At 48.4% G+C, this 57,671-nt stretch carries 57 protein-coding genes and 3 riboswitches (2 of these 60 cut by a window edge); of the genes, 26 read left to right on the top strand and 31 right to left on the bottom strand.

Going from position 1 to position 57,671, the window contains the following annotated elements; genetic code table 11:
* From ACY2IG_RS14920 to treC, 7 genes are all read left to right on the top strand, one after another.
* On the top strand, positions 1–803 hold the 3' portion of the coding sequence (locus ACY2IG_RS14920) for an ABC transporter ATP-binding protein (protein ID WP_290772834.1). Its footprint begins 64 nt before the window's first position; 803 of the gene's 867 nt are visible here — the last part of the coding sequence; its start codon lies beyond the left edge, outside the window; its stop codon occupies positions 801–803.
* Complete coding sequence (locus tag ACY2IG_RS14925; protein WP_035410676.1) at positions 796–1,773, top strand: hypothetical protein; 978 nt, start codon at positions 796–798, stop codon at positions 1,771–1,773. Before ACY2IG_RS14920 ends, ACY2IG_RS14925 begins: the two co-directional genes overlap by 8 nt.
* A 169-nt stretch (positions 1,774–1,942) precedes the next feature.
* Positions 1,943–3,301 (top strand): alkaline phosphatase, encoded by a 1,359-nt coding sequence (locus ACY2IG_RS14930; RefSeq protein ID WP_462618145.1) that lies wholly within the window; start codon positions 1,943–1,945, stop codon positions 3,299–3,301.
* Positions 3,302–3,312: 11 nt separating this feature from the next.
* Positions 3,313–3,960, top strand: a complete 648-nt coding sequence (locus tag ACY2IG_RS14935) for a DUF4352 domain-containing protein (protein WP_462618146.1) — start codon at positions 3,313–3,315, stop codon at positions 3,958–3,960.
* Positions 3,961–4,092: 132 nt separating this feature from the next.
* A complete protein-coding gene (treR, locus tag ACY2IG_RS14940) occupies positions 4,093–4,800 on the top strand; it encodes a trehalose operon repressor (RefSeq protein ID WP_056064166.1) in 708 nt (235 codons plus the stop codon).
* Between the two features lie 182 nt (positions 4,801–4,982).
* A complete protein-coding gene (treP, locus tag ACY2IG_RS14945; RefSeq protein WP_462618147.1) occupies positions 4,983–6,422 on the top strand; it encodes a PTS system trehalose-specific EIIBC component in 1,440 nt (479 codons plus the stop codon).
* Positions 6,423–6,443: 21 nt separating this feature from the next.
* On the top strand, positions 6,444–8,084 hold the full coding sequence (gene treC, locus ACY2IG_RS14950) for an alpha,alpha-phosphotrehalase (RefSeq protein ID WP_462618148.1): 1,641 nt from the start codon (positions 6,444–6,446) through the stop codon (positions 8,082–8,084).
* A 237-nt stretch (positions 8,085–8,321) separates the two neighbouring features.
* Here treC and ACY2IG_RS14955 read toward each other — a convergent pair whose 3' ends face one another.
* The 10 genes from ACY2IG_RS14955 to ACY2IG_RS15000 all read right to left on the bottom strand — a co-directional run bounded on the left by ACY2IG_RS14955 (position 8,322) and on the right by ACY2IG_RS15000 (position 18,865).
* Entirely contained in the window at positions 8,322–9,680 is a 1,359-nt protein-coding gene (locus ACY2IG_RS14955) for an alanine/glycine:cation symporter family protein (protein WP_056064159.1), read from the bottom strand.
* Positions 9,681–10,313: 633 nt separating this feature from the next.
* Positions 10,314–11,135 carry a DUF6612 family protein gene (locus ACY2IG_RS14960; RefSeq protein ID WP_035410693.1) on the bottom strand — a complete coding sequence of 274 codons (822 nt, stop codon included), beginning with the start codon at positions 11,133–11,135 and terminating at the stop codon, positions 10,314–10,316.
* A gap of 212 nt (positions 11,136–11,347) precedes the next feature.
* Positions 11,348–11,806, bottom strand: a complete 459-nt coding sequence (gene ribH, locus ACY2IG_RS14965) for a 6,7-dimethyl-8-ribityllumazine synthase (RefSeq protein WP_035395821.1) — start codon at positions 11,804–11,806, stop codon at positions 11,348–11,350.
* Positions 11,803–12,993, bottom strand: a complete 1,191-nt coding sequence (gene ribA / locus ACY2IG_RS14970; protein WP_290772821.1) for a GTP cyclohydrolase II — start codon at positions 12,991–12,993, stop codon at positions 11,803–11,805. The genes ribH and ribA overlap by 4 nt, the downstream gene beginning before the upstream one ends.
* Positions 12,993–13,619 (bottom strand): riboflavin synthase, encoded by a 627-nt coding sequence (gene ribE, locus ACY2IG_RS14975; RefSeq protein WP_056064153.1) that lies wholly within the window; start codon positions 13,617–13,619, stop codon positions 12,993–12,995. The genes ribA and ribE overlap by 1 nt, the downstream gene beginning before the upstream one ends.
* On the bottom strand, positions 13,604–14,620 hold the full coding sequence (ribD, locus tag ACY2IG_RS14980) for a bifunctional diaminohydroxyphosphoribosylaminopyrimidine deaminase/5-amino-6-(5-phosphoribosylamino)uracil reductase RibD (RefSeq protein ID WP_462618149.1): 1,017 nt from the start codon (positions 14,618–14,620) through the stop codon (positions 13,604–13,606). Before ribD ends, ribE begins: the two co-directional genes overlap by 16 nt.
* Before the next feature lie 182 nt (positions 14,621–14,802).
* Positions 14,803–14,947: riboswitch (FMN riboswitch) on the bottom strand.
* 183 nt (positions 14,948–15,130) lie between these two features.
* A complete protein-coding gene (locus ACY2IG_RS14985) occupies positions 15,131–16,336 on the bottom strand; it encodes a M20 family metallopeptidase (RefSeq protein WP_313489972.1) in 1,206 nt (401 codons plus the stop codon).
* Between the two features lie 22 nt (positions 16,337–16,358).
* On the bottom strand, positions 16,359–17,177 hold the full coding sequence (locus tag ACY2IG_RS14990; RefSeq protein ID WP_035410708.1) for a MetQ/NlpA family ABC transporter substrate-binding protein: 819 nt from the start codon (positions 17,175–17,177) through the stop codon (positions 16,359–16,361).
* A gap of 19 nt (positions 17,178–17,196) precedes the next feature.
* Entirely contained in the window at positions 17,197–17,847 is a 651-nt protein-coding gene (locus tag ACY2IG_RS14995; protein ID WP_023469541.1) for a methionine ABC transporter permease, read from the bottom strand.
* Positions 17,837–18,865 carry a methionine ABC transporter ATP-binding protein gene (locus ACY2IG_RS15000; RefSeq protein WP_462618150.1) on the bottom strand — a complete coding sequence of 343 codons (1,029 nt, stop codon included), beginning with the start codon at positions 18,863–18,865 and terminating at the stop codon, positions 17,837–17,839. Before ACY2IG_RS15000 ends, ACY2IG_RS14995 begins: the two co-directional genes overlap by 11 nt.
* An 86-nt stretch (positions 18,866–18,951) precedes the next feature.
* A riboswitch (SAM riboswitch) is annotated at positions 18,952–19,055 on the bottom strand.
* Positions 19,056–19,304: 249 nt separating this feature from the next.
* Positions 19,305–19,406, top strand: a riboswitch (SAM riboswitch).
* Positions 19,407–19,473: 67 nt separating this feature from the next.
* Here ACY2IG_RS15000 and ACY2IG_RS15005 point away from each other — a divergent pair.
* Entirely contained in the window at positions 19,474–20,232 is a 759-nt protein-coding gene (locus ACY2IG_RS15005) for an alpha/beta hydrolase (RefSeq protein ID WP_462618151.1), read from the top strand.
* Between the two features lie 83 nt (positions 20,233–20,315).
* On the opposite strand, the gene ACY2IG_RS15010 is transcribed toward ACY2IG_RS15005, so the two are convergent.
* The gene (locus ACY2IG_RS15010) at positions 20,316–20,930 is read right to left on the bottom strand and encodes a thymidine kinase (RefSeq protein WP_462618726.1); all 615 of its coding nucleotides are present in this window, start codon (positions 20,928–20,930) and stop codon (positions 20,316–20,318) included.
* A gap of 183 nt (positions 20,931–21,113) precedes the next feature.
* On the opposite strand from ACY2IG_RS15010, the gene ACY2IG_RS15015 reads away from it, so the two are divergent.
* Positions 21,114–21,764 carry a DedA family protein gene (locus tag ACY2IG_RS15015; protein ID WP_462618152.1) on the top strand — a complete coding sequence of 217 codons (651 nt, stop codon included), beginning with the start codon at positions 21,114–21,116 and terminating at the stop codon, positions 21,762–21,764.
* Positions 21,765–21,799: 35 nt separating this feature from the next.
* On the opposite strand, the gene ACY2IG_RS15020 is transcribed toward ACY2IG_RS15015, so the two are convergent.
* Positions 21,800–22,045, bottom strand: a complete 246-nt coding sequence (locus ACY2IG_RS15020; protein ID WP_023469546.1) for a type B 50S ribosomal protein L31 — start codon at positions 22,043–22,045, stop codon at positions 21,800–21,802.
* A 91-nt stretch (positions 22,046–22,136) separates the two neighbouring features.
* Entirely contained in the window at positions 22,137–23,510 is a 1,374-nt protein-coding gene (rho, locus tag ACY2IG_RS15025) for a transcription termination factor Rho (protein WP_462618153.1), read from the bottom strand.
* A gap of 355 nt (positions 23,511–23,865) precedes the next feature.
* Between rho and ACY2IG_RS15030 the strand changes: the two genes are divergently transcribed.
* Positions 23,866–24,543, top strand: coding sequence for a C40 family peptidase (locus tag ACY2IG_RS15030; RefSeq protein ID WP_035410719.1), 678 nt, complete (start codon positions 23,866–23,868; stop codon positions 24,541–24,543).
* 399 nt (positions 24,544–24,942) lie between these two features.
* Here the strand turns inward: ACY2IG_RS15030 and glpX are convergent, their stop codons facing one another.
* The 5 genes from glpX to ACY2IG_RS15055 all read right to left on the bottom strand — a co-directional run bounded on the left by glpX (position 24,943) and on the right by ACY2IG_RS15055 (position 29,380).
* On the bottom strand, positions 24,943–25,908 hold the full coding sequence (glpX, locus tag ACY2IG_RS15035) for a class II fructose-bisphosphatase (protein WP_035410722.1): 966 nt from the start codon (positions 25,906–25,908) through the stop codon (positions 24,943–24,945).
* A gap of 32 nt (positions 25,909–25,940) precedes the next feature.
* Complete coding sequence (gene murA, locus ACY2IG_RS15040; RefSeq protein ID WP_462618154.1) at positions 25,941–27,188, bottom strand: UDP-N-acetylglucosamine 1-carboxyvinyltransferase; 1,248 nt, start codon at positions 27,186–27,188, stop codon at positions 25,941–25,943.
* Between the two features lie 28 nt (positions 27,189–27,216).
* Positions 27,217–27,864: a fructose-6-phosphate aldolase gene (gene fsa / locus ACY2IG_RS15045; RefSeq protein WP_023469552.1), complete on the bottom strand. Its 648-nt coding sequence runs from the start codon at positions 27,862–27,864 to the stop codon at positions 27,217–27,219.
* Between the two features lie 154 nt (positions 27,865–28,018).
* The gene (fba, locus tag ACY2IG_RS15050) at positions 28,019–28,873 is read right to left on the bottom strand and encodes a class II fructose-1,6-bisphosphate aldolase (RefSeq protein WP_058704156.1); all 855 of its coding nucleotides are present in this window, start codon (positions 28,871–28,873) and stop codon (positions 28,019–28,021) included.
* 132 nt (positions 28,874–29,005) lie between these two features.
* On the bottom strand, positions 29,006–29,380 hold the full coding sequence (locus ACY2IG_RS15055; protein ID WP_035410731.1) for a response regulator: 375 nt from the start codon (positions 29,378–29,380) through the stop codon (positions 29,006–29,008).
* 94 nt (positions 29,381–29,474) lie between these two features.
* Here ACY2IG_RS15055 and ACY2IG_RS15060 point away from each other — a divergent pair, with 94 nt between their 5' ends.
* Positions 29,475–29,984, top strand: coding sequence for a DUF2529 family protein (locus tag ACY2IG_RS15060; RefSeq protein WP_035395788.1), 510 nt, complete (start codon positions 29,475–29,477; stop codon positions 29,982–29,984).
* Positions 29,985–30,086: 102 nt separating this feature from the next.
* Here the strand turns inward: ACY2IG_RS15060 and ACY2IG_RS15065 are convergent, their stop codons facing one another.
* Positions 30,087–31,682 (bottom strand): CTP synthase, encoded by a 1,596-nt coding sequence (locus tag ACY2IG_RS15065; protein ID WP_047394418.1) that lies wholly within the window; start codon positions 31,680–31,682, stop codon positions 30,087–30,089.
* A 267-nt stretch (positions 31,683–31,949) separates the two neighbouring features.
* Positions 31,950–32,474: a DNA-directed RNA polymerase subunit delta gene (gene rpoE / locus ACY2IG_RS15070; RefSeq protein ID WP_035410737.1), complete on the bottom strand. Its 525-nt coding sequence runs from the start codon at positions 32,472–32,474 to the stop codon at positions 31,950–31,952.
* Positions 32,475–32,644: 170 nt separating this feature from the next.
* Between rpoE and ACY2IG_RS15075 the strand changes: the two genes are divergently transcribed.
* The 4 genes from ACY2IG_RS15075 to ACY2IG_RS15090 all read left to right on the top strand — a co-directional run bounded on the left by ACY2IG_RS15075 (position 32,645) and on the right by ACY2IG_RS15090 (position 34,437).
* Positions 32,645–33,088, top strand: a complete 444-nt coding sequence (locus ACY2IG_RS15075) for a GNAT family N-acetyltransferase (protein WP_056064132.1) — start codon at positions 32,645–32,647, stop codon at positions 33,086–33,088.
* Between the two features lie 45 nt (positions 33,089–33,133).
* Positions 33,134–33,451 carry an ArsR/SmtB family transcription factor gene (locus tag ACY2IG_RS15080; RefSeq protein ID WP_035410742.1) on the top strand — a complete coding sequence of 106 codons (318 nt, stop codon included), beginning with the start codon at positions 33,134–33,136 and terminating at the stop codon, positions 33,449–33,451.
* A 65-nt stretch (positions 33,452–33,516) separates the two neighbouring features.
* Positions 33,517–33,945: a DMT family transporter gene (locus ACY2IG_RS15085; protein ID WP_035410744.1), complete on the top strand. Its 429-nt coding sequence runs from the start codon at positions 33,517–33,519 to the stop codon at positions 33,943–33,945.
* Positions 33,946–33,957: 12 nt separating this feature from the next.
* The gene (locus tag ACY2IG_RS15090) at positions 33,958–34,437 is read left to right on the top strand and encodes a DMT family transporter (RefSeq protein ID WP_035395771.1); all 480 of its coding nucleotides are present in this window, start codon (positions 33,958–33,960) and stop codon (positions 34,435–34,437) included.
* A 343-nt stretch (positions 34,438–34,780) separates the two neighbouring features.
* Here the strand turns inward: ACY2IG_RS15090 and ACY2IG_RS15095 are convergent, their stop codons facing one another.
* The 3 genes from ACY2IG_RS15095 to ACY2IG_RS15105 are packed head-to-tail and all read right to left on the bottom strand — an operon-like array spanning position 34,781 to position 37,040.
* Positions 34,781–35,251 carry a heme-degrading domain-containing protein gene (locus ACY2IG_RS15095; protein ID WP_462618155.1) on the bottom strand — a complete coding sequence of 157 codons (471 nt, stop codon included), beginning with the start codon at positions 35,249–35,251 and terminating at the stop codon, positions 34,781–34,783.
* Positions 35,239–36,288, bottom strand: coding sequence for a Gfo/Idh/MocA family oxidoreductase (locus ACY2IG_RS15100; RefSeq protein ID WP_462618156.1), 1,050 nt, complete (start codon positions 36,286–36,288; stop codon positions 35,239–35,241). Before ACY2IG_RS15100 ends, ACY2IG_RS15095 begins: the two co-directional genes overlap by 13 nt.
* Positions 36,285–37,040 carry a DeoR/GlpR family DNA-binding transcription regulator gene (locus ACY2IG_RS15105; protein WP_056064125.1) on the bottom strand — a complete coding sequence of 252 codons (756 nt, stop codon included), beginning with the start codon at positions 37,038–37,040 and terminating at the stop codon, positions 36,285–36,287. The genes ACY2IG_RS15100 and ACY2IG_RS15105 overlap by 4 nt, the downstream gene beginning before the upstream one ends.
* A gap of 127 nt (positions 37,041–37,167) precedes the next feature.
* Here ACY2IG_RS15105 and ACY2IG_RS15110 point away from each other — a divergent pair, with 127 nt between their 5' ends.
* From ACY2IG_RS15110 to ACY2IG_RS15120, 3 genes are all read left to right on the top strand, one after another.
* Complete coding sequence (locus tag ACY2IG_RS15110; RefSeq protein ID WP_329469375.1) at positions 37,168–38,001, top strand: SDR family oxidoreductase; 834 nt, start codon at positions 37,168–37,170, stop codon at positions 37,999–38,001.
* Positions 38,002–38,382: 381 nt separating this feature from the next.
* Positions 38,383–38,712, top strand: a complete 330-nt coding sequence (locus tag ACY2IG_RS15115; RefSeq protein ID WP_035410757.1) for a potassium channel family protein — start codon at positions 38,383–38,385, stop codon at positions 38,710–38,712.
* Positions 38,713–38,725: 13 nt separating this feature from the next.
* A complete protein-coding gene (locus ACY2IG_RS15120; protein WP_056064119.1) occupies positions 38,726–39,376 on the top strand; it encodes a hypothetical protein in 651 nt (216 codons plus the stop codon).
* A 56-nt stretch (positions 39,377–39,432) separates the two neighbouring features.
* Here the strand turns inward: ACY2IG_RS15120 and mgtE are convergent, their stop codons facing one another.
* Positions 39,433–40,785, bottom strand: coding sequence for a magnesium transporter (mgtE, locus tag ACY2IG_RS15125; protein ID WP_035410763.1), 1,353 nt, complete (start codon positions 40,783–40,785; stop codon positions 39,433–39,435).
* Between the two features lie 231 nt (positions 40,786–41,016).
* Here mgtE and ACY2IG_RS15130 point away from each other — a divergent pair, with 231 nt between their 5' ends.
* From ACY2IG_RS15130 to ACY2IG_RS15145, 4 genes are all read left to right on the top strand, one after another.
* Positions 41,017–41,754 carry a metal ABC transporter ATP-binding protein gene (locus ACY2IG_RS15130; protein WP_290753078.1) on the top strand — a complete coding sequence of 246 codons (738 nt, stop codon included), beginning with the start codon at positions 41,017–41,019 and terminating at the stop codon, positions 41,752–41,754.
* On the top strand, positions 41,751–42,596 hold the full coding sequence (locus ACY2IG_RS15135; protein ID WP_308102073.1) for a metal ABC transporter permease: 846 nt from the start codon (positions 41,751–41,753) through the stop codon (positions 42,594–42,596). The genes ACY2IG_RS15130 and ACY2IG_RS15135 overlap by 4 nt, the downstream gene beginning before the upstream one ends.
* The gene (locus ACY2IG_RS15140) at positions 42,593–43,510 is read left to right on the top strand and encodes a metal ABC transporter substrate-binding protein (protein ID WP_462618157.1); all 918 of its coding nucleotides are present in this window, start codon (positions 42,593–42,595) and stop codon (positions 43,508–43,510) included. Before ACY2IG_RS15135 ends, ACY2IG_RS15140 begins: the two co-directional genes overlap by 4 nt.
* 76 nt (positions 43,511–43,586) lie before the next feature.
* A complete protein-coding gene (locus ACY2IG_RS15145; protein ID WP_214852058.1) occupies positions 43,587–44,099 on the top strand; it encodes a PCYCGC domain-containing protein in 513 nt (170 codons plus the stop codon).
* Positions 44,100–44,170: 71 nt separating this feature from the next.
* Here ACY2IG_RS15145 and ACY2IG_RS15150 read toward each other — a convergent pair whose 3' ends face one another.
* A complete protein-coding gene (locus ACY2IG_RS15150) occupies positions 44,171–44,596 on the bottom strand; it encodes a hypothetical protein (RefSeq protein ID WP_035410778.1) in 426 nt (141 codons plus the stop codon).
* Positions 44,597–44,785: 189 nt separating this feature from the next.
* Here ACY2IG_RS15150 and ACY2IG_RS15155 point away from each other — a divergent pair, with 189 nt between their 5' ends.
* Positions 44,786–45,799: a zinc-binding alcohol dehydrogenase family protein gene (locus tag ACY2IG_RS15155; protein ID WP_290788789.1), complete on the top strand. Its 1,014-nt coding sequence runs from the start codon at positions 44,786–44,788 to the stop codon at positions 45,797–45,799.
* 214 nt (positions 45,800–46,013) lie between these two features.
* A complete protein-coding gene (locus ACY2IG_RS15160; protein WP_462618158.1) occupies positions 46,014–48,446 on the top strand; it encodes a HAMP domain-containing sensor histidine kinase in 2,433 nt (810 codons plus the stop codon).
* A 61-nt stretch (positions 48,447–48,507) separates the two neighbouring features.
* On the opposite strand, the gene wrbA is transcribed toward ACY2IG_RS15160, so the two are convergent.
* Complete coding sequence (gene wrbA / locus ACY2IG_RS15165; protein ID WP_035410786.1) at positions 48,508–49,110, bottom strand: NAD(P)H:quinone oxidoreductase; 603 nt, start codon at positions 49,108–49,110, stop codon at positions 48,508–48,510.
* 209 nt (positions 49,111–49,319) lie between these two features.
* Positions 49,320–51,467 carry a hypothetical protein gene (locus ACY2IG_RS15170; protein WP_462618159.1) on the bottom strand — a complete coding sequence of 716 codons (2,148 nt, stop codon included), beginning with the start codon at positions 51,465–51,467 and terminating at the stop codon, positions 49,320–49,322.
* A gap of 155 nt (positions 51,468–51,622) precedes the next feature.
* On the opposite strand from ACY2IG_RS15170, the gene ACY2IG_RS15175 reads away from it, so the two are divergent.
* On the top strand, positions 51,623–53,413 hold the full coding sequence (locus tag ACY2IG_RS15175; protein ID WP_462618160.1) for an LTA synthase family protein: 1,791 nt from the start codon (positions 51,623–51,625) through the stop codon (positions 53,411–53,413).
* Positions 53,414–53,520: 107 nt separating this feature from the next.
* Here the strand turns inward: ACY2IG_RS15175 and ACY2IG_RS15180 are convergent, their stop codons facing one another.
* The 4 genes from ACY2IG_RS15180 to groES form a co-directional block, all read right to left on the bottom strand.
* On the bottom strand, positions 53,521–54,459 hold the full coding sequence (locus ACY2IG_RS15180) for a HEAT repeat domain-containing protein (protein WP_462618161.1): 939 nt from the start codon (positions 54,457–54,459) through the stop codon (positions 53,521–53,523).
* A 36-nt stretch (positions 54,460–54,495) separates the two neighbouring features.
* A complete protein-coding gene (locus tag ACY2IG_RS15185) occupies positions 54,496–55,116 on the bottom strand; it encodes a LysE/ArgO family amino acid transporter (RefSeq protein WP_462618162.1) in 621 nt (206 codons plus the stop codon).
* Positions 55,117–55,340: 224 nt separating this feature from the next.
* Positions 55,341–56,981, bottom strand: coding sequence for a chaperonin GroEL (gene groL / locus ACY2IG_RS15190; RefSeq protein WP_029342811.1), 1,641 nt, complete (start codon positions 56,979–56,981; stop codon positions 55,341–55,343).
* A gap of 33 nt (positions 56,982–57,014) precedes the next feature.
* A complete protein-coding gene (groES, locus tag ACY2IG_RS15195; protein WP_023469587.1) occupies positions 57,015–57,299 on the bottom strand; it encodes a co-chaperone GroES in 285 nt (94 codons plus the stop codon).
* A 219-nt stretch (positions 57,300–57,518) separates the two neighbouring features.
* Here groES and ACY2IG_RS15200 point away from each other — a divergent pair, with 219 nt between their 5' ends.
* On the top strand, positions 57,519–57,671 hold the start of the coding sequence (locus tag ACY2IG_RS15200; RefSeq protein WP_058713945.1) for a CPBP family intramembrane glutamic endopeptidase. Its footprint extends 540 nt past the window's final position; the window shows 153 of its 693 coding nt (coding positions 1–153); the start codon lies at positions 57,519–57,521; its stop codon lies off the right edge, out of view.

The following is a 57,671-nucleotide window of genomic DNA, read 5'->3' on the forward strand; positions in this document are numbered from 1 at the left end:
TTACTCTACCAGCAGGAACGATTACTGCGTTGATCGGGCGTAATGGTGCCGGAAAAACGACATTACTGAAAACACTTGTCGGTGCTCTTGAGCCAACGCGCGGAAAAGTTGAATGGAATGGCGAGTCGATCCACCACGTCCCGAAGACACGCGAGCACCTTTTCCTCGTTCCGGATTCTGTTTCCGTCTATCGCCAGATGACACTCGCCGAACTGATCAACTTCTACAATGCGTTCTATCCGAACTTCGAGAAAACGTACATCGAAAACTATTGTCGTTCGTCAAACCTCGATCGCGGACGTCGCGTGACGTCATTATCCAAAGGACAAGCTCAGTTGTTCCTTCTTCAACTTGCGTTCGCGACGAATGCTCCGGTCCTCTTACTGGATGAACCAACAGACGGACTCGATCGAATCAACAAACGAGATTATCTGAAACAGCTCGTATCATTGCTTGCGGAGCGCCAAACTGCCGTCTTGATTGCCTCACACCAACTCGAAGAGCTTGATTCACTCGCTGACCGTGTCATGACGATCGAAAAGCATCTCGTCCGTGAACCAAAGGCACTCGACGACGCCAAAGCCAGCATGCAGAAATGGCAAGTCGTCTATGAGGACGTTCCGGAATTGTCACATGCTGATCTTCACGTCTTATCCCAAACAGGTCGGGTCGTGACATTGCTCGTCTTATCCGATGCAGGCGCGCAGTATCTTGAAACGACGAACCCCTTGTTAAAAGATGCTTTGCCAGTGCAGATGGAAGATTACTTCTTAGGGACATTTGGAGGGAAACGACATGGTTAAGCAATTGATCCGTTATCATATCAAACAAGGCATCTGGCCGCTCGCTTGTTTCATTCTGCTTGCGATCTTCAGCTATGGGTTCGGCAGTTATACCGTCATCAATGAGTTCGAGAATTACGAGGCCTCTCAGCAACCTGCTCTACTCAACACCGTACTCGTCAGTCCCTTTTTCGCCGGATTCGCAGCGATTCTCATTGCTGTCTTCGCGATCCTGATGCTCGGTTCCGAGCGCGGGAGTGGTCGCAGCCTGATTTTGCACGCGTTACCGTTTCCGAAGGTCTGGTTGTTCTGGATCAAATGGGCGATTGGCGTCGTAACACTGATCTTGTTTCCGATCATCGGCTTCTTCGTCAGCTGGTTGTTGCTGCAAGCGTTCGGCGGTATCAATCCGTTTGATTACGTCACGTGGTCGTCACTCTTCCAAGATTTTGGTCTTTTCCTTCTATTTGATGTGACGATTTTGACGATCTTCTTATTCGCCGGAACAATCGCTGGTGATATCATCGGACAACTGTTGCTCGGCACGTTCTTCTTGTTCTTGAACTACTTCACGTATTTCAGCATCTACGCTGTCGCCCTGCTCGGTTTCGGTGTGACCTACGAGGAGTTAGACAAGCCGACAAGTTTCCTGATGACGATCACGACACCCTTCGCACTCTTTTTCGAAAGTAATGTCGATCTGAATCTAACATATCCCGTCTTGTTCTGTTTAGCTTTGACGATTGCCTTACTCTTCTTTGGTAGCCGTCTATATATCCGCGGAGCGAACGAACGACTCGGTCGGTTCACCATTTTCCCAAAACTACATCCAGCACTGATCATCACGTTCTCGATCTACACGACGATCCTGCTCGCAGGAATCATTGGTCTAATTTCGTCCGAGAACCAGTTCCTGTACTGGCTCGCGATCGTCATTCTCGCATGGCCGACGTTCAGTTCCTACCGTCGGATGATCGGGTGGAGTCGCTAATCTATACACAAGTAGCCCTTCTGAGATGATTTTTCAGAAGGGCTACTCGTTTGTCATCGTTTCTTCACAAACCTTTACAGACGGTCCATATGGATTTCATATTTTCTGCGTAAGGTTGTGTTTGTAGGTCGTAGCACCATAACCCATTACCTTTCGAGGAGGAATCCCTATGAAACTAAAACGTCTGATCCCGATTTTTGCCTTATCGACCCTTTCCCTGAGTACGATGATTTCGATGCCGGAAGCCGAAGCGAAAGCCAAACATACTCACTCACCCGAAATCCGGAACGTCATCTTCCTGATTGGTGACGGCATGGGTGTCTCATACACGTCTGCACACCGTTACTTAAAGAACGATCCTTCGACGACGACGGCTGAAAAAACAGCCTTTGATCCCTATCTCGTCGGTCAACAGATGACGTATCCGGAAGATGCGAAGGAGAATATCACCGATTCCGCCTCTGCCGCGACAGCGATGTCCTCTGGTGTGAAGACGTACAATGCAGCGATTGCGGTCGATAATGATAAATCGGAAGTCAAGACCGTCCTAGAGGCGGCCAAAGAACATGGCAAGTCAACGGGACTAGTCGCGACATCGGAAATCACGCATGCAACACCTGCCTCATTCGGTGCGCATGACGAAAGTCGTAAAAACATGAATGCGATTGCAGATGACTATTTCAAAGAACGTGTGAACGGCAAACATAAGATTGATGTCATGCTCGGGGGTGGGAAATCGAACTTCGTCCGTCCAGACGTCGATTTGACGAAAGCGTTCAAGAAAGATGGCTATAGCTATGTCACTGACCTCAATCAGCTGCAAGCGGATAAAAATAAACAAGTGCTCGGATTGTTCGCAGACGGTGGATTACCTAAACGAATCGATCGCGAAAACTCAGTCCCGTCACTTGCTCAAATGACGAACGCCGCAATCAAGCGACTTGATTCGAATAAAAAAGGATTCTTCCTGATGGTCGAAGGCAGTCAAATTGACTGGGCAGGACACGACAATGATATCGTCGGTGCGATGAGTGAGATGGAAGATTTCGAACGTGCTTTTAAAGCCGCGATCGCTTTCGCGAAGAAGGATAAGCATACACTCGTCGTCGCAACAGCCGACCACTCGACTGGCGGTTACTCGATTGGTGCGGATGGCATTTACAACTGGTTCGCTGAGCCGATCAAAGCAGCGAAGAAGACACCTGACTTCATGGCGCAGCAAATCGTCGAAGGCGCGGACGTACGGAAAACGTTAATGAAGTACATCGACCAAGACAAACTCGCCTTGACGGATCAAGAAATCGACAGCGTCTCTCGCGCTGCTGAATCGAAAACATTACTCGACATCGATAATGCCATCGAAGAGATCTTCAACGAACGCTCGCATACGGGCTGGACGACAGGTGGTCATACGGGTGAAGACGTACCCGTCTATGCGTTCGGTCCTGCGAAAGACCGATTCGCTGGTCAAGTCGATAACACGGATCACGCCAAAATCATCTTCGATCTGTTGAAGGCGAAGAAATAAGGAGACGTCTCATGAAACAGATCCTTGCTATTTTGATGCTTGGGACAGTGCTCGCTGGTTGTAGCACTTCCGCATCACAAGACACACCGAAAGAACCATCGTCTGCGAAACAAGAGCAGCCGGTACTGCTTGAAAAAACAAGCGCCTATGTCCCGAACCCACAACTTCCAGATGATCGTCAGCTGACGAAAATCGATCAAACCGTGACGGACGACAAAGGCGACCTGACGTTAAAACAGTTCAAACCAGTGAATGAAACGCGGAAGATTGGTCCAATCAAGATGACGATCGAAGAAATCAAAGTCTTTCACGCCCGTCCAAGCTACGGCATGATCGATTTCTTCCATGGTTATACGCACGATGAGTCCTTTGATCTGATTAAGATACGTGTCATGATCACAAACACGAGTGACGCACCCGTCACCTTTAATCCCGTTGCTCATTTCAAACTGGATGACGAAGCGGAAAAGACACTTGAAGACGATGTCTATCTCGAATCCCTGGCAAAGACATATGCTCCGTCTGAAACTCATAGTGGTAACTTTGGATTCATCTTGGAACGCCCGGTCACATCAATCGAACTCTTGACGAGTGACGTACTCGATGAAAAACAAGCGGTCCTCCAAAAGGGTACGACGTATTCGACATCCCTTCGTTAGTTAACTACCCTTCACACTTTTGCGCTCCATCTGTTTTCCGGTTGTACCCGGACCATAGGTGGAGCTATTTTGATGCCTGTATTCGTTCCATGCTACACTAAAAGCACTATTTGAGTGCAAAGGACGGATTGTATGCCGAAATACTTAACCATTTATCATCAACTCGCACAACGGATTCAAGAAGGAACGCTTCCAGCTGACATGAAATTACCTTCTGAGACAGAATTGATGCATGAATTCGAGGCGAGTCGTGGAACGGTCCGAAAAGCGATCGATGCGCTGCAAGAGAAAGGCTTCGTTCGCAAACACCAAGGAAAGGGTGTCTTCGTTTTGTCGCAAGAAGCGATTGAGTTTCAGTTCAACGGAATCGTCAGCTTTTCGGAGGCGCATCGCCGGATGGGTCGACATGCTGTCGAGACGGATGTGCTATCGTGCGAAGTGCTCTCCGCCTCTCCTGAGCTCGCTTCGTTATTGCATGTGGCACAAGGAACAGACGTAACCCGTATTGAGCGGATTCGTCAGATTGATGGCGAACGCGTCATCCGTGACATTAATCATTTCGTAACCGCACTTGTGCCCGACCTAACCGCTGACATTGCTAAAGGGTCCATCTATCATTACATCGAAGAGACACTCGGACGGCAGATCAGCTATGCGAAACGAAAGATTGAAGCGCGCCCTGCGACACGGGAAGACCAAGAACGACTTGATCTTCACGACATGACACACGTCATCGTCGTCACGAACGATACGTACTTCTATGAAGGACAACATTTCGAACGAACGGAATCACGTCACCGCCTCGATAAATTTCAATTCACCGATATCGCACGGCGTTGAATAGATGATGATCCATGAGGGAATCCGTACATAACGGGTTCTCTCTTTTTTAACCATTTCAACTTATCTATATAAGTTCTTGACCAACTTATATAGATAAGTTAAGATAAGTGTGCGCAGATAAGAAAACGTTTTCATTTCAAAAGTGGTCGAGTACGTCACTTCCAAAAAGGAGCATCGAGATGAAACCAAACTATCGTCAGATTGCAGAGCAAATCATTGAGAAAATCGGAGGCAAGGAGAACGTTGAGCAGGCAGCTCACTGTGTCACCCGTCTTCGCTTAACGCTTAAAAATCAAGAGCTCGTCAACCAAGAAGCCTTACTTGAAGTTCCGCTCGTCAAAGGCGCGTTCTTGAACGCAGGCGTCTATCAAATCGTCATTGGTGCTGGTGATGTCGACCGGGTCTATGCTGAATTCATTCAACTGACTGGTTTGCAGGCGACAACGATTGCAGATGTTAAATCGTCAGGAGCGGCGAAAATGAACCCGTTCCAAAAGTTGATCAAAGTCTTTTCCGACGTCTTCATGCCCATCATCCCGGCGATCATCGTCGCTGGTCTCTTAATGGGGATCAATAACCTGTTCGGTATCGAATTCGGTAGCAAGACGATGATTGATCGTTATCCGAATCTACAAGGATTATGGGACCTGATCAATATGATGGCAAATACCGCTTTCGTCTTCCTCCCGGCACTCGTCGGCTGGTCGGCAACGAAACGCTTCGGTGGAAGTGAGATCCTCGGAATCGTCATGGGTCTAATGCTTGTTCACCCTGATCTCTTAAACGCTTGGAATTACGGACAGAGCGCTTTAAAAGGTGAAATTCCGACGTTCAACATCCTCGGTCTGTTTGAAATCGAAAAAGTCGGCTATCAAGGACAAATTCTCCCGGTGCTCGCAGCCGCTTATGTCCTTAGCACGATTGAACGCTGGCTCAAAAAACGCGTACCGAACGCCATCCAATTACTCGTCGTACCGATTACGACGATCACATTAACGGGCTTCCTTGCCCTTGCCGTCATCGGACCGGTCACACGTCAAGTCGGTGACTGGATCACGATTGGTGTCGTCAATACGTTCGAAGCTGTTCCGTTACTCGGTGCCTTATTATTCGGTGCACTCTACGCACCGCTCGTCATCACCGGCATGCATCACATGTTCATCGCCGTCGACTTACAGTTGATCGGACAAAGCGGAACGACGTTTATCTGGCCGATGATCGCGATCTCGAACATCGCCCAAGGTTCAGCAACGCTCGCGATGCTCTTCCTCGCGAAAAACGTCAACGATAAGAACATGGCGTCGACGTCGGCACTATCCGCTTACTTTGGGATCACGGAACCAGCGATGTTCGGGGTTAATCTTCGATTCAAATATCCGTTTTATGCGGCACTCGTCGGATCAGCAATCGCGTCTGCCTTCATCGCAGTCAGCGGTGTCCTTGCTCCTGCAATCGGTGTCGGTGGCTTACCTGCTTTCATCTCGATCGTACCCGGGTCGATCCTGTCGTTCATTGTCGGCATGGTAATCGCAATTATCGTTCCTATTGCCTGTACGTTCCTGTTCCACTATGTCTCAACGAAACGCGCAAAAAAAGCCGCACTGAACAAAGCGGCGTAATTTCAGAAAGGTGTGTATCTGATGATCACGACAACCGATTGGCGCAAATCCGCCGTTTATCAAATCTATCCGAAGAGTTTTTATAGTCCGGAGGGCAAAGCGACCGGTACGTTGCGTGGGGTCACGGCCAAACTCGATTATCTGGCGGATCTTGGTGTCGATTACCTGTGGTTGACGCCGGTCTATGCCTCACCGCAAAACGATAATGGATATGATGTCAGTGACTATTACGCGATCGATCCCTCGTATGGAACGATGGATGATTTCGAGACGTTACTCGCAGAAACAAAACGACGTGGTCTGTCGGTCATGATGGATATCGTCGTCAATCACTGCTCGACGTCACACGCTTGGTTCGAAGAAGGACGTCATCCGGACAGTCTCTATCATGACTACTTCATTTGGCGCGAGACACCGAACGACTGGGTATCGAAGTTCGGCGGTCCTGCTTGGTCATTCGATGAGGTAGCTGGTAAGTATTACTTGCACCTGTTCGACAAGACGCAAGCGGACCTGAACTGGGAAAATCCCCGACTCCGGGAAGACGTTTACGCGATGATGCGCTTTTGGCGCGATAAAGGGGTCAGCGGCTTCCGACTCGACGTCATTAACTTGATCTCGAAGACGCCAGGGCTTCCCAATGATCCCGAGGGAGACGGACGTGCGTACTATACGGACGGACCAAACATTCATGACTACTTGCAAGAGATGAACGCAGCCGTTTTTGCCGGACACGATCTCTTGACGGTCGGTGAGATGTCGTCGACGTCGCTTGAACATTGTCTTCAATATTCTTCGCTCGAAAATCAAGAACTGAAGATGACGTTCAACTTCCATCACTTGAAGGTCGATTATCCGAACGGTGAGAAATGGACGGCTGCACCGTTTGACTTCAAGCAGTTGAAACAAATTTTCTCCGATTGGCAAACTGGCATGAACGGACAAGCATGGAACGCGATTTTTTGGTGTAACCATGACCAACCCCGCGTCGTCAGCCGGTTTGGTGACGACGTCGCGTATCGTGTTGAGAGTGCAAAGATGCTCGCGACAACGCTTCATGGCTTGCAAGGTACACCGTATATTTACCAAGGAGAAGAGATCGGAATGCCGAATCCGGACTTCACGAATCTGTCCGACTACCGTGATGTCGAGACATTGAGTGCCTATCAAGAAGCACGGACCAACGGCGTATCGGAAGAAGCAATTCTCGCTGCGATCCGTCAAAAATCACGCGATAACGCGCGGACACCGATGCCTTGGTCGGACGCCGTCAACGGTGGCTTTAGTACAAGTGAGCCGTGGATCCCGGTCTCGCCGACGTACGATCAAATCAATGTCGAGGCTGCTGTCGCAGACCCTGATTCGGTCTATCATCATTACAAACGGTTGATTCAACTCCGCAAACAGTATGACGTGCTCACGGACGGTTCATACCGGCTGTTGACACCGGACGATCCATCACTCTGGGCGTACGAACGCGCAACGAATGAAGAAGAATTACTCGTCGTCTCGAATTTCTACGGAACGGACACGACGTTTACGTTACCTCATGACGGATCGGACTATACGGTGTTGCTTCATAATTATCAGCAGATGCAGAGAGAGGGGTACACTTTAACGTTACGACCTTATGAATCACTGATGCTTTATCGTAAAAAGTGATTGAATGAGACGGAGCACACGCAAAAAAGAGAAGGTTGGTTTCCAAGGGATACCCTAGAAACCAATCTTCTCTTTTGTTGAATAGATATAGAATGTGAATGCCCATTCCTCGACTCCTACAGGAAAAGAAAGCATGGTACATGCTTTTGTCAGGGAAAGCGAGGGTGGCAGAGTCATTCGTTTTCAAAAATGATTTTTAAGCACTAGTTCCTTCCGAGTCTTTCATTTTCGCATGTTCTACGAAACTTTCCGATTCGCTTCTTCTCGTCTCAACTGTTCGCGGAACAGTCGTGTCTCAGCAATGACGACACCGGACAATCCAATCAAACCGATTAAGTTCGGAATCGCCATCAATCCATTAAAGACATCGGAAATCGCCCAGACCATGTTCAAGTTCGTCGTCATCGCACCCGCTCCGGCGACTAAGACGAACAGGATACGGTATGGGAGGATCGATTTTTGACCGAATAGATAATAGATTGATTTTTCGCCATAATACGACCAGCCAAGAACAGTCGAATAAGCAAACATGACGAGTCCAATCGTGACGATGTATTTTCCGGCAGGACCGAGGAAGACCTCGAAGCTTGCTGTCGTCAATTCAACGCCTTGTAACTTCGTATCAAGTTGTCCTCCCATGACGAGCGTCAAACCTGTGATCGAACAGACGACCAATGTATCTAAAAACACCTGCGTCATCGAAACGAGCGCTTGACGTCCTGGGAAGTCCGTTTTCGCTGCAGCGGCTGCAATCGGTGCTGAACCAAGCCCCGCTTCATTTGAGAAGACACCACGCGCGACACCATAACGAATCGCCGCCCCGATCGCGCCACCCGTAATTGCTTCGCTTGAGAACGTGCTGCTGAAGATCGTCGAAATCGCACCTGGAATCAAGTCATAGTTCATGACGAGAATCAGTAATCCACTTCCAACATAGAAGAAAATCATAAACGGAACAAACAAACTGACAACTTTACCGATTGATTTGACCCCACCAAGAATGACGACGCCTGTCAGTACCATCAATACGATCCCCGTCACGTAAAGTGGCACATCGAACGTTGATTTCATCGCGAGGGCGACCGAATTCGTCTGGACCCCGTTCCCGATCCCGAACGCAGCGATTGAAGCGAATGCGGCAAACAAGACACCCAGCCATTTCTGCTTCAGCCCACGCTCGAGATAATACATTGGCCCCCCTGCCATCTGTCCATTTTCATCAACGACACGGTACTTGACGGCAAGGATTGCTTCCGCATACTTCGTCGCCATCCCGAATAGACCGGACAACCACATCCAAACGATCGCACCCGGTCCGCCGAGGACGACGGCGGTTGCGACACCAACGATATTCCCCGTACCGACGGTCGCAGCCAGTGCCGTCATCAATGCTTGAAAGTGACTGATGTCGCCTTCCGACTTATCGTCCTGATGCTTTGAAAACGCGAGCTTCAGCGCATACGGTAGTTTGGTAATTTGAATGAATCCTAAGCGAATCGTCAAGTAAATCCCCGTACCGACCAACAGAATAAGTAACGGTGGTCCCCAAACAAGATTGGACACCGTACTGATCCAGTCACTAAATGAATTTCCCATTCGTGTTACCTCCCTTTATGAAATATGTAGTTCTTTACCATTTTTTCAGAATTTACTGATAATTGTCAAACTATTTTTTTATGAAACTATTTTGATACTTATTCATTTCAATAATATGAAGGAGATAGTCGTGATTCATACTTCACCGTCTCGGAACAACTGACGAAATCGTGAAATTTAATAATCAATAGGCTAAGAATAACGGAGCAACGATCACGGATACCGTTAACACAGCACACATCCTCCTGTTCACTACGATCGTTGTCATTGGAGTGTTCAGTGTAATCTTTATTATCTTGATTTTATAATCGATCTTCGGTCCTCTTCGCCAACTGCAGGCAAAACCTACGAACTTGCCACTCAAGACGATCGAACATTTGAATGCCGCGTCCGGTGGGGTGCTGTCCTTCATCGATACGAAAGTCGTCAATGACAATGATTTATTCGAAGCTATCTCGATTCAATACTAGGATGACGCTCAAGCATTCCGCGATATGCACGAACAGATTTCCGTCAGTCAAAAACAGACGGAAGCACTAAAAGAAGTTCTTCGTCAGTTCCAAGTCTCAAAAAAGTCCCCTCATCTTCATGGAAGAGAGGGGACTTCGATGTTTATTGTGCTGCATTCGATGTTTATTGTGCTGCACCTGTGAGCGGTTGTGCATCTTTTGCTTCCGCAGGTAATTTGATTTCGCTGATCTCATTGAATTTTGAGAACGTCGACTCGTTCTTCATATTGAACTCGGTATCTTTTTCAATCGCAAACACCATGTCCATATCGAGTGATTTCGGATAGAATGTTTTCGCATCATACGTCATCGTGTAATTCATTTTCTTGTAATCGATGCTGTCCATCGCATCTTTCATCTGTGCCATCTGTCCTGTCTGCTCGAGCGAATCCTTCATGAATGCTTTGAGGTCGTCCCCTTTTAGTTTGACGTCGATTTGATAAACGTCACCCTCTTTTTTGGCGGTCCAGTTGTCTTTGTACTTTTTCAGTAGCTTGAGATTTTGATCCGTCGATGCCGATGACTCCATCGCCTCAACCATATCACCTAGCTCCGAGACATCTTGAACGAGCCATTGTCCGTTTTGCGATAGATACATCTTATCGTCGACGATATAGCTCTCGATCGACATGTCCTTACCGTCCTGTGGATTTTTCATCGTCATCGTCTGATGCATCGTAAGCGGCTTCTGGATGATATCGGCTGATACCTTCTGATCTACTGCCATCTCACCTGCTTTTGAATTGACTGTCCCCTCCATGTGGAACGATTTAATATCTTTTTGAGCGGCTGTCGCTTTATTCAGTAATTCCGTATTCGAGAGTTCCCCCGACTTCGTCGAACCAGACCCACTGCCACTACCCGAATCCGTCTGCCCATCTTGACATCCAGCTAGTCCAATCGATGCTGCGACGATCCCAGCTGCTACCCACCTTGTTTTCTTCATATTCATTTCCTCCTTTATACGCGTTACCCTGATTTACGAAAAACATTGGAAAATGTTTCAAAGTTTCTTTATTACCTCATTACCGTTCTTCTTCAAAACAAATCCTCATATTTCAAATCTACTATTCTTTTTTTGAAATTTGATTTATCACCTGCAAAATGTCCACAAAAAAATAGGATGACGGAAACTTCCGTCACCCTATCCTTATTTCGTTAGATCGTGCGTAAAAGATTTGCCATCTCAATCGCGGAAACGGCAGCTTCGTAGCCTTTATTTCCAGCTTTCGTACCGGCACGTTCGACCGCTTGCTCGATCGAATCTGTCGTCAGGACACCGAAGATGATGGGTACGCCTGTATCACGCGACGCACTCGCGACACCTTTCGCGACTTCGTTACAGACATAGTCATAGTGTGATGTTGCTCCGCGGATGACGGCACCCAGTGTGATGACCGCATCATACTTACCGCTTTTCGCTAACTTTTCCGCAACGAGTGGAATTTCAAATGCTCCAGGAACCCACGCCGTATCGACAGCATCCGCCGCAACACCGTGACGACGGAACGCGTCGTTTGCTCCTCCGACGAGTTTTGATGTGATCAATTCATTAAAACGTGCTGCGACGATTGCGACGCGTAGTCCTTCTCCTGTTAAGAAACCTTCGTAAATCATGATGTGTGTCCTCCTTGGATATCGAGCCAGTGCCCGAGTTTCGTTTGTTTTGTTTTCAGATAACGCTGATTTTCCGGTTCAACGGGTACTTGATGGGGAACACGTTCGATGACTTCAATCCCCTCTTGCTCGAGCACCCGTTGTTTGTCTGGATTGTTCGTCATCAAGCGAATCTTCGTCACGCCAAGATCACGCAACATGTTGGCCGCGACCGTATAATCACGCATGTCTGTCGGATAACCGAGTGCATGGTTCGCTTCGACTGTATCGAGTCCTTGTTCCTGCAACTCGTACGCTTTCAACTTCGCCATCAGACCGATGCCGCGTCCTTCCTGACGTAGATACAAGACGGCTCCACCTTCTCGTTCGATTCGCTCAAGTGCCGAATCGAGTTGTGGACCACAATCGCAACGTTTCGAACCGAAGACATCCCCTGTCAGACATTCCGAGTGCAGACGGACGAGCATCCCATCGTGCGCTTCACCGGATAAGACGGCGACATGTTCTTTCTTATCTTGCGTCGTATAGCCGACCATCCGGAAAGCTCCGAATGTCGTCGGAAGCAACACTTCCGCTTCCCGCGTCAATGGACGCTCGAGATACGCGACGAGTGCCTCGATCGTGATCAGTTTTAAGTCGTGTTCTTCCTTATAGAGAAGCAAATCATCCACCCGTGCCATCGTGCCATCTTCCTTGATGATTTCACAAATGACGGCAATCTCATCGCTACCGGCAAGACGGGCAAGGTCAACACCTGCTTCCGTATGTCCGCGTCGTTCCCGAACACCGCCCTCTTTTGCGATCAACGGGAAGATGTGACCCGGTCGTTTGAAGCGCTCCGGTCCATCCGTCAGCATCCGCTGGATCGTTAGCGAACGCTCTTCGGCACTGATGCCGGTCTTCGCTTCTTCATGATCAATGCTGAGCGTGAATGCCGTACCGTGCGGGTCCGTATTATTGTCCGTCATCGGCGAGAGATGTAATCGCTCTGCCACATATGGACTAACCGGAACACAGACGAGTCCTTTTCCATACGTAATCATGAAGTTGATGTTTTCTGGTGTCGCGTGTTCTGCGAGCATGACGAGATCGCCCTCATTCTCACGATCCTCGTCATCACAGACGATGATCGGTCGTCCGTTCTTCAAATCTTCTATCGCGTCTTCAATCAAGTCGAATCCGTTCATTACATGTCGCCTCCTAAGAATGCTGCCCAGTCCGTCTGTTTCTCATGTTGCGTGAAATGATAGAGATGTTTCGCCATCATGTCACACTCAATATTGACGACTGCGCCGCTTGCCAATCGATCAAACGTCGTCACTTGACGGGAATGCGGAATCAATGAAATCGAGATCGTTTCCGAGGTGACGCGTTGCAAGGTCAGGCTCGTGCCGTTGATCGCGATTGATCCTTTTGGAATGCAATACTTTTGCCACGATCCGACATCAAACGTATACACCATCGCTTCTCCGTCCGGTCGCCGACTGATTAGTCGTGCCGTCCCGTCGATGTGCCCACTGACGAAATGTCCACCGAACCGACCGTCTGCCGGCATCGCCCGTTCGAGTTGCAACGGGTTTCCGACCCGGTACGTGCCGAGTGCTGTCGAACGAATCGTGTCATGGACAGCATCCGCCGTAAAACCGGTTGGGCTCATTGACGTGACCGTCAAACAAATCCCGTCGACGGCGATGCTGTCACCAATCTTCGTTCCTTCGAGCACCCGGTGCGCTTCAATTTCAAGTGCTAATCCATTCGGTCGCGGAATCTTTCGTTTTAAGGTCCCGACTTCCTCAATCAATCCGGTGAACATATCGTCTCCTCCTTTCGGATGTACGTCAGATGGAGATCCGGTCCGACCGTTTCAACCTGATCGATTTGAAAACGTTCTTCGATATCATGTCGTCCGTTCCAGGCAGTCCCTTCAAAAATCGACGGGGCTTGGTAGACTTCAATCCGATCGACGAGATCTGCTTCAAAGAATGCGGCTTGAATCGTCGGTCCACCTTCAATTAAAACGCTGCGGATGTCTTGTTCGTATAAGCGTTTAAGAATCGCTTCCGGCGTCTCATATTCACCGACGAGCACCGTCACTTGATCATGACTTATCCGAGGAACACTCGTCAGCCAGTACGTTGGATTTTTTCCATCGCAAAAGACTTGCGCGGTCTCTGGCACCCGACCACGGCGATCGACGATTACTCGAATCGGCTCGATACCTGACACTGCGCGTAAAGTCAGTGCTGGATCATCGACGAGCACCGTTTCACTTCCGACGAGGATCGCATCATGGCGACCACGCAGGGCGCGACCATTCGCGCGTGCTTCTTCTGACGTGATCCAGCGCTGTTCCCCCGTTGCCGCGATCCCGTTCATCGTCTGAGCGATTTTGACGGTCACGGTCGGACGTTTCCGTTCGATCGTTTTCCAAAATGTCTCGTAGAGGACTTCCGCTTCATGCCGTAACAAGCCGACTTCGACTTCGATTCCCGCGTCTTGAAGCCGTTTGATCCCTGAACCAGCGACAATCGCATGTTTGTCTTCCGTTGCGACGAAAACCCGTTTGATCCCGGCTTGTAGAATCGCTTCCGTACATGGTGGTGTCTTACCATGATGGTTGCATGGCTCAAGCGTCACGTAGAGATCAGCACCACGGGCGGCCTCTCCTGCCATTCGCAAGGCTTCGACTTCCGCGTGCGGACCACCGGCAAACCGGTGCGCACCAAAACCGATGATGCGTCCTTGTTTGACGATGACACAGCCGACACTTGGATTCGGACTTGTTTGTCCGTTTAACATATGTGCTAATTGCATGGCATAACTCATCATCTGTGACATCGCGTTCACTCCTTTCAAATAAAAAAGACGCCCCTTGAAAAAAGGGCGTCTGTATAGAAGGGTTCACGAAATACACGGTTCGCCTTCTGCTTTTTCGCATGCAGAAAGAGACCATCTCCTGAAAACATTTTTTCAGAAAACAGCTTGAATCGCGTCGTTTCGTTCTTCTCCCATCCGGACTTTACCGTCGGCCCTGGAATCTCACCAAGTCAGCCATGATGCGTACATCACGGGTCGCGGGCTCGTCGATCGATCGATCGCATCACCGCCGGTTGGGATTTTCACCCTACCCCGAAGAACTGGATTATTGAGTTATACAACTTTAGCCTAGCATATCTTTTTCAAGAAAACAAAGCGCAAATGTTTCGGTATTGGCTCTTTTATGATTTCGTTCCACTTCTGTTACCCCTCCCCAATTCGTGATCTATTGGATACTAAAAATGACTGGAGCACCTGATATCAGTGCGTCCAGTCATTGTGTTCCGGTTACAAATACCCGTTCTTCCGGTCGTGGAATTCTTGGGCAATCGCTCCGCGTGTCCGTTCATCAGCGAGGACGCGAAGTGCTGTCCGTGCGAGGATTTTAGCGCCTGCGATCAACGCTTCATCCCCCGCTTCTGAACGGGCGGCTTCTTTGAATGCTTCTGTATGCGCGACGAGATCGTCCGGACCAATCTTGATATACGGATGGATTGTCGGGATGACTTGACTGATGTTACCCGCGTCCGTCGATCCAAGACCCGGTCGTTCGTCGAGGTGCACGATTTGCCCAAGCGCCTCTGCTTCTTCTTGGAAGAGACGATCAAACGTCCGGTTGAAGACGAGATTGTCGACTTCATTTTGGAAAGCGATGACGTCAAGCGTCGCCCCGGTCGCAAGTGCCGCACCTTGCGCGACCGCTTTGACTTTCTCCGTGACGGCATTCAGCCGTTCCCGTGTCGTCGCCCGAATGAAGAAACGTGCTTTTGCGTATTCCGGAATGATGTTCGGCGCATCGCCACCATGCGTGATGATCCCGTGGATCCGGACATCGTCCGGTAACTGCTGACGTAAGGCGTTGATCCCATTGAAGAGCTGAATGACAGCGTCGAGAGCGTTGATACCTTCTTCCGGTGTCGCCGCTGCGTGCGCGGGACGACCCGTAAAGGCAAAATCGAGCGGATCGACCGCAAGAGAGGATCCCGTGATCCGCGTTTGTCCGGACGGATGGACCATCAAGGCCGCATCGATTCCTTCAAGCAACTGGTGTTTGACGAAACTGCCTTTCGCACTTCCGTTCGGCCCACCTTCTTCGGCTGGCGTTCCAAGCACGACGACACTCCCACCGACTTCATCAAGCACTTTGCTGACCGCGATCGCCGCTGCGACACTCGTCGTTCCGATGATATTATGACCGCATGCGTGTCCGATGCCCGGCAACGCATCGTACTCAGCGAGAAAGGCAATTGTCGCGCCAGGTCGGTCGCTTGACTTCTTCGCGAAGAACGCGGTCTCGTGCCCTGCGACGCCGAGTTCTACTGTAAAGCCTTCTGCCGTCAAACGCTCTGCATGTAGCCGCGAAGCAAAGAATTCCTCGTTACCGATTTCCGGCGTCGCATGAATCCGGTGGCTCGTCTCAAGATACGATTCCCGTTTTTGTTCGATGTCCTGTTCAATCGTCTCTACCCATGTCGTGCGTACTGGTGTCGTCATGCTATCCACTCTCCTTTAGAATTTATTCGCCGATGTCGCTTAGTGGAACGAACGTCGGGATCGAGCTACCTTTATATTCTTTTTTGATGAAAGCCGCGACATCTTTTTGTTGGTAAAGCGACGCGATCTTTTTCAGTTCTTTTTTGTTCTTGTCTTCCGTCCGTGTCGCGATGATGTTGATGTATGGTTTTGCTGTCTCGTTCTCATGGACGATCGAGTCCTTGATCGGATTTAGTCCTGCGTCAACAGCAATACCGTTATTGATGATCGATGCAGCGACGTCCGGTAAGACGCGTGGCGTTTGTCCAGCGACGATCGGAACGATTTTCAGTTTCTTCGGATTTTCAACGATCTTATCGACCGATCCATTGCCGTCGAAGTCGTCCGGTAATTTGATCAAACCTGCTTCTTGTAGTAACAAGAAGGCACGTCCCATGTTCGTCGCTTCGTTCGGAACAGCGATTTTGCCACCGACTGGAATATCTTTGACGTCCTTATATTTATCTGAGTAAATGCCCATCGGTGCAATGACGGTCGTCGCAATCGGTGACAGCTTCAACTTATGTTCCTTCTTGAAGGCGTTGAAGTAGGAAATCGTCTGGAAGGCATTGGCGTCGATCTCACCCTCAGCCAGTGCCATGTTCGGCTGGACATAATCGGAGAACTTGACGAGCTCGATTTTGATGCCCTCCTTTTCCGCTTTTTTCGCGACGTAATCCCATACTTGAGTGTCTGAACCGCTGACCCCGAGCTTGATCGTCTTTTCTTCTTCTCCTGATGCTGAGCACCCGGCAAATAAAATCGTCGTTAATGTTGCTCCAATCGCTACTGCTTTTTTCATGGCTGAATCGCTCCCTTGATTAATGTCTTCTGATTTTTCGTGCGACGATGTTGCCTGTCGTCTGTAAGCCTTGGACTAAGATAACGAGAATCCCGACCGTGATGATCATGACTTTCGTGTCGAACCGTTGATAACCGTACGTAATTGCTAAGTCACCCAAACCGCCACCACCGATGGCGCCTGCCATCGCCGACGCCCCGATCAAGCCGACTGTTGCAATCGTTAAATTAAGGATTAGTGAACCGAGTGCTTCCGGCAGAAGGAAGCGGAAAATCGTTTGGAATGGCGTCGCCCCCATCGCTTCTGCTGCCTCAAGGACGCCTTTATCGACTTCAAGTAACGAGCTCTCGATCAGACGCGCCATGTACGGTGCGGCGTAAAAGACGAGCGGGACGATGGCGGCTTCGGTTCCGATCGACGTCTGGACGATCAACCGTGTCAACGGGATGATCGCAACAAGTAAGATGATGAACGGAATTGAACGGAAGATATTGACGATACTGTTGAAGAATGTGAACAGCGGGACGTTCTCGAGCAATGCCCCTTTCCGGGTGACGACGAGCAGGATGCCGAGTGGTAAACCGATCAAAGTCGAAAATAATAACGACACTGACACCATCGTCATCGTCTGCAAAAATGCTGTCCAGATATCACTGTAGTTAACTAGCATCAGCAAGCACCTCCTCGACGGTCACCTGTGCCTGATCGATGTACTGTAAGGCCCGTTTTACTTCGATTGTTTCACCGATCAGTTCAACAAGTAATGTACCGAACGGTGTTTCCTGTAACTCCGTGATGCTACCGTGCAGGATGTTGACATCGACGTCGAAGCGTTTTGCGACTTGCGATAAGAGTGGTTGCCCGGTGTGATGTCCGAGAAAATGAATCTTATAGATCGGATGCGCATTCCGTGACTCGATCAACTGACGAATTGATGCCGGAATTTCATCATGCATGACGGAGCGGACGAAGTTTTTCGCTGTCTCGGTCTGCGGATTCGAAAAGACATCAAAGACTGTTCCTGACTCGATCAGCTTCCCAGCTTCGATGACGGCGACCCGGTCACAAATCTCCCGGATGACGCCCATCTCATGGGTGATCAAGAGAATGGTGATCCCGTATTCCGCATTGATGCGTTTTAATAACTGGAGAATATGATGTGTCGTCTGAGGATCGAGTGCTGACGTCGCTTCGTCACATAAGAGCACGGATGGTTGCGTCGCTAGTGCCCGGGCGATGCCGACACGTTGCTTTTGTCCGCCGGATAATTGATCCGGGTAATGATCCGCCTTGTCCGCGAGATCGACGAATTCGAGTAATTCCGTCACCCGGCGACGAATCTCGTCTTTCTTGATACCTGCGAGAACGAGTGGTTTCGCAACGTTCGTAAAGACCGTGTTTGCATTCAATAGATTGAAGTGTTGAAAGATCATCCCGATCCGCTGTTTCGCTTGGCGTAATTTTTTTGGTGATAGTTGTGTTAAATCCTCCCCGTCGACCGTCACTGTTCCTGACGTCGGTCGTTCTAACAGGTTGACGCAGCGGAGCAATGAACTTTTCCCGGCACCGCTAAAGCCGATGACACCGAAGATTTCGCCTTTCTCGATCGTCAGGTCGACACCGTCGAGTGCTGCGATCGTCTGATCCTTCGTGACGTACGTTTTTTTGACTTGATGAAATGCAATCATTCCGTTTTCCCCCTTCATTCAACAAAAAAGGTCCCTTCTTGAGAAACAAGAAGAGACCTGGATCCGCACAGTGGCAGAATCCACTCCACTCATCTCTCAGACATCTGTCTGATGGAATTGGCACAGTGCTCATAATGAGTCTGTTGCCGAGGTTTCGTAGGGCCAGTCCCTCCACCTCTCTGGATAAGTATTGCGGTATGAAATTCGTATGTGTGTTGTTGCGTTGTTGCTTATGTCGTAAAACTAATTTTTACATTACGGGTCGAACCTTTAAAAGTCAACCAACTTTGCAAAAATAATCCATTTGGCGCATATCGATTGAGTCATAAGTTATGAGTTAGCTGAAAGAACAAATCACGATTCGTCCAGAACGATTTGACAAGGCATTTTCGGTCGTGCTACCATCGTTTCAATGATTAATCCGACAATTCCAATATGATATTTATCAAGAGTGAACGAGAGACCTGGCTCTATGACTTCACGGCAACCTGCAATCTGTAAGGTGCTCCGACCAGCAAAGCGCGGCTTTGGATGATACGGTGAAAAACTCGTGGGCGTCCAAGCAATGACGTTGACGAGTTTTTTTCACGAATGGAGGAAAAATAGTAATGATGAACTATCCTGTATTGACTGGTGCTGAAGCATTTTATCTTCAAGGTGGACCGATCGGCATTTTAATCTGTCATGGTTTTAATGCGACCCCGCAAAGTGTTCGGGATGTCGGTGAGGCATTTGCTGCTAAAGGATTCACTGTCTATGCTCCACGTTTGCGTGGTCACGGGACGAACGTCCGTGAGTTCGAACAATCGACTGCTCGATGTTGGAAGCAGAGCCTGCAAGACGGCTATGCACGTTTACAAGAAACATGCGATCAAGTCTTCGTCATCGGTCAATCAATGGGCGCGACGCTCGCACTATCGCTCGCCGCTGACGGGATTCCATTTTCAGGCATCATTACGATCAATGCCGCTCTCTCCGTTCCGTCTTATGAAGCACTGTCGTTTGAAGATGGTCCACAATACCTACCTGAAGGGGCACCGGATATCAAACGGTCTGCTTTCGAAATCATCTATGACCTCGTTCCGAGTCGTTGTGCATTCGAACTCGTCCGCTTGATGGATGAGACGAAAGGACGCCTTGGATCAATCCTTCTACCGACATTGATTCTTTACTCGGCGACCGATCACGTCGTTCCGCCGTCGAGCTCGGATTATCTGCATCAGCATATCGGGACGAATGATAAACGAAGCTACTGTCTCCTCAACTCGTACCACGTCGCGACCCTCGATCATGATCAGGATTTGATCGTGCGTGAGACGATTCGTTTCATCGAACGCTCGAGCCGTTTCTCACAAGAAACGGGATAATAAAAAAAACAGCTATTCGTCTTCACTTAGAAGCGAACAGCTGTTACATCAAAGGACGACCATCATCGGTTCGTCTTTTTTGTTTATCCTTTTTGGTGTTGCATCGTTTGGAGCGGCTTCGGCTTTCCTGGCACTTCATGGCAGTGGCGGCACCGTGGCTCATACGATTCTGAAGCGCCGACTAAAATGATCGGATCATCATAGTTCGCTGGTTTTCCATCAATCAAACGTTGTGTCCGGGAAGCCGGATCGCCACATGAGAGACAGATCGCCTGAAGTTTTGTCACAAATTCTGCGCGCGCCAGTAATTCCGGCATCTTGCCAAATGGCTCTGCCCGGAAATCCTGATCGAGTCCTGCACAAATGACGCGTTTTCCGTCTTGCGCAAGTGCTTCGATGACTTGAACGATCTCATCATCAAAGAATTGAACTTCATCAATTCCGACAATTTGTGTTTCTTGCGCTACTGCTGCATAGAGATCACGACTCGTCGCCATTGGAATCGCCACGACGGAATTTCCGATGTGAGAGACGACATGCTCTTCATGGTACCGGTCATCGATTGCCGGCTTGAATACTTGAACGGGCAGTTTGCCGTACTGTGCCCGTCTGACACGACGAATCAACTCTTCCGATTTCCCGGAAAACATACTGCCACAAATTACTTCGATCCAGCCGTACTGATTTATTACATGCATCATCGTCCGACACCGTCCTCTAAAAATAGTCACTTTAACGAGTATAGCTCGAAACGGTATTGAGAAAAAGGGTTGACTTCCGGAAATCAAAATTCATTTTTTCTTTACCTAGAATTTTTGTCCTTTCATTCCAACCTTCATCCATTTCCTGTACACTAAAGAAGAAGATTCTCGCGAAAGAAGGTGTCCCCGATTCATCATCTCTTACATGACATTCTGCACCAATATGGCGCCCTTGGTCTTTCCGTCCTTCTCGCAGGTGGTATCGTGGGATTGCCGGTTCCTGATGAGACCTTGCTCGTCCTGTCCGGTTTTTGGATGCATCAAGGCAATCTACCGCTGTTCGGTACGATTCTTGCCGCTTACGCTGGCAGTTGCATTGGAATGACGATTAGCTACGTGCTGGGCTTAAAACTCGGCATGCCCCTGTTGCATCGCGTCGGACCAAAGATGCGCATCTCAGAAAAACACATTCTCTCCGCTGAAGCCGGATTTCGTCGTTACGGCAAATCGGTCTTGATCATCGGTTACTACATACCTGGTCTTCGCCAACTCTCTGCCTTTTTTGCAGGTGTTTCAAAAATGCCGTTTCGCATTTTTGCGAGTTACGCGTATACAGGTGCTTTGATTTGGGTCAGTGTGTTCTTGGGCGCCGGCTACTTTGTTGGTCGTCATATCTCGTTCCATAAAATCGTCGACTACATCTTGGCACATCCAGATGCTATGCCGTACTTGATCGGGATCGTCGGCGGGATTGCTTTCTCGTTCGTCTTAAAGACGTACCTTACGTACCGTTCGCAATTCAGTCTATACAAAAACAGCCTGCTTCCGTAATGGAGGCAGGCTGTTTTTTAAGAACCGGCAAGTAATTACTTGCGGCCGTATTTTTTGTTGAAGCGATCGACACGACCATCTGCCGCGTTGAACTTTTGACGACCTGTGTAGAATGGGTGCGAGTCTGAAGACACATCCACACGGATGAGTGGGTACTCGTTACCATCTTCCCAAGTGATCGTTTCGTTCGAAGAACGAGTAGAACCGCTTAAGAATTTGTACTCAGTCGTTGAATCCATAAATACTACTTTGTTGTAGTTAGGGTGAATTCCTTGTTTCATGGTTGATTTCTCTCCTTCCGCCCTGGTCCATTTGCTGAGCCAGAGTAAGTTACCTTCCTATACTAAACGATTTTTTTACGCGTCGCAATAGTTATTTTTCCGTCGTCGTTTCCTTCTTGACGGTACGCGGTTTAGCAGGTGCACGTCGGACCGTCTTCTTCTTTTCTTTCTCAAGTTCAGCAAAAAATTCTTCATTATTTTTCGTGTCGCGAATCTTACGCAGGAACGTATCGACGAACTCGTTCGACTCGTTCATCGTCCGACGAATCGTCCAGAGCACATCGAGTTGCTCTTTCGGAAGCAAGAGTTCTTCCTTCCGCGTACCTGATTTGCGAATGTCGATTGCCGGGAAGATTCGGCGTTCCGACAGCTTACGATCGAGATGTAGCTCCATGTTTCCTGTTCCTTTGAATTCCTCATAGATGACGTCATCCATGCGGGATCCCGTCTCGACGAGTGCCGTCGCAAGAATTGTCAAACTGCCACCATGTTCGATGTTTCGCGCCGCACCAAAGAACCGTTTTGGTTTGTGGAACGCTGCTGGGTCAATCCCCCCTGAAAGCGTCCGTCCGCTTTGCGGCACTGTTAAGTTATACGCACGAGTCAAACGCGTGATCGAATCCATCAAGATGACGACATCTTTTTTATGTTCGACAAGTCGCATCGCCCGTTCAAGGACAAGTTCAGAAATCCGCACATGGTTGTCCGGTGTTTCGTCGAACGTTGAACTGACGACGTCTGCTCCCGGAACTGAACGCTCGATGTCAGTTACCTCCTCTGGTCGCTCATCGATCAATAGAATGATCAGCTCGACATCCGGATGATTCTCTTGAATCGAGTTCGCGATTTCTTTGAGGAGTGACGTCTTCCCTGCTTTTGGTGGTGCGACGATCAAACCGCGTTGTCCAAACCCAACCGGTGCAATCATATCCATGACACGAACCGATAAATGACGCGGCTCTGTCTCAAGACGCATTAAACGATCCGGATAGATCGGTGTCAGCGCCGGGAAGAACAAACGGTTACGCGCTGTATCCGGTGCTTCGCCGTTGACGGCTTCCACACTAAGTAACCCTTGGAAACGTTCGTTTTCCTTCGGTGGGCGTACTTTACCTGTGACGACATCACCATTACGTAGATTGAAGCGTCGGATTTGAGAAGCGGCGATATAGATATCTTCAGAGGATTGGGAATAATTGATAGGGCGAAGGAAGCCGAAGCCACCATCGTTTTGCATTTGTGGATTACCAGGGATGACTTCAAGTACCCCTTCGAGGAAATAAAGACCTGTTGATTCCGCCTGTGCTTTTAGAATCTTGAACATCAACTCACGCTTACGGGCTTCCCGATATTGCGGGACATTCTTCGTCTTTGCGATTTCATATAATTCTTTTAATGTCAGCTGGCTCAATTGAGCCAAAGTATAGGAACGTTCAGATTTATCTTTTTTATCAGTTGTTGGCATGTTTTTCACCTATTCTTTATAAATTCAACTGCATTCAGCATACTTCCATACATACATCAGGAGGTATGTAATTTCTTTCGTGAACTAAAGGTATCATATTTTTTTAAATTCGTCGTCAACAATCCTTTGCGTTTCTTACTTTGTAATATTCAAGGATATTATTTCAGTTATGTTACAAAAGCATCTATTTTGTCTTCTAACTGAAAAAACGTTTTTAAGGGCGCGCATGCTAAGATATTCCTGCAGACAAAATTCTTACACAGTTGTAAGGTTCACTGCTTAATTACACACTTAATGATTTCATCATATAACTTACGGACGCAACACACTACATTAAAACGGAGGAATTCTTAACATGAAACGTTTTCTAGCATCGATCGCGACAGCAGCCTTAGTGGTTTCAGGTTTCACATCAGTGGGTACAGGTAAAGTTGAAGCAGCAACAGTCACGAAAGTCAAGATCACGGACAACGGTCTTCGTGTTCGGACAGCTCCTTCTACGAAAGCAAGCATCGTCGGGAAAGTCAACGCTGGTCAAGTCTTTACATACAAAGGCAAATCAGGCAGCTGGACAAAAATCTCATACGGCGGTAAAACACGTTATGTCTTCTCACAATACACAAAGACATACAAATCATCTTCAAGCGCTAAAAAATCAACGAGCACATCTTCTAAACGGACGAAAATCCTGAACGAAGCAGCGAAACATAAAGGTACACCATACGTATGGGGCGGAACGACGACTCGTGGATTCGACTGCTCTGGTTTCACAAGCTACGTTTACAAGAAAGCGGCTGGTAAAACATTGCCACGTACGTCTTCTTCACAATATTCTTCTTCTAAGAAAGTCAGCGTTTCAAGCGTACAACCAGGAGATCTTGTCTTCTTCTCACACGGTAGCGGCATTCAACACGTCGGGATCGCAACAAGTAAGTCAAGCATGGTTAACTCAGAAACAGGTGGCGTTAAATACTCAAGCTTCAAATCAGGGTACTGGGGTTCACGCCTTGTCGGCGCAGGATCTTACCTTTAATTCATCATCTCAAAGCGGTTGAGCATTGGCTCGATCGCTTTTTTTCATCTCATTCAATTCATAAGAAGGAAATAGGATGCATGTCTTCATCACAGGTGCTTCAAGAGGTCTTAGTCGTGAATTCGCTTATCTGTACGATAATGAAATCACGTCCTGCTCGTCAAACGTGAGACAATGCTCTTCAAAACGAAATTTCATGTCGAGCGATTTGGAGGCACTGCAATCTTCCCATACGATTTAACGAAGCGGAAAACGTTAGCACATTTCCTTTTCCTCTAGGAGTTGAGGATGAACGTCTTGATTCCTAGAAACATAGCAAAAAGAGTTGGTGTTTCGGAAATTATCCGAAACACCAACTCTTTTTTATCGATCAAGTCCTCATGTATGAGTCCGTCTCTTTTACTTAATGACAAGCTTCGGTTTTTTCTTAAACGAGTGAATGCCTTCAACGAAACGAACCGTTCCGGATTTCGCACGCATGACGACAGAGTGTGTCTGACCGCCTTGTGCCGTGAACTGGACACCTTTCATCAACTCACTGTCCGTGACCCCTGTCGCAGCAAAGATACAGTCGTCTCCTGCGACGAGATCGTCCATCATGAGAATCTTCGATGGATCTTCGATGCCCATCTTCTTACAACGTTCGATCTCGGCATCGTCTGCTGGTAACAAGCGCCCTTGGAGCTCTCCACCGAGACACTTCAAGGCAACGGCAGCAAGAACGCCTTCCGGTGCGCCACCTGAACCGAGCAAGATATCAATCCCTGTATGCGGGAACGCCGTATTGATCGCACCAGCAACGTCACCGTCACCAATCAAGCGAATCCGTGCCCCTGTTGCCCGAATCCGTTGAATGATTTCTTCATGACGTTCGCGATCAAGGATCGAGACGACGACGTCTTCGATTTCCTTGTTCTTCGCCTTTGCGACGGCTGCGATGTTTTCTTCAATCGTCGCATCCAGACTGATGTGTCCTGCTGCTTCTGGACCAACTGCAATCTTATCCATGTACATGTCCGGTGCATGGAGTAAATCTCCCGCATCCGCAACAGCGAGGACAGCAAGTGCGCCCCATGTTCCTTTTGCGACGATATTCGTTCCTTCGAGCGGATCGACAGCGACGTCAAGTCGTGGTCCATACCCATTTCCTAGCTTTTCTCCAATGTAAAGCATCGGTGCTTCATCCATCTCGCCTTCCCCGATGACGACGGTTCCTTTCATCGGAATCGTATCGAAGACATCACGCATCGCGCTTGTTGCCGCATCATCCGCTTCATTCTTCAATCCTTTTCCCATCCAGCGTGCAGAGGCAAGTGCTGCCGCCTCCGTGACGCGTACAAGTTCCATTGATAGACTTCTCTCCATGTGTATGTCCCCTCTCCCTTGTTACAAATCGGTCAAATCGTTTCACGCCATACGAGGGCGCCTAGTTCCTTCAACTTCTGATCAAATCGTTCGTAACTCTGGTCAAGCACTTTCGCGTGGTGCAATGTCGTCTCCCCTGAAGCGAGAAGTCCCGCCAAGACAAGTGCTGCGCCACCGCGTGGATCTGGTGCCTCGATTTCCGTACCGAGTAAGGATTCGCCACCACGAATGATGATCGAAGCGTCTTCATGCGTGATTCGGGCGTTTAAGCGCCGTAACTCCTGTACATGTCGGAAACGTTGCGGGTACAACTTATCGACAACGATACTCGCTCCTTTCGCTTGCAACAACGCTGCCGAGATGACAGGTTGTAGATCGCTTGGGAATCCACCGTAGTGGAAGACACGAATATCGACCGGCTTCGCCTCATGAAATGTCGCCGTGACGGAATCATCTGTCACTTCGATCAACGCACCATACCGCTCGAGTTTTTGGATAACGCTCTCGAGATGGAGCGGAATGACGTTATCGACGGTGACGCGCCCAAGTGCCGCGCCCATCGTCAAAAACGTTCCTGCTTCCATCCGGTCTGGAATCAAGGTATGCCGGCAACCACTCAGGCGTGAGACACCTTTGATTCGAATCTCATCCGTTCCTGCCCCTTTGACATTTGCTCCCATGTTCGTCAGCATCGTACTGACGTCGATGACTTCTGGATCATAGGCAGCGTTTTCGATGACAGTCGTTCCTTCGGCGAAAACAGCGACGAGTAAAGCACTGATCGTCGCTCCGAATGACGGAAGATCGAGATAGATTCGGTTTCCGACGAGACGGTCGACGCGCATGTAATGGACGCCCTGCTCGTTACGTACGGAAACACCGAGACGCTCCAGTGCTTTGATGTGTAAATCAATCGGTCGTGGTCCGATGGCATAACCCCCAGGCAGACCGACGACTCCTTGTTTGAATCTGGCCGCCAGAACGCTCATAAGGTAGATCGATCCGCGTAACTTGCGCGTCTCCGCACCAGTTAACGGCATCGATTCAACCCGACTTGGATCAATCGTCACCATATCGCCTTGACGTGTCACGACCGTGCCGAGCGTCTCTAAAATCTCGATCATTGTCGCGACGTCGCCAATTTCCGGCACGCCTTCTAGAACGACCGTCTGATCCGTCAGTAGAGCTGCAGCAAGACACGGAATGGCGCTTTGCTTCGAACCACTGATTGATACGGTTCCTTCTAGGCGTTGTTGCCCTACGATATGCAAAATGTCCACGTTCCATCAACCTTTCTCTTCGCTACGATTATTGCTGCGTTTTTTCCCAGTCCGCGAGGAACTTTTCAATTCCTTGCGTCGTGAGTGGGTGGTGTGTGAGTGACTCGATGACCGAGAATGGAATCGTCGCGATGTCGGCGCCCGCAAGAGCAGCGTTCGTCACATGAACCGGGTTCCGGACCGATGCCGCAATGATTTGTGTCGGAATATCATGTACGACGAAAATTTGAGCAATCGTCTCGACGAGGCCCATTCCATCTTGGCCGATGTCATCTAGACGACCGAGGAATGGTGATACGTATGTCGCACCAGCACGGGCTGCGAGTAATGCTTGGTTCGGATTGAAGATCAATGTGACGTTCGTCGTGATCTTCTCTTTTGAAAGTGCTGCGACCGCTTCGAGTCCGGCCGGAGTCATCGGAACCTTAACCGTAATGTTCGGTGCGATCTGGGCAAGTTCCTTCCCTTCGCGAATCATTCCTTCTGCATCAAGCGCGATGACTTCAGCGCTGACAGAGACATCTCCGACGATTTCACAGATTTCACGAAGTCTTGTATGGAAATCGACGCCTTCCTTAGCGACGAGCGATGGATTCGTCGTGACACCATCTAAAATCCCCATTTTATGTGCTTTCTTGATGTCCTCTACGTTTGCTGTGTCAATGAAAAATCTCATCTTTCTCGTTCCCCTTTCATCCCTTGAAATCGCTTACGACTCTATTATAGGTTTTTTTCACGAGAAGTCCTACTGTTTTCCATTAAATACACGTTCACATGATATGAAAAAAGCACGGTAGACCGAAGTCTACCGCACTTTAAAGAGGAGTCGATTAAGCTTTGTTGCTTGAACCGAACTCACGCATCTTACCGATGACAGTTTGTTTGATTGCTTCACGACCTGGTGCGATGAATACGCGTGGGTCATATGCTTCTGGTTTCTCAGCTAACACTTCACGAACGACTTTCGCGAATGAGATTTGGTTCTCTGTGTTAACGTTGATTTTTGAAGTTCCGAGTGAGATCGCTTTTTCGATATCGTGTGTCGGAATTCCAGTTCCACCGTGAAGAACGAGTGGGAGGTTTGTAGCGTCACGGATTTCTTCCATCTCTTTGAATCCGAGGTTTGGTTCACCTTTGTATGGTCCGTGAACAGAACCGAGTGCAGGAGCAAGCGTGTCGATTCCAGTTTCTTTGACGATGCGTACACACTCGTCAAGTTTCGCGTACATGACATCACCGATGACGTCGTCTTCTTGTCCGCCAACTGTACCAACTTCCGCTTCAACTGAAACGCCTTTAGCGTGAGCGTATTCAACGACTGCTTTAGTTGTTTCGATGTTTGTGTCGATCGGGCTGTGCGAATCATCGATCATGACAGATGTAAATCCAGCGTCGATCGCTTCTTTACATTTTTCAACGCTCGAACCGTGGTCGAGGTGGATTGCGACTGGAACTGTGATTTTCATGTCGTGTACGAGACCTTCAACCATTTTCACGACAGTGTAGAATCCGCCCATGTGGCGTGCTGCACCTTCAGATACTCCAAGGATAACTGGTGACTGCTCTTCTTGAGCCGCACCGAGAATCGCTTGTGTCCACTCGAGGTTGTTGATGTTGAATTGACCTACTGCATACTTACCTTCGAGAGCTTTGTTTAACATGTCTGTCATAGATACTAATGGCATAATGACATCCTCCTCTGTTTTGATCGCTGCTTACACGAACTCGTGCAATTTCAGACTGATTATAACATACTGATTCATCGGAACGTATAGCATTTCGCTTGGTTTTTTGGTTTGTGACGGCGACGTGAAGGATTAACCGCTTACATCGTGAGAAATTTGCACAGTCACTTCTTTTTTTAATTCGAAGATGTCAAATGGCTTCCCGAAGAAGGCGACGACCCCTAATCGTTTCGCTTCTTCCATCGCTTCTTTTTCACCGAGTGCCGTCATTAAAATCGTCCGGACACGTCGTCCGATCCGGTCCTGATGACGTAAAACCTCGATCCCGGTCCGCCCCGGCATGTTTACATCCATTAACAGCAAATCATATGCCGCTTCTTGTAAATAGACGATCGCTTCCTCTCCATCGACGGCGACGTCCGTTTCATACCCTTCTGTCCGGAACAATTGTGCAAGTAAGTTCCGGATTCCCGGCTCATCCTCGACGATCAACAATCTGCCTTTCATCTCTGCCACTCCCCCTCTAGTTATTTCCATTCTACACTAAAGCAAAACTTGCTTTATACTGTCCTTGAGAGAAATACAGAAAGGATGAAGAAAAATGATGAAAATCTTAGCTACACAATTCAACGGAAAATTGCAAACGCTCGCAAAACAGGAAGACGAACTATTCGATGTCGTCCGTCTGCTCGCACAGGCGCTCGTCGGAGAAGGCACGGTCTACGTCGACGCTTACGGTGAATGTGAAGGACTCTATCCAATGCTCTCAGAAGGTCCGGATCAGATGAAACGGGTTACGAAAATCAAGGATCGAAAGACACTGCACGCTGTCGATCGCGTCTTAATCTTTACGCCAGATACGGAACGCTCCGACCTTCTCGCTTCTCTTGCCCGCTATGACGCATGGCATACGCCTTATGCGATCGTCACACTCAGTGACGTGACAGAAACGCTCGAGCGTTCGATTGCACCGCTCGCATTGAAGTTTAATAAAGGATTGCTTCCGGCAGAGGACGGTTCACGTCACGGACTTCCGAGTCTTGCCCTTTGCGCGTTCCTCTTGACACATATCTTGACGCAACTACAAGAGATGACGGAAGAGTGGGATTAACACTTTTCTTCTATAATATGTAGTTCTGAATATAATTAATCAAAAAAGACGCGGTAACCTTCAAGATGCTGAAGGTTACCGCGTCTTTGATTATCTTTCTTTTCATTCACCCAGTGAAGCTTGGATGAAGTCATGGAAGAGTGCTTGTGGACGTTCTGGACGCGAGATCAATTCTGGGTGGAACTGACACGCGACGAACCATTTGTGTTCTGGAATCTCGATGATCTCAACGAGACGACCGTCTGGACTCGTACCTGAGAAGACCATGCCGTTCGCTTCGAACTGCTCACGGAATTCGTTACCGAACTCATAACGGTGACGGTGACGTTCGTAGACGAGCTCGCTTGAATACGCGGCACGTGCTTTCGTTCCATCTTCGAGTTTACATGGGTAAAGTCCGAGACGGAGTGTACCACCGAGATCCTCGATGTCTTTTTGTTCTGGCAACAAGTCAATGATTGGGTATGGTGTCGCTGGGTCGATTTCCGCTGAGTGTGCGCCTTCAAGATTGAGTACGTTACGTGCGAATTCAACTGTCGCGAGTTGCATACCGAGGCAGATACCGAAGAACGGTACGTTGTTTTCACGTGCAAAACGTGTCGCTTCGATTTTCCCTTCGATTCCGCGTTCTCCAAATCCACCAGGAACGAGGATTCCGTCTGCTGAACCGAGCAATTCGTTGACGTTTTCGCGCGTCACGTCTTCTGCGTTGATCCAGTCGATTTCGATATCACTGTTGAAGGCGAATCCAGCGTGTTTCAGTGCTTCTGCAACTGAGATGTACGCATCACGCAATTCGACGTATTTCCCGACGAGTGCGATCTTCGTCGTCTTCTCGAGGTGCGTCACTGTGTGGACGAGTTGTTTCCAAGCCGTCATGTCAGCAACTGGTGTGTCGAACTTGAAGTAGTCACAGACGAGTTGGTCCATGCCTTGACGTTGCAAGTTGAGCGGTACTTCGTAGAGCGTCGATGCATCTTGTGCTTCGATGACTGCTTCCGGACGTGTGTCACAGAAGAGAGCGATTTTATCTTTCATCTCTTGTGGGACTGGGTGCTCTGCACGTAAGACGATGATGTCTGGCTGGATACCATAGCTACGGAGTTCTTTGACACTGTGTTGTGTCGGTTTCGTCTTGAGCTCACCTGCTGCTGCAAGATACGGAACGAGCGTACAGTGGACGTACATGACGTTTTCTTTTCCGATATCGTTTTTCACTTGGCGAATGGCTTCGATGAACGGAAGCGACTCAATATCCCCTACTGTTCCACCAATCTCCGTGATGACGACGTCTGCGCCCGTTTCTTTTCCAGCACGGAAGACACGGTCTTTGATTTCGTTCGTGATGTGCGGAATGACTTGGACTGTTCCACCGTTGTAGTCTCCACGGCGTTCCTTCTTGAGGATCGTCGAGTAAATACGACCAGACGTGACGTTTGCGTTCTGGCTCAAGTTGATGTCGATGAAGCGCTCGTAGTGACCAAGGTCAAGGTCCGTCTCTGCGCCATCATCTGTGACGAAAACTTCCCCGTGTTGGTACGGGCTCATTGTACCCGGGTCGATGTTGATGTACGGGTCAAATTTTTGGATCGTGACGTTAAGGCCACGGTTTTTCAAGAGACGAGCGAGCGATGCAGCGGTGATCCCTTTACCGAGTGACGATACGACGCCACCTGTTACGAAAATATACTTTGTCATGTTAAATATTGCTCCCTTCTCTAATTCACATCTCAACAAAACAGAGGTGGTAAAAACAAAAAAGCAAAAGTGCCCCCATAATAGGAGACACTTTTGCTGAAATAAGCACGTTGCTTAAAGAAGCCCATGACTAACTTACGTCATTCGGAAAACTTCGTCAAGCCTAATTTTTCAGAGAAAAATTTTCGCGCTCGTTCGTCAGCCGTCAACGAAAAAACTGCCATTTCTATAGGGAAATAGCAGCTGTACAGTTGTAGTTGATCGTGCTTAGACTTCCTCTTCTTCTTCGAAGTCTTCTAAGTCTTCTTCGTCGAGATCGTCATCGAGATCATCGATGGCTGCGACTTTTTTGAACGTATCCTCGTCTTCGCTGTCGTCAGCTGAATCATAGTCTGCTGTCTTCGCGAATGTATCGAGATCGTCTTCGATCGTCTCGAACTCATCTTCTTCTGCATCATAGTTGAACTCTTCTTCAAACTCATCAAGTTCTCCACGTTGACGCGCTTCGATGACGAGATCCTCATCCGACTTATCAAACGGATACCAAGCGCGGAGTGACCAACGGTTCGCTCCGACGTTAACGAAGTTTCCGTCGATGTTCATGTCTGTATAGAGTTGAGCAAGTTTCTCGAACTTGTCTTCTTCATCTGTAAACGTATGGTACTTTTCGATTTCTGACGTGATGTCATCGAACGTGATTGGCTGTTCGCCAGCTTCTTGCAACATTTCATTGACGAATTCGATCAGCGAAAGATCAGTAATCTCTTCTTTACTTAAACGGCTGAGGCTCATTGTGACGGCCACTTCCTTTCATTTGCGTTCAATCCATTACTTCTCATTATACGCAAAATGGCTTTTAAAAATCCAGTCTCTATTTAAAAAAAGCTCGAATTGATTCTCGATTCGTGTTTTTCCCGCTCCCGAAAAAGGAATATCCAAGAGAGAAGAAGGAGGAATGACAGATGGAGATGACAATCGAACGGGTCAACGATTTTGATGCCTTCAACTGGTTACCAATCTTATCAAAGAGTACACAGGAAGGCTATCCCTTCATCGAACGGATGCTACGCGAACGGCGAAATGAAACGTTCCAAGAGGATGGTGAGGCATTGTTCGTCGCTTTATCTCTTTCCGGACACGTCATCGCGTGCGGGGGGTATATGAAACAAACCGGCACGAACGACGTCGGTCGGATTCGTCATGTCTATGTCTTACCAGAAATACGACACCACGGTGTTGGTACGCAACTACTTGAGAAAATCATCCCGGAAGCACTTTTGACGTATTCCGAGCTCTGGCTCTATACGGACGATGCCAGTACCTTTTATGAACGATTCGGTTTTGAGCCGTATACAGCAACTAAAGTGACACATCGCCTTCTCAAGCATGCATTCGTTCAACCATAAGTGTCTTGAATTGACATATCGAGAATCATCGATTAGTTTAAGCGTATGACAAATCAAGTGGATCTATTCAAGGCATTATCGAACGAGGTACGTCTTGATATCTTACGCTGGCTCAAGGATCCCGAGACTCATTTCAATAAGCCGACGGCCCATCTCGCGACGAATTTGTCGGACAAGGGAGGCATTTGCGTCGGAGATATCCAAGAGAAGGCGAACTTATCTCAATCGACCGTCTCCCAATATCTTACGATGTTGCAAAAAGTCGGATTGCTCGAATCCGAACGTCACGGCAAATGGACGTATTACCGGCGAAATGAAGAAAAAATCCAGGAGCTTGCAGCGTACCTCAAAGGAGAACTTTGATCCGTTCTCCTCGCCTTACATATCGACATTTCTCGATATTTAGATTCGTGAAAGGATGAATTCTGTTGAAAATCGTGTATTACGCACTCGCGTTACTTGCGGGTATCGCTTTAAGTGTCGAAGGAGCAATCTATGGTGAGCTCGGGAACTTCGTCGGAAAACTCGAAAGTAGCTTTTATAATTTCTTCGCCGGTACGATCATCATCGGATTGATCGTCCTCTTCTTCGGAAGGGGTTCACTCGGCTATACATTCCGCGCACCGAAATGGACCTTGCTCGGTGGTCTACTCGGTAGCATCTACTTGACGATCCTGATCATCAGCATCCCGCTCGTCGGTGTCGGTCTCGCCATGATCAGTGTCATTCTCGGTCAAATGGTCGCTAGTATGGTCATCGAACATAACGGTTGGCTTGGTAGTCCGAAACGTCCGATCAATCGCGACAAGCTAATGGCTTCTGCTCTGATGCTCGTCGCCCTATTTCTTATCTTTTAAGGAGGTTCGCTCGTGAATATTCTATTACTCGGTTTTACATTACTCGGTGGCGTCATGCTGAGCGCACAGTCATCTATCAATGGTGCCTTCAGTCAAAAGGCAGGGGCTCTCGAAAGTACGTTTCTGACCTTCTTCACGGGGATGCTGATTCTCGCTTTAGCCATCCTCTTCTTCGGACAAGGAAACGTCCTACTCTTGCTCGAAGCACCTCGTTGGCAACTAAGTGCTGTCCTGTTCGGCGTCAGTTATCTATTCCTGACGATTCTTGCCGTTCCGCAGATTGGTGTCACGGCAGCTAGTATCGCGACCGTCATCGGTCAACTCGCAGCAGGTATGGTCATCGACCACATCGGTGCGTTCGGTGGCGTCGTCGTTCCGCTCGACGGAAAACGTCTGCTTGGTCTGCTTGCGATGCTTGCTGCGCTTTACTTCGTCTATCGCGGGAACACACGCAAAGACGTGTCCGCTTCATCTGATTCGATGGCATCGTGACCGAAGTTTCAGCGTTGATTCCCGTGCAAGACTCCGCTTTCCTCGGGCGGAAGGCGAGCCGCCTCGCCGCTTATGCATCTGCGGGGTCTCACCTATTCCGCTGTCTCGTAGGAGTCTTCGTCTTGCACGTCCATCAACAGAGATCCATCAATCCTCATATACGAAAAGTCCGAACGAGTTCTTTCTCACCCGTTCGGACTTTTTTGGTTCCATTATTTTGTTCTGTGTCCTCACTTCTCCACACGACTTCGACAGGAAAAAGCACAATTTATCGTGCTGTCAGAGACGAACAAGACCCGAGAAAAGCGGGTGGAGCATCGTGAGGACATCTCATGTATCTATATCACTGCTCCAGCTGTTGTCTCTTAAGTAAGCGCAACGCTTCCGTCGCAAGACGATGATCTGCTTCCTGCGATAGACCGGAGACGGTAATCGTACCAACGACACCGACTCCTTCGATCCGGATCGGGAACGCCCCACCGGCATCGACATAATCGGCTGGAGAAACAGCATACATCGTATGATACGAGCGATGTTTGCTCTCATTATACCGACGCATGTACAGCGAGCTATAGCCATGTCGCAAGACGACGTTCGATTTCCGGCGGATCCACTCTTCTTGATCCGGTGCCGTACCATCGAGCGCCGCGTAATATAAACGCTGCCCATTCCGTTTGATTTCAACGGCAATCGACAAGTTTTTCTTCATCGCCCGTCCGATCAACTCATGCCCCATCCCGATCGCTTCCGTGTTCGTCAGTGACGTCAGGACGAGCTCTTCCTCTTCCGCGAGCAGTACTTTCAAATCTTCCATGCATCCCATTCCTTTCGTAAGAGGCGTCGTCCTTCATCACTGCTGATGCGCACTGCTTCAATCAAGCGCATTGTTTTTTCAGCGTCGCGTAAATCGACAGGTACCCGTCCACCGCGAAGTCCTTCCGCCAACTGTTCGTAAAACGTCGCATAACTGCCTGGAAGTGTCGCGAGGCGCTCAACTGGCTGATCGGCGATCTGGAGATAGCCATAGGAGTCCACTTCATCTTCGCCGAGCTGTCCATCGACAGCATGACCTTTCGCAAGCCGTCCTTCTTGTGGATCCATTCCGTATTTGATATAACTGCCGCGTGTCGCATGGAACTCAAAACGCGGTGTCGGTCCTTGGATGAAGGATGCCGAGCGAAGAATGACACGCCGCGTACCGTAATGTAGCGTGACATGGAAACCGTCATCGACAACAGCACCGTCACGTTGCAGGTAAACATCGCCCGTCAGAGCATCCGGTTCTCCAAACAAGGCAAGTGCTTGATCGAGTAAGTGTGAGCCGAGATCAAACAGGGTGCCGGCACCATCACCCGCTTGTTCCCGCCAGCGCTCCCGAACAACCGGGCGATAGCGATCAAAGCGTGACTCAATGACTTGCCAGTCCCCAATTTCGTTCATCTCCATCAATTGTTCAAGTGTCAGGAAGTCCCCGTCAAAGCGACGGTTTTGATAGACGGCGATTTGAACCCCGTGTTGTTTTGCTAACGTTTGCAGCGCCAGTGCTTCTTCGATCGTCACGACGGCCGGCTTTTCGAGTAAGACGTGCTTTTTTGCTTCGATCGCTTGTTTTGCCATTTCGAAATGCAGTGCCGTTGGTGTCGTGATGACGACAAGTTCCGTATTCTCATCTTGCAAAGCTTCAGCGAGTGTCGCGACGACTGTCGCCTCACTGAAATGTTGTGCCACCTGCTCCGGTCGACTCGAGACGACTTGCGTCACTTCAAATGCCGGTAATGCCTGTAAGAACGGAACGTGAAACGTCACCGCTGAAAAACCAAATCCGACGAGCGTCGTTTGAATCGAGTTCATGTTGTTTCCTCCTCTGTCACGTCGAGATCGACATGATAATGATCTAGTCGTTCTTGCCACGTTGCGTCTGGTACTTGATCGGTGACGAGCATATCGATTTGTCCCCAATCACAGACCTTATGCAAAAAGCGTTTATTGAATTTCGTATGATCCGCGAGGACGATGACACGGGTCGCACTTCGAATCATCGCTTTCTTTACGACCGCTTCTTCGAGTTGTTCCGCAAAAAGTCCTTCTTCCGTCAACCCACATGCTCCAAGAAAAACACAATCGACTTGATAATTCAGGATGTCGTCTGCCGTCTTGATCCCACTCAAGCTTCGCGCATGCCGGTCGAAACGCCCTCCCGTGACGTACAGCTCAATATCCATGCGAGCTCCGACATAGTCTGCAATGTCAAGGGAGTTCGTGATGACGTGTAGTGGATAAGGCGGAAGTGCCCGTGCCATCTCAGATACCGTCGTTGCAGCGTCGAGCAATAAGCGATCATTCGCTTGGACGTGACGCGCCGCGCGCTGTCCGATCCGCCGTTTTTCCGGTTTCTCTGTCCGCTGTTCATATGCAAGTGTCCCACCAGCACGGACTAATCCATTCTTAACACGAATGATCTCCCCTTCTTGTTCGAGGACGATGACGTCACGACGTGCGGTATCTCGTGAAATCTGATACTCCTGCATCAGTTGATCCAGCGAAATTTCAGGACTCGTCTTGATCCATTCCCGCATCTGTTGCAGCCGTTCGATTTGCCCCATCGATTCCTACCTCCTTTTTTCTTTATATTAAGTTTTTTCATTACTATATGCAATTTTATTGCAAATAATTCGACGATAATTCGGGTAAATAATAGAAGACAACTACTTTCAGAACGGAGGAATTGATATGCAAACGATATTGATCACGGGTGCTTCTTCCGGTATCGGTCTGGCGACGGCGCAGCGGTTTGCGGAAGCCGGCTGGTCTGTCTACGCTGGTGTTCGGAGTCCGGGTGAGATGACTGTGTCGTTACCGACGCTCACCTTCTTGTCGCTCGATGTCACAGATGAAACAAGCGTGAAGGCAGCCATCCGGCAAATCGAACAAGAGGTCGATCACCTGGACGTTGTATTCTGCAACGCCGGTCATGGTTTACTGCGCGCACTCGGTCAAGCGACAAGTTATGAAATCAAGCAACTCTTCGAAACGAATGTCTTCGGTGTCATCCGAACGATTGAAGCCTGCCTCCCCTTACTCAAACAAGCACCGGAAGGTAGTCACTTACTCGCGACTTCAAGCGTCAGTGGTCTCGTCGGTCAACCGATGAATGAATTGTATTGTGCCAGTAAGTTTGCAATCGAAGGGCTGTTCGAAAGTCTTGCGACCTACTATAAACCGTACTTCAATATCGACGTCACCCTGATTGAACCGGCCGCCGTCGAGACGAACTTTACCGCAAATGTTCTCGATCAACTTGAACGGACGGGTGGCTTACACGAAGACGACTTCAAACCGATCATCACGGCTTATTTGCAGACGTACCGAACGCGACATGCCGACCGCCAATCGGCAGAAGCTCTGGCTGAGGTGATCTTCGAGGTCGTCCACCGTGACGAACGTCCGTTACGAATCCGGACGACGGAAGCCGATGAACATTTCGTCGCCCATAAGACGCATCATGATCCGTCAGGACTCCAAGGTGTCGCTAAAATACGACGGCTGACATTGAATCTCGACTGATTCCCCTTTTTTAAAATTTCAATCCGCCTAAGCAATCTGCGCCCACTATACTGAGACTATCTATCTAAAAATCATCTCGAAGAGCGGAACGCATGCCATCCTTGTTTCTTTTTACGATCGTCTATCTGATTCCGACCTTCATCATGTTCTATATGTCGATTGATATATTTTTACGCACTCCATCACATCCGCAACACTAACTGCTCAGCTTATTCACGTTCGCTTACTTATGGGATGTTCTTCCTCCATTCAAGAAAAATGCCTCTTCACTTGAACTTACAGGTTGATCAGGTGATAGATGGTGTCAAACATGCCGGAAAGAATGATTATCTCATTCATGATACGATGGACTCGACGCACCGATCTTAAAGGAGAGATTCGATGATATCTGTACTGACGATTTTTTCACGCCTATTCAAGGGATTGCGCCGCGCCTTTCACTTGTCTTACTTCCGCGGACTACTGATTCTTTGTTTGTTGACACTCGTCTCTGGGACGATCTTCTACAGTACGGAAGAAAACCTTTCGGTCATCGATGCGCTTTACTTTTGCATCACGACACTGAGTACGGTCGGGCATCCGACATTCATCCCGACGACGACGCTCGGTAAGGTCTTCACGATGGCGTATATCACGATCGGCTGCGGGTTGTTCTTGACGTTAATTGCTACCTTGTCATACGTTTTGATTAAACAACCGGAAGAGGATTAAGGGGGGATCAAGCATGCGTCAATCTGCCATCCAAAACAATTTCGATTGGTGTCGCCTTGTTTGTGAACAAGTCGGATGCCAGGTGACAGAAACCGAATCGACCTGGCTCGCTAAAGGAAGCGTTCCAAGTTATTATCCGGAACTGATGGTTCGCCTTCCTCATCAGCGAATTAATGCAACCGACGTGTACAGCATCAAGGACTGTACGGCGAGCTATGATTTCTCAAGCGCTGGTCTCAGTCACCTGTTCACAGCGGAATGGATGACCCGTCCCGCCATACTCGATCGTCGCGCTCTTCCCGTCGATTGGTCTGTCGTCACGGATGCCACGCAGTTTACTCGCTTCCAAGCAATCCAAGCGACACCGGAGTTACCGGAATCGTTATGGCAACATCCGGACGTCCGCTTTTTCTATTGCGAAGCACAACAGGCAAGTTGCATCGCCTACTCGAACCAAACGACGACCGGATTGATGTACGTTAGTTCCGACTATCTTGATGAACGCTTATGGGATGATATCGCACGCTTGTGCTCCGCACACTTCCCCGGTCAACCACTCGTCGGATACGAATACGGTGATCACCTGATCACGGCGCTCGAAGCAGGCTTTGACGACATCGGTCCACTGGCGGTCTGGATTCGCACGACGCATGAGAATGCATGAAAAAAACCGAACCAATTCCCTTTCTCTTGAAGAGAAGGCGAATCGGTTCGGTTTTTTTACATCAAGCGACTGATGAACGCGGTCGCGATCCCGAAGTAGACGAGGAGCGACAAGATATCGTTCAACGTCGTGATCAGCGGTCCGGACGCAATCGCCGGGTCGATCTTTAAGCGATGTAAGATGAGCGGAATGATCGTTCCAGCCAGTGTTCCAAAAATCAGCGTGATGACGAGTGAGCTGCCGACGACAAGACCTAAGACGGCACTTCCTTGCCAGACGTACGCAATGATAGCAATCAAGACACCACAAATGACACCAATGATCAAACCAACCCAAAGTTCTCGTAGGATTAATCGCGTCGCGACCCGCTTATCGACTTCACGCGTGATCAATCCACGGACGACGACCGCGAGCGATTGGGTACCGGTATTTCCGGTCATCCCAGCAATCATTGGCATGAAAAAGGCGAGCGCGACAACTTTTGAAAGCGTCTCTTCGAACTGACTGATGATCGATCCGGAGACGAGCCCGATGAACAGTAACAAGACGAGCCATGGCAAGCGCCGGGTTGCAGCAATCCACGGCTTCGTCTCGAAATCAATTGATTTACCGGATGCTGAGAGTTTCTCGATGTCTTCATTCGCTTCTTCCCGTAAGACATCGAGTGCATCATCGACCGTAATCAATCCGACGAGAACATCGCCTTCGACGACCGGTAGCGAAACGAGATCATAGCGTTCGAACAATTGCGCGACCTCTTCCTGATCGGTCTCTGCTGCGACCCGAATCACCTTCGTCTCCATGACATCGCTGATTCGTTCCGTATTTTCAGCTAAGATGACGTCCCGGTATGAGATGACACCGACGAGTTCACTGAGTTGATTGACGACGTACACGTAATTGATCGTCTCCGAGTATTCAATGTAGTCACGCATCTTCTCGACCGTCTCACCGACCGTGAAATCCTCTCCCACCCAGATGAACCGGTTCGTCATCAAACGCCCTGCCGTCTCCGGTGGATACGTCAAGAGATTGCGGACGATCAGTGCCTCGTCTGTCCGCATGCTACCAAGCAAACGGTCAGTTTCTTCTGGTCCCAGTTCCTCCAGTAAATCCGCGACATCATCGTTTTCCATTAAATCGAGGACATGCCCGGCGCGCTCGACGTCTAAACGACGCAAGACGGCAAGACGTTGCTCTCCTTCGAGCTCCTCAAGCACATCTGCCAATCGTTCGTGATCGAGATAATCGAGGAGTCGTGCTTGATCGTCTTCTCCTAATTCTTCATACACTTGCGCGATGTCATACGGATAGACTTCTTCGATGACTTGCTGTGCTTGCTCTCGCTTTTCCTTCGCAAGTGCATCGAGCAATAGCCACTTCCATTGTTGTTCTGCTGTCTGACGCAATCTCCTCACCCCCATACGATTCTGCCTTTTCATCTTAGCACGAGTTGATTCGCGATCGATATCGAAAAACAGTTGACAACTGTTTCTCACGGCTTTAAAGTTTGCCTTAAGGAAACATTATTAGTAGACCGAATCTTTCTCTAGTAATGAATCATCAAAAATTTTTAATCTACTTTTTGCCCTAAGGAAACTTTCCTTCTCTATACCATAAAACTAAAGGAGTGAGCATTCATGTACGCCCTTGATGTTAACCGACTCACGGTCTCCTATTTTGATACACATGCACTCGCCGATGTATCCGTCCGTCTTCCGGTCGCTTCGCTGATTGGTATCATCGGACCGAATGGTGCCGGTAAATCCACTTTCTTAAAAGCCATCCTCGGTCTGATTCCCGCTCGGATCGAGCAGTTACGCGTACTCGATCAACCACTCGAAGCTGTCCGGTCACGTGTCGCATACGTCCCGCAACGAAGTGCAATTGATTGGGACTTCCCGGTTCGTGTGCAGGATGTCGTGTTGATGGGCTGTTATCCGAAGCTCGGCTTATTCAAACGACCATCGAAAGCACAAAAAGCGTTCGCCATGGAATGTCTCGAACGCGTCGGTATGTCCGATCATGCCGAACGGCAAATCGGTGAACTGTCAGGCGGACAACAACAACGGGTCTTTCTGGCGCGTGCCCTTGCCCAAGAAGCAGAACTACTGTTGCTGGACGAACCGTTCGTCGGTATCGATGTCGCCAGTGAGCAGATGATCATCGAACTCTTACGGACACTCCGAGCCGAAGGGCGGACGATTGTCGTCGTCCACCATGATCTGCATAAAGCAGAGGACTACTTCGACACGTTGATGCTGTTGAACAAACGACTAATCGCTGTCGGTCCTCCGTCTGATATCTTGACGCCGGAGTGGCTCGAACCAGCGTATGGCTTACCACTATTCGAACGACGCAAGGAGGGACAAGGATGACGTTCATCGAGGCATTACTTCAATATGAGTTCTTACAAAAAGCGATGATCACCGCCATCATGGTCGGCATCATCTGTGGTGTGATCGGCTGTTTCATCATCCTTCGCGGGATGTCGTTGATGGGGGATGCAATCTCGCACGCCGTTTTACCTGGTGTCGCGATTTCTTATCTACTCGGGATCAACTTCTTGATCGGTGCTGTCGTGACGGGTCTCGTGACGGCACTTGGAATCGGTTTCGTTAGCCAGAACAGTCGCATCAAGAACGACACAGCGATCGGCATCCTCTTCACATCCGCCTTCGCCCTTGGGATCATCCTGATTTCGTTCTTACGTAGCAGTAGCGATCTCTATCACATTTTGTTCGGCAACGTCCTCGCGGTCCGTCCGAGCGATATGTGGATGACCGTCATCATCGGATTGATCGTCCTCGGGGGAATCTTCTTGTTCTACAAAGAGTTGCTGATCAGTTCCTTTGACCCGACAATGGCGCAAGCCTATGGACTATCGACACGCTGGATTCACTATGGATTGATGACATTGCTGACACTCGTCACCGTCGCTTCCCTTCAGACGGTCGGCATCATCCTCGTCGTTGCGATGCTGATCACACCAGCTGCGACAGCGTATTTACTGACGAACCGTCTCTCGCGGATGCTGTTCCTAGCAGCAGGCTTCGGTACGCTGTCCGCCATCGTCGGACTGTATTTCAGCTTCACCTACAATTTATCCTCTGGTGCATCGATCGTCCTCGTCGCGACGACGCTGTTCGCACTCGTCTTCATCTTTTCACCACGTCACGGTCTGATGCGTCACCGGAAACGAAAGGAGTCTACGGTATGAAATTAAAATTTTTCCTGTTCGTCCTCCTCAGCACAGTCTTGCTTGCTGCTTGTTCGACACCAGCAGAAGATAACGGAAAGCTGAAGGTCGTTGCGACGTATTCAATTCTCGCTGATCTCGCCCGCGAAGTTGGTCGTGAACACGTTGATGTTCACAGCATGGTTAAGATTGGGGCAAATCCGCATGAGTATGATCCACTTCCGGCAGACGTACAAGCGATGGCGGATGCGGATGTCGTTTTCTATAACGGTCTGAATCTTGAAGCCGACGGTGCTTGGTTCGACAAACTTCGGGCAACGACTGGCAAAGACGCGTCTGACGCGCCAGTCTATCGTTTAAGTCAAGGCGTCGAACCAAAGTACCTGACGACGAAAGGCAAGGAATCAGAAACCGATCCGCACGCGTGGCTCGATGTGAGTAACGGCATTCAATACGTCGAAAACGTCAAGCAGGCATTGATCAAGGAAGATCCGAAGCACAAAGCGGACTACGAGAAAAATGCCGAGGCTTACATCAAACAACTGCAGACGCTTGATCAGGAAGCGAAAAAGCAGTTTGCCGACATTCCGAAAGCAGAACGTCACCTCGTCACGAGTGAAGGTGCCTTCAAATACTTCGGAACTGCCTATGACGTCAAAGCGGATTATATTTGGGAGATCAACTCAGATAATCAAGGAACGCCGGCACAAGTCCGCCGGATCGTCGATACGATCAAGGAGCAAGACATCCCTGTCCTATTCGTCGAAACAAGCGTCGACCGGCGGAGTATGGAGACTGTCTCTCGTGAGACCGGCGTTCCGATCGCTGGCACACTTTTCACCGACTCGCTCGGAGCACCGGGTAAAGACGGCGACACGTACTACAGTATGATGCAAGCGAACATCAAGACGATCACACAAGCACTCACGAAATAAGCGTCAATAAATCGTCATGCTTTCATCGTTTTACTTTCCTTATAATGAAGGTAAGACAATGAAAGAGAGGCCGACTATGCAAAGACGACTGTATCGTTTTGGACTTCCACTTAGTCTCAGCCTGTTGCTCGCTGCATGCGGGACGGCTGAACAGACGGATACTCCAAAAACAGAACACACGAATCACGAAGATCACGCTGATCATGCCAGTCACGGTGCCGATGATCAACTCGAGAAGACCGCGGGACCGGACACGTTACCTGCTTTTCTCGATGAGCAGGATCAATCGATTCAAACAATCTATCGCTCCGTCGCTAAACATCCCGATTTATTGAAGAAGATGCCATGTTATTGCGGTTGTGGTGAATCTGCGGGTCATACGAGCAACTATGACTGCTTCATCGAAGAACAGAATGCTACGTCAACGACCTGGACGACGCACGGCATTACGTGTGGTACGTGTCTCGATATCGCGGCACAGTCGATCGTCGCTTATCAAAAAGGTAGCTCCGTCAAGGAAATTCGGACTGCAATCGATCAAACTTATGCGAAGACCGGTGTCACACCGACGCCAACGCCAGCACTTTAATAAACAGTCCGCCCTCCTCGCGATGAACGTAAGGAAAGGCGGACTGTTTTTTTATCTCATGTGGAGCGTTCTTAACTTCTAGCTCGCAAGACGAGCGGTCGACCCGACAACAGCTCATCCAGTTGATAGTACGTATGTGCCCGAATCGGTCGATCCGTTCGTGGTAAGTGACGAAGTTCATATGCTACTTCGAGTAAGTAAAATTTGTATTCCTCCCCTTCATCAAAACCAAAGCTTGCGCGACGTTCTTCGATATACGCAAGGACACGCTCCTGTTGCGAGAACGAGAGCCGCTGGACTTGTGGGGCGAGTGCCTCGTGCGGAGAGAGCACGATTTCCCGCTCCGTGCGATACAGTCGATGCATGACGCCACCACTTTGACGTAAGGCAATCAAACGCGCGGGTCGATACGGACGGGGGTGCGGATGAGCATGGACGAGGTAACGTTCAATCGTGACTTGAGTCGTTCCTGCCGGTAGAGAGATGACGTCATACATACAAAATCGCTCCTTCTCGAAAATGGATAGCTACTCTCATATGCTACCATATCTATCCAGCATTCTTCCGTTGATGACAGAAGGGGAATCCGTTTTCAAAGTTTCGCAACTGGTTTTAAGACCGAGCGGGCGTGGAACAGATGGAGAGAAACGATTCCTATCTGGAAAGGATGATTGTTGATGTCGAATATGTCCGCTGTCGGTTTCCACCGACACTTACCTTTAACGGAACAAGATAGTCTGATTGATCTGGAACTACCACGACCAGAAGCAACAGGACACGATCTCTTAGTTGAGATCAAAGCTGTCTCCGTCAACCCGGTCGATACGAAAGTCCGTGCCCACGGGAAAGACGAAGACGCCCCGAAGGTCATCGGTTATGATGCAGCGGGAGTCGTCGTTGAAGTTGGCGATGATGCCTCCCTCTTCCAAGTCGGTGATGAAGTGTATTACGCTGGTGCAATTCAGCGCCCTGGATCAAACAGCGACTTCCAACTCGTCGATGAACGAATTGTCGCTAAAAAACCGGAACGGTTGACGTTCAGTGAAGCGGCTGCTCTCCCGTTGACGACACTGACAGCCTATGAAGCATTGACCGATCGTCTCGGATTGACGTTTGATGCTAAGTCGAATCTTAAGAAGACAATCCTCATCATCGGAGCCGCTGGCGGTGTCGGTTCGATTGCGACACAACTTGCGAATCACGCTGGATTGACGGTCATCGGTACCGCGTCACGCGACGAGACGATTGATTGGGCGAAGGAACACGGTGCGCATCATACGATCAATCACCACGACGCATTCCGTCCTCAGCTCGAAGCCCTCGGTTACAAATACGTTGACTATATCTTCTGTCTCAATGCGACGGACCAACATTTCGAGACGATGGTCGATGTGATCGCACCGCAAGGGAAAATCTGTAGCATCGTCGAGACGAATCAAAAACTCGATTTAAGTGCGCTCCAACAAAAGAGTGCGACGTTCGTCTGGGAATTCATGTTCACGCGCCCGCTGTTTGCGACAGATGATATGATTCGCCAACATGAGATTCTGACGCAAGTCGCAGCATGGATCGAAGAGCATACGCTCGAGACGACGGTGACACAGACATTGATCGGCATGAACGCCGACAATCTAAAAGAAGCACACCGTCTCGTCGAAAGTGGAAAAACGATTGGAAAGATTGTCGTTGAACATCATTAATAGGTATCGAAGTAGGATGAGACTAGGCTCTCGTCCTGCTTTTTTGTCGTTCTTTATTTTCTTGTGAACGTGAATCTCTTATTTTGAAGATATTTTATACATTATGACTATATTTATCCGTCTAAAAAATGTACGATTACGGTAACAAATATTCCAATGTAATACATCTAATCGACCCTCGACTCACATATACAAAGGAGCATCCATAATCCATATGCGAAAATGGTTCAATCAAAAGATCAGTCGACAGATCATGTCGTCATTTTATCTCATTCTTATTACCTTATCCGTCTCCTCTTTGGCTGCTTATTTTTATACGAACCACCAAGTCATGGATGCCAAACAAGAGCTCGATGCGATCAGCATGCGCGAAGATCGGGCGACGAAACTCTGGGACGATTGGCAGTCCCTTCAATACGAGATGCGGGGCTATATCGTCTTCGGAGATGACGCCGTGCTCGACGTGATTGATGAAAAGAAGGCATCACTCGAACAACAGACGGCTTGGTTTGAAAAGAATCGCTTATATAAAGCGGATCAAATCTATGCGTCTGATATCCGGTCGCTCTATAATTCTTATACAAATTTCGTCATGCCCAGCTTGATTAAATACGTCCAAGCAAAGCAATCGGGCACGATTGACGAGCGTTTCCTGCAGATGCCGAGTCTAAAAGCGATGATGCCACAAGTACCTCGGGACCCGAATCGGAAGTTCAAGATGAATGCCTCGAACAGTGAAACGATGCGTAAAAGTGTCAACACGATGGAGAGTACGTTCACGAACTACCGGAGTAGTCTCCGCGCGAAAGAACTCGGTGCAAAAGAACAGCTTGTCACGCAGACGAAGTACGCTGAGTGGATTTGGCTCGTCAACCTGATCGTGTTGTTCCTCGTCATCTTGCTGATCGTCCGCCCGTTCATCGAACGGACGACGCGACAAATCCACCTTCTCAGCAAGGAGAGCAAGCTCCTTGCAAGTGGTGAGCATACGTTACCGTTGATTCCGCTGAACCGTGCTGACGAGATCGGTGAATTGAGTAAATCGTTCCATCAGATGGCGACAGCCTTGATTGAAAACAAACACCAATTGATGTCGACGAACGTTAATCTCGAAGATGCGTTGAAACTGACGCAACGGAACGAGTCCCATTTACGGCTACGTAATCAATTGACGGAGACACTTGCGTCGCGTGATAGCATCAGTGCCTATCCTGCCGTCATTCAAAAGATGGTTGAAATCACGAATGCGACGCAAGGTGCCTTGATTTTCAAAGATGGTACGAAAGTGATCGATATCGTCTTTTATCCGCAGACACCGCTCACAGTCGAAGATTGGATGCCAACGATTGAGCCGTTATTACGTGAGTCGCGACAAGACAAACGACCGCATACGCAGTTCGAAGATGAAGTCGCGCGCGCTGTCACACCGGTTCTTGATCCGAGTCAAAATGAGATCATCGCCTATATCTTCTTGTCCCGTAATCAGGATCGGTTTGATCGTTACGAGCAGGAAGAACTCGCTGCCTTCGCGCGTCAGCTAGCGTTGTCACTCCTACGGATGCGGACGTTCGACGAGATTGAACGCGAACGGGAAAAAACAGCGCGACTGTTGAACTCGATCCGTGAATCGATCGTGTATATCGAGCCCGACGGCGACATCCAGTTGATCAACCGACCATTGCTAGATCTGTTTGACCATCCGGTTGATAACAGTCTCGATGAGAATGGGCTGATGAACATCACTCCGTCTGTCGTTCAACTCAAGCATCGCGTCGACCAACTACCGGAATTCGAACGTTACTTGAAAAAGACGTTCGTGAAACGAGAAATCGGTGAAGGAACCACCTTCTCGATCGATCAAGAGCGACGCTTCATCAAGACGTACTCCGAGAGCATTCATTATGGTGGACAGTTCCGCGGGATTCTACTCGTCTTACGTGACGTGACGAATGAAGTCGAGATTGACCGGATCAAAAACGAACTCGTCTCGACGATCTCACACGAACTACGGACACCACTCTCGTCGATCTATGGCTTTACTGAGCTGATGATTCAGCGTGACCTACCACCGAAACGACAGAAGAAGTATCTCGAAGCGGTCCATTCGGAAACAGAACGTCTCTCGCTGTTGATCAATGACTTCCTCGACTTGCAACGGATGGAAGCAAACCGTCAGGAATATGAGATGGCACCGTTCGATATCGTCGCGATGATTCGGGATTTGAAACAGTTGCATAGTCTGTCGTCTTCTTCCCACGCGATTGAAATATTCCGAAACGTCGAACCATTGATCGTCGAAGGGGATGCGAAGAAGATTCGCCAATTATTCAGTAACCTGATCAACAATGCGATCAAATACTCACCAGCTGGTGGAACGATCGATATTCAACTGACGCGACACGCGTCACGTGTCACGGTCGCGATTCAAGATGAGGGTATCGGGATCCCAGCTTCTGCGATGAGTAACCTGTTCCAAAAATTCTATCGTGTTGACAATTCGGACACCCGTCAAATCGGCGGTACTGGTCTTGGGCTCTCGATCTGTCGCGAAATTGCGCGTGGACATGATGGAGAAATCCATGTCGAGTCGATCGAAGGACAAGGCTCGACGTTCACAGTCGAACTTCCGTTGACACAAAACACATGATGCATACGAAAAAGCGCCAGAATGCGAATCAGCATTCCGGCGCTTTTTGAATTAGGTAATGTTATGAGTTAAGACGGCTTGCCACTTCAACCGTCCGTTTCGCTTGATGGCGCACGGCTGGTTCGACTGATTCAACCATGTTACCGTCTTGGTCGACAGTGACCGATGTACCATATGGATTTCCGCCCGCTGCGAACAAGACAGGATCCGAATAACCTGGTGCCGCAACGATTGCACCCCAGTGGAACATCGTCGTATAAACTGCGAGAACAGTCGCTTCCTGACCGCCATGCGGATTCTGTGCCGACGACATCGCACTGACGACTTTATTGACGAGTTTGCCTTGTGCCCACAGTCCGCCTGTCGTGTCGAGGAACTGTTGGAATTGTCCTGGGACATGACCGTAACGTGTCGGGACGCTAAAGATAATCGCATCTGCCCAGTCGAGTAGATCCGGTGTCGCTTCTTCGATATCACGTGTGGCTTCCGCATGCTTTTGCCACAATGGGTTCGAAGCGATCGCTTCTGCTGGGGCTGTCTCCTTGATTTTCGCAAGACGGACTTCCGCCCCTGCTGCTTCTCCCGCTTCTTTTGCCCATGAGGCAAGTTGATGGTTCGTTCCGGTTGCGCTGTAATAGATGACCGCTAGTTTCACGTTTGACATGACTTCGCTCCTTTTTTAAAAGACAGTGACGGACGATGGACGTACACGCTTTCTATTCCCGCTTTCTGCGCAAATTAACGTCAATTGTTTGAATTCAAGAGGAAATTCTGTCCAATTCTTCAACCAAACGTTTGAACCAAAGACCATTTTAAAACAAAACAGGAATCCCGTAAGACATTTTCTGCCTTGAAGGATTCCTGTCAGTTCACTTATTTAACGGTTAAACTAAAGGTCTTACTCTTACGCAGCTTGATCGACTCCGCGTGTACCGTGACCCGAGTGCCTCGTTTTTGCTTCGGGAACGTCATCGTTTGTGTCTTACCGGTTGCGAGTTTCGTGTACCGCTTCTTATTGATTGTGACGACGATCGTCTTTCCTTTCGTCGCTTTGACTTTCCATGATGTACTCGTCGGACTGAGTGACGTCGTATACGACTTGAGTGTTGGATTGGCTGCTGCCACGACTTTCTGCCCGGAGACTTGAAGTTGTGTTCCTTTACGGGCAACGAACGTCACGACTTGTCCAACCTTCAATGGTTTTGTCTTAATCGCAAAACTCTGCGTTTTCTTACGATCGATATATGCCGTATATTTCCCATCAATATACAGCTTTCCGTAATCGGCATCTCCATCAAGAATTCCTTCGACCGTCGTGTGTTCATCCGTTAGGGGTGCGGATAGATTACTGTAAATCATCACGCTATCTTTCAAAGAGAGTGATTTCGTAGGATACTCACCACTTCGTGTAATACGATATGACGCTAAGTCATTCGTATATGGAATTGTGATCTCTGTCTTTTTCGTTGCTGGAACAGATTGAATTTGTCGTTTCCCTGCATAGATTTTATAGATACCGCCTTCTTTGGCACTTTCTAAGCGGTATGTAATGAATTTAAAATTATCGTTTTTCGACTGGGTAATGCGTGGCACTTCATAACCTGCGACGGTCCGGTTCACGGATGCTTCTTGATTGAAGTCTCGTGTATTTCCGAACGTCCAACGCGTCACCTGACCGACAAGATTTTTCGTCGACACGTTGATTTGGACACGTCCTGTCTCATCGGAGGCAGCTCTTCCGATGAGGACGCCATCTTTTCCATAGACCGTCACCGGAACATCGCTTTGATTGATGTTAAAGCTATAGGATGTTGTACCTTCCTTAATGGTTGGAATCGCTGAACCCTGAGCTGTTAAATAACGCTGGTATTGATAACGTGTCAGGTCCTCCAAGACCTTACCGGTTTCAGTCGTGTATATCGTCCGATACTCACTATACGGTAAACGTTTCGGAATCGTCGTGATCGTGAACAGCTCGTTTTTCAGTTCGACATTCCCAGTGAACGATAATTTACTGGGCTCAACGATACCTGTCGTTCCATCTATACGCGTCAGCTCAACGCTAGGAGCTAGAACCGTTCCTTCGAGCAACGTCGTATCATCCTTCGTCAAGTCATTGATTGCGATCGGTTGGCGCAAATAAGACGCAAACGATAACATCGTCGCTTGATCCTTGCTCCGGTAGATGGCTTTTCCATCCGCTAACAGTTCATTCGCTAATTGCTTTGAATGGTCAACGAGTGTCGTCAGTTGCCCACTCGCCGTATCTAAGTAGAATAACGATGACTCGTTTGACGAACTAACATCGACCAGTTGAACGTATAATCCGTCTTTCGTTTCGTACGCTCCCTCAACGTAATATCCTCGTGAGACTTTCGGTAAGGTGATTTGTTGATTGGTCACGACTTGACGCAATGTGTCCTGTTCATCATCTAAGATCCAGTCATTGGTTAAAGGCGAGAACCGCTTCACGTCAACGGAACGGACTTTCGAGAATGTACCGTCCAGATTTACATCATACCAATCGGCACTGTCTTCTCGTTGGATCGAGAAGCGATTCGGTCCAATCCACTGCAACTGATTTTGAGAAGTCACCTCTAACGTATCCCGCGTAACGAATTGATTCCCTTCACGGATAAAGATTGATATATCATCAAACGAGGTATACCCTAGCACCATATCGTGATTCAAGACACGCAGGTACCTCTTGTCTTCTGAAAGCGTCAGCAGTTCCGAAGCTCCCGTCTTCGCATCAACCAAATAATAAGGCTTTTCAGTCTCATCTCCATAATAATCTTGGTACAAGAATAACGTTTTATCGGCTGATGTCGCTCGTAGTTCCATGTACGGTGAGACGTCTTTTGGATAAGGCGTCGTCTCTTTTGTCTCTAAATCATAAAATCCAACGATTGCTTGATCTTTCGTTTTGACGTCGTACGGTGCAGCATCCGCGGTGACAGAGAGCGTCATCCATGTACCGTAGATCAGCACGGCACTTCCCATCCAATGTTTCCAGTTCATCTATGTAGAACATCCTTTCAAAAATAAGTGATTAATTCTATTTTATTCCATATCCAGTCATTCTTCTAATGTTTTTTGAAGAAAACATTCAAGCGTTCGACACGTTTCGATTCAGGGTAAAGACTGTGTGACGACACACGTAAGGAGTACTGACCATGGCGATTCGATACACCCTTTATTTATTACTCGGCATGCTGAAGTTCATGCTGTTTAGTTACTTTACAAAGACCGATCTTTCGCTCCATTTAACACTCATGAACCTGGCCGGGATGCTGATCCTGTCGAGCTGGACGTTACTGATTCCGTGGAATAAACGCCGCTGGGTTTGGCTCGGTCTACTGCTCGCGCACAGTTTTCTGCTCGCTTCCGACATGTGGTACTACCGTTACTTCGAGGACTTCCTCTCCGTCTCGCTCCTCTCACAGATGACGCAGATGAGTGACGTCAGTAGCGGCTTCACTGCCTTGATCGTACCCCAAGACTTCCTCTTGTTCGCCGATAGTTTGATTTTCGTACTACTGCTTTTCGTTTTCCGCAAACGACCGGAAGTGACGACGAAGCAAACACGACGCCGGACAGCTGGGCTACTCGCAATCAGCGGTATTATCTTGTCTGCTTCGCTACTGACATACCGGACGCTAACGGAAGAGCGTCAACCGACGGCAACGATCTCCGATATGCGTGACTACTACCTGTTTGGCTTTTGGGGTTATCACGGGTGGGATGTGTTTAAAGGCGTGACCGGACAACCCGGCGACGGACTGACGGCACAGGAGCAACAGCGTATCAATCAAAAAGAAAATGCAAATCCAACCGGTCCGAAGCAGACACCGAATATCATTCTGGTGCAGCTTGAGTCATTCCAGGCTTCAGTCATCGACCAAACCATCAATGATGAGGAAGTGACACCGAACCTGAATCAATTGAAGAAGGAATCGCTCTACTTCTCGTCGCTCTACCACCAGACGCATGAAGGACGAACTTCGGACGCCGAGTTCATTACGAACACCTCACTTTATCCATTGAAATCAGGCTCTGTCTATACGCAATATCCGACGAATGAATTCGAGCCGCTCCCGGCATTACTTGAGAAAAATGGATACGATACGGCAGCGATGCATGCCTACGAAAAAGGTTTTTGGAATCGTGACGATGTTTACAAGAACATCGGTTTTAAGCACTTCTTCAGCCAAAAAGATTATTCAAAAGAGAAGAAAATCGGAATGGCGCTGAACGATCAGCAGTTCTTCCTCGAATCGATTGATCACATGGAGACGTTGCAAGAACCGTTCTTCTCGTTTTTAGTCGCGCTGACGAGTCATACACCGTATGAGATCGACAAGGAAGATCAGATGCTTGATCTATCTGGATATAAGGATCCGATGTTGAAACGGTATTATCAGACTGTCCATTACGTCGATACCGGTGTTGGAAAGATGATCGACGAGTTGAAACAACGGGATCTCTGGGACCAGTCCCTCGTCATCTTTTATGGTGATCACGATAGTGGACTCGTCAATGAAGGCAGTGAGATGCGCAAAAAGGCGGATGTATCGTCTCCCGTTGCTGCCTTTGAACTCGAGCGCCGCATCCCGCTCTTCATCAAAAAACCCGACCAGCAAACCGGTCGGGTCATGAGAGAGAATGGCGGACAGATTGATATCGCACCAACGATCATTGATTTGTTGAATCTCAAAACATCCTATATGATGGGGCAATCCCTCATCGACGACAAACCGAATCTGACGGGCTTCCGTGATGGTTCGTTCCGCTACAAGGACTATTACTATGAAGCGGATTTGACGAAAGCATCAGGCGAAGGCACCTGTTATGACGTATCGACAGAAAAGAAAGTCGAGATGAAGTTCTGTCGCAATCAAGTGAAGGATGTGAGTAAGCAATTAAAGCTGTCGGATAAGATTATTGAGGAGAATGAACTGGAGTAATTAAAGAGCATCTAATTTTCTTAAAATAAACAAGCCTGACCTTCTTCACGTCTCGTGAGAAGTCAGGCTTGTTTATTGATCGTTATCTCCACCTACCCTCGAGCCCATCAGTAGAAAGTAAAATGGTCTTCGATCCATTGCCATTCTTCGTCAAACAAAAGTTCTCTTTTTGTTTGAATGATCCAATGAAATAATTTAGGAATCGCCTGAGAGGAATGCTGGTATCGATATAAAAATCGAAGAGCGATTAGGACTTCATCTGTCTGTATCTGTCGCGTTCGCTTCAATAATATTTGTAAACGTTTGATTACCGGTTCAATCGCTACTTCATCACCATGTTGCTCGATTGCGACTAACGCATACTCTCTCACATTGCTAGATCGATCTTTTAGTCCATGCAAAAATATTGAAAGATCTAATCCATTTCCAAGTTCACTCAGTGCAGCTAAAGCCGAATGCCTAACGTCTCCTCGCGAATGGTCCAACAAAGGAATCAAATAAGAAATTGCTCGCTCTGTTCCAATCGTGGCTAAAACAAAATTAGCACTCATGATATCAAAAGAGTTATTTGATGTCGTAATCAAACGAATTAATGCATCCTCTGCTATCTCATCTCGACAGACTCGCAATGCTTGAATCGCAGCCTCTCGAACAGACGACCGAGAATCGTCTATGTATTTTACAATTCGTTCTGTATTATGAATGCATCGTTGTTTTGCTATTTCTTCTAAGATACTTTCGAGAAGACTCGGCTTTGTTTCTTGCTCCAGTTTCTCAAGCAATAACATCCCTGCACGAACATCTCCCGAATTCTCACCAATCGTTCCAATCATAAAATAAAGATGTTGTTTTTGTTCTGCTTGTTTCACTTTGTCGAGTAACGTGTTCAATCTCGGAAGCATATTCGCGTCCCTAAAATGACGAACTTTTTCATAAGCGGTGTCTGATGGTGAGCCTTCGTTCGTATAGCACTTCGATTCTTCCTGATAGAAGTACTTTTCCTCAGACATCTGCTCAACTAAATATAAAATCTCATCGTCCTTCATATTTTGCAGTTGCTCCTTAGTCTTTTAAAGATCTTTTTAACTTTTTTCTAAAGCAAACTGAATCAATTGATACGATAGCCAGAACATTAAGCATCCTATTCCAAAATCTAATACTTTCCACGCTTTTGGTTGTTTAAATACAGGAATGAGCCATCTCGATCCATACCCTAAGCCAAAAAACCAGACAAACGAGGCAACTAAGGCTCCAATTAAGAAATTGACTTTTTGATCAAATGTCAAAGTCCCAGCTATACCACCGATGACAACGACCGTATCTAGGTATACATGTGGATTTAAAAGTGTAATTGCTAATGTAACTAAAATTGTTTTATGAATGGGAATGATTTTAACATCGGTTGAAATATCGATTGCACTTGACGATGAAAACGCACTTCGAAAAGATTTGAATCCGTATAATAGCAGAAATAGTCCTCCGACAATCGCAAGACCAACATTCGCAAACGTATTGTTTTTAATAACAGTACCGACCCCTAATACGCCCGTGCACATCAGTAACACATCACATAAGAAACACACCAAGGCTACCCAGAAAATATTATTTTTTAATAAGCCTTGTTTTAAAACGAATGCATTTTGTGCTCCAATAGCGATAATGAGCGTCCCGGACGTTATTATACCTTTTAAAATTTCATTCATTTGATGACACCTATCTCTCTTTTGATCTATGAACGTATGGCGACGATTAAATGTTAAATCTCCCCTCAATCACTTCTAGTTAATTCTATATATGTATATCGCTTAAACATTAAGTATAATATTACAAATAAAAGAATAATTATTCAACTCATTTTGAAAGTATGAAGTATAAAAAAAGTACCAAACCCTATTTACTAGGATTCGGTACTTAGAGATGAAATGCCTTACATCATTCCGCCCATTCCACCCATGCCGCCCATATCAGGCATTGCAGGAGCAGATCCAGCTGGTTCTGGTTTATCGGCGATGACTGCTTCTGTTGTTAAGAACATCGCTGAGACGGACGCCGCGTTTTGAAGTGCTGAACGCGTTACTTTCGCTGGGTCGACGATTCCTGTCTCGATCATGTCGACATATTCGTCCGTTGCCGCATTATAGCCCATTCCTGGTGCTTCATGCTTGAGACGCTCGACGATGACTGAGCCTTCTTGACCTGCGTTTTCCGCAATTTGACGAAGTGGTGCTTCAAGTGCACGAAGAACGATGTTGACACCTGTTGCTTCGTCGCCTGTTGAGACCGACAGAATCGATTCGACAGCTTTCGTGACGTGAATGAGAGCTGTTCCCCCACCTGCTACGATGCCTTCTTCGACTGCTGCGCGTGTCGCGTTGAGTGCATCTTCGATCCGGAGCTTACGTTCTTTGAGCTCAGTCTCGGTTGCTGCTCCGACTTTGACGACCGCTACGCCACCTGCGAGTTTCGCCAGACGTTCTTGTAATTTCTCACGATCGAAGTCACTTGTCGTCTCTTCGATTTGCGCACGGATCGTACCGACACGTGCTTCGATCGAATCACCGTGTCCGTGACCTTCGACGATCGTCGTGTTGTCTTTTGAGACGACGACTTTCGACGCACGACCGAGTTGCGTGATTTGTGTTTCTTTCAGATCAAGACCGAGGTCTTCTGTGATCAATTCTGCACCTGTGACGATCGAAATGTCCTCAAGCATTGCTTTCCGGCGGTCACCAAAGCCTGGTGCTTTAACTGCTACCGCGTTGAACGTACCACGGAGTTTGTTGACGACGAGTGTCGCGAGTGCTTCACCTTCTACGTCTTCCGCGATAATGAGAAGTGGTTTGTTTTGTTGGACGACTTGCTCGAGGACCGGAAGAATCTCTTGGATGTTCGAGATTTTTTTGTCCGTGACGAGGATGTACGGGTTTTCAAGGACCGCTTCCATCTTGTCTGAATCCGTGATCATGTATGGTGACGCGTAACCACGGTCGAACTGCATTCCTTCAACGACGTCGAGTTCTGTCGTGAAGCCGCGTGATTCTTCGATCGTGATGACACCATCTTGACCGACACGTTCCATTGCTTCTGCGATCAATTGACCAACTTCTTCGTCCGCTGCTGAGATCGCTGCGACTTGGGCGATCGCTTCTTTACCTTCAATTGGTTTTGCAATCGTGTGCAACTCTTCGACAGCACGACGGACTGCTTTTTCGATTCCTTTACGGATGACCATCGGGTTTGCGCCCGCTGTGACGTTTTTGAGACCTTCCCGAATCATCGCTTGTGCGAGGACTGTCGCTGTTGTCGTACCATCCCCTGCGATTTCATTCGTTTTTGAGGCAACTTCTGCGACGAGTTTTGCACCCATGTTCTCGAAGTGATCTTCGAGTTCGATTTCTTTCGCGATCGTCACGCCATCATTCGTGATGAGTGGTGAACCGAACTTTCGCTCGAGGACGACGTTGCGTCCTTTTGGTCCGATTGTGACTTTAACTGCATCCGCTAATGCGTCGACCCCGCGGAGCATTGCCCGACGTGCTTCTTCACTGAATAAAATCTCTTTTGCCATGACTGAAATCCCCCTTATAGATGATTGACTGAATTACTCGGCTACTGCCAAAATATCGCTTTCGCGTAAAATTAAGTATTCATTGCCGTCGACTTTGACTTCCGAACCGGCATATTGTGCATAGATGACGTGATCTCCGACACTCACTTCAAGTGGTACACGTACGCCTTGCTCTGTCACACGGCCAGTACCGACAGCGACGACTTTACCCTCTTGTGGTTTTTCTTTCGCTGACCCAGGAAGAACGATTCCTCCGAGTGTTGTTTCTTCTTTTTTAACGACTTCGATCACGATGCGATCACCAAGTGGTTTTAACATGCGAAACATCCTCCTTGAAAATGATTGTTTTTAGCACTCACTTTCGTTGAGTGCTAACATATTTTTATCTTATACGCTTTCTCTCCTGAATTCAAGCCTGAACCTTTATCCGTTTTCCCGAAATCGACACCTTTGAATCATCGTCAATCGTGCGCCAAGACCGTTTGTTTGTTACAATCGGGACAGTACCTTCATTACAAAGGAGTTGTGTCCTGTACGATGAAAAATCCAATCAGTCTGCCTTTTCTGATGGCGGAGAAGTGGCAAAAGCGTCACGTCATCCCGATCATCATCTATCTGATCGTCCAATTGGTTCCGGGTTCGTTCCAGTATTTCCTTCCGAAGAACGTCATTGCTGACGTCGCCGGTTGG

It is taken from the genome of Exiguobacterium sp. EF_C8 (assembly GCF_054956715.1).

Coding starts and splice junctions, on each gene's coding strand:
- ACY2IG_RS14925 (WP_035410676.1), top strand. CDS start 796: ATGGTTAAGCAATTGATCCGTTATCATATCAAACAAGGCATCTGGCCG.
- ACY2IG_RS14930 (WP_462618145.1), top strand. CDS start 1,943: ATGAAACTAAAACGTCTGATCCCGATTTTTGCCTTATCGACCCTTTCC.
- ACY2IG_RS14935 (WP_462618146.1), top strand. CDS start 3,313: ATGAAACAGATCCTTGCTATTTTGATGCTTGGGACAGTGCTCGCTGGT.
- treR (WP_056064166.1), top strand. CDS start 4,093: ATGCCGAAATACTTAACCATTTATCATCAACTCGCACAACGGATTCAA.
- treP (WP_462618147.1), top strand. CDS start 4,983: ATGAAACCAAACTATCGTCAGATTGCAGAGCAAATCATTGAGAAAATC.
- treC (WP_462618148.1), top strand. CDS start 6,444: ATGATCACGACAACCGATTGGCGCAAATCCGCCGTTTATCAAATCTAT.
- ACY2IG_RS14955 (WP_056064159.1), bottom strand. CDS start 9,680: ATGGGAAATTCATTTAGTGACTGGATCAGTACGGTGTCCAATCTTGTT.
- ACY2IG_RS14960 (WP_035410693.1), bottom strand. CDS start 11,135: ATGAAGAAAACAAGGTGGGTAGCAGCTGGGATCGTCGCAGCATCGATT.
- ribH (WP_035395821.1), bottom strand. CDS start 11,806: ATGATTTACGAAGGTTTCTTAACAGGAGAAGGACTACGCGTCGCAATC.
- ribA (WP_290772821.1), bottom strand. CDS start 12,993: ATGAACGGATTCGACTTGATTGAAGACGCGATAGAAGATTTGAAGAAC.
- ribE (WP_056064153.1), bottom strand. CDS start 13,619: ATGTTCACCGGATTGATTGAGGAAGTCGGGACCTTAAAACGAAAGATT.
- ribD (WP_462618149.1), bottom strand. CDS start 14,620: ATGCAATTAGCACATATGTTAAACGGACAAACAAGTCCGAATCCAAGT.
- ACY2IG_RS14985 (WP_313489972.1), bottom strand. CDS start 16,336: ATGACGACACCAGTACGCACGACATGGGTAGAGACGATTGAACAGGAC.
- ACY2IG_RS14990 (WP_035410708.1), bottom strand. CDS start 17,177: ATGAAAAAAGCAGTAGCGATTGGAGCAACATTAACGACGATTTTATTT.
- ACY2IG_RS14995 (WP_023469541.1), bottom strand. CDS start 17,847: ATGCTAGTTAACTACAGTGATATCTGGACAGCATTTTTGCAGACGATG.
- ACY2IG_RS15000 (WP_462618150.1), bottom strand. CDS start 18,865: ATGATTGCATTTCATCAAGTCAAAAAAACGTACGTCACGAAGGATCAG.
- ACY2IG_RS15005 (WP_462618151.1), top strand. CDS start 19,474: ATGATGAACTATCCTGTATTGACTGGTGCTGAAGCATTTTATCTTCAA.
- ACY2IG_RS15010 (WP_462618726.1), bottom strand. CDS start 20,930: ATGCATGTAATAAATCAGTACGGCTGGATCGAAGTAATTTGTGGCAGT.
- ACY2IG_RS15020 (WP_023469546.1), bottom strand. CDS start 22,045: ATGAAACAAGGAATTCACCCTAACTACAACAAAGTAGTATTTATGGAT.
- rho (WP_462618153.1), bottom strand. CDS start 23,510: ATGCCAACAACTGATAAAAAAGATAAATCTGAACGTTCCTATACTTTG.
- ACY2IG_RS15030 (WP_035410719.1), top strand. CDS start 23,866: ATGAAACGTTTTCTAGCATCGATCGCGACAGCAGCCTTAGTGGTTTCA.
- glpX (WP_035410722.1), bottom strand. CDS start 25,908: ATGGAGAGAAGTCTATCAATGGAACTTGTACGCGTCACGGAGGCGGCA.
- fsa (WP_023469552.1), bottom strand. CDS start 27,864: ATGAGATTTTTCATTGACACAGCAAACGTAGAGGACATCAAGAAAGCA.
- fba (WP_058704156.1), bottom strand. CDS start 28,873: ATGCCATTAGTATCTATGACAGACATGTTAAACAAAGCTCTCGAAGGT.
- ACY2IG_RS15055 (WP_035410731.1), bottom strand. CDS start 29,380: ATGAAAGGCAGATTGTTGATCGTCGAGGATGAGCCGGGAATCCGGAAC.
- ACY2IG_RS15060 (WP_035395788.1), top strand. CDS start 29,475: ATGATGAAAATCTTAGCTACACAATTCAACGGAAAATTGCAAACGCTC.
- ACY2IG_RS15065 (WP_047394418.1), bottom strand. CDS start 31,682: ATGACAAAGTATATTTTCGTAACAGGTGGCGTCGTATCGTCACTCGGT.
- rpoE (WP_035410737.1), bottom strand. CDS start 32,474: ATGAGCCTCAGCCGTTTAAGTAAAGAAGAGATTACTGATCTTTCGCTG.
- ACY2IG_RS15075 (WP_056064132.1), top strand. CDS start 32,645: ATGGAGATGACAATCGAACGGGTCAACGATTTTGATGCCTTCAACTGG.
- ACY2IG_RS15080 (WP_035410742.1), top strand. CDS start 33,134: ATGACAAATCAAGTGGATCTATTCAAGGCATTATCGAACGAGGTACGT.
- ACY2IG_RS15095 (WP_462618155.1), bottom strand. CDS start 35,251: ATGGAAGATTTGAAAGTACTGCTCGCGGAAGAGGAAGAGCTCGTCCTG.
- ACY2IG_RS15100 (WP_462618156.1), bottom strand. CDS start 36,288: ATGAACTCGATTCAAACGACGCTCGTCGGATTTGGTTTTTCAGCGGTG.
- ACY2IG_RS15105 (WP_056064125.1), bottom strand. CDS start 37,040: ATGGGGCAAATCGAACGGCTGCAACAGATGCGGGAATGGATCAAGACG.
- ACY2IG_RS15110 (WP_329469375.1), top strand. CDS start 37,168: ATGCAAACGATATTGATCACGGGTGCTTCTTCCGGTATCGGTCTGGCG.
- ACY2IG_RS15115 (WP_035410757.1), top strand. CDS start 38,383: ATGATATCTGTACTGACGATTTTTTCACGCCTATTCAAGGGATTGCGC.
- ACY2IG_RS15120 (WP_056064119.1), top strand. CDS start 38,726: ATGCGTCAATCTGCCATCCAAAACAATTTCGATTGGTGTCGCCTTGTT.
- ACY2IG_RS15130 (WP_290753078.1), top strand. CDS start 41,017: ATGTACGCCCTTGATGTTAACCGACTCACGGTCTCCTATTTTGATACA.
- ACY2IG_RS15135 (WP_308102073.1), top strand. CDS start 41,751: ATGACGTTCATCGAGGCATTACTTCAATATGAGTTCTTACAAAAAGCG.
- ACY2IG_RS15140 (WP_462618157.1), top strand. CDS start 42,593: ATGAAATTAAAATTTTTCCTGTTCGTCCTCCTCAGCACAGTCTTGCTT.
- ACY2IG_RS15145 (WP_214852058.1), top strand. CDS start 43,587: ATGCAAAGACGACTGTATCGTTTTGGACTTCCACTTAGTCTCAGCCTG.
- ACY2IG_RS15150 (WP_035410778.1), bottom strand. CDS start 44,596: ATGTATGACGTCATCTCTCTACCGGCAGGAACGACTCAAGTCACGATT.
- ACY2IG_RS15155 (WP_290788789.1), top strand. CDS start 44,786: ATGTCCGCTGTCGGTTTCCACCGACACTTACCTTTAACGGAACAAGAT.
- ACY2IG_RS15160 (WP_462618158.1), top strand. CDS start 46,014: ATGCGAAAATGGTTCAATCAAAAGATCAGTCGACAGATCATGTCGTCA.
- wrbA (WP_035410786.1), bottom strand. CDS start 49,110: ATGTCAAACGTGAAACTAGCGGTCATCTATTACAGCGCAACCGGAACG.
- ACY2IG_RS15170 (WP_462618159.1), bottom strand. CDS start 51,467: ATGAACTGGAAACATTGGATGGGAAGTGCCGTGCTGATCTACGGTACA.
- ACY2IG_RS15175 (WP_462618160.1), top strand. CDS start 51,623: ATGGCGATTCGATACACCCTTTATTTATTACTCGGCATGCTGAAGTTC.
- ACY2IG_RS15180 (WP_462618161.1), bottom strand. CDS start 54,459: ATGAAGGACGATGAGATTTTATATTTAGTTGAGCAGATGTCTGAGGAA.
- ACY2IG_RS15185 (WP_462618162.1), bottom strand. CDS start 55,116: ATGAATGAAATTTTAAAAGGTATAATAACGTCCGGGACGCTCATTATC.
- groL (WP_029342811.1), bottom strand. CDS start 56,981: ATGGCAAAAGAGATTTTATTCAGTGAAGAAGCACGTCGGGCAATGCTC.
- groES (WP_023469587.1), bottom strand. CDS start 57,299: ATGTTAAAACCACTTGGTGATCGCATCGTGATCGAAGTCGTTAAAAAA.